This window comes from Diplocloster hominis, from assembly GCF_032380655.1.
Lineage (GTDB): Bacteria > Bacillota > Clostridia > Lachnospirales > Lachnospiraceae > Diplocloster > Diplocloster hominis.
This window is the reverse complement of record NZ_JAWDIY010000008.1, coordinates 1-57,671: the sequence shown is the minus strand read 5'-3', so window position 1 is coordinate 57,671 and position 57,671 is coordinate 1. Positions and strand designations below refer to the sequence as shown.

Below are 57,671 nucleotides of genomic sequence, written 5' to 3'. Positions count from 1 at the left end.
CCAGTCGATCCACAACGCCAGCGACCGAAACCACGGTCCCTTTGTCTCCATCAACTGTGCGGCGCTTCCAAAAGAGCTGATCAGCAGTGAGCTGTTCGGTTATGAAGAGGGGGCGTTTACCGGAGCGCGCAAAGGCGGCTCCATGGGTAAATTCGAGCAGGCAAACCAGGGCACGCTGTTTCTGGATGAAATCGCCGAGATGCCTCTGGATATGCAGTCGGTGCTGCTCCGCGTGATCGAGGAACGAACGGTAAGCCGTCTGGGCGGTTCCCAGCCCAGAAGCGTGGATGTGCGCATTATCGCTGCCACCAACCGGGATCTGATGAAATATATTGAAGAAAATAAATTCCGCCTGGATTTGTACTACCGTCTCAACGTGATGCGTCTGGATCTGATCCCGCTTCGGAATCATCTGGACGATATCCCGCTGCTGGTGGATCATTTCATCCGGCATTTTAATGAAAGCGCCCAAAAATCCGTGCGGGAACTGGACCCCAAAGCCATGGAATGTTTAATGAAGTACACATGGCCCGGAAACATCCGGGAACTGCGCAATGTCATGGAGCGCTGTGTGAATCTGTCGGTTCAGGATATTATCACCCTGGAATGCCTGCCTGCGGAACTGCAAAACGAACAGGATTTTTCACAAACACAGCAGCAGTTCCCTTCCTCCAAGCAGCCGGACACTTTGGAGCCGGAATTCTTAAGCCAGCACTACAGCAGTTATGAAGAATACGAATGCCAGCGTATCGTCGAACTGATGAAACAATACAAAGGAAACCGAACCCAGGTCGCTCAGGAGTTAGGAATATCCAGAGCCACACTCTACCGCAAGATGAAGAAGATATCTAACTGGAATTAAAGGAGGCGGGCACCATATGAACCTGCAATATGAAATAAAATTAGACCAAAGGCAGACCCTGTCCCAGACCCAGATCCAGTCTCTGGAGATTCTGGCCATGGATAACATATCCCTGAACGACTATATGCAGAACGAGTATATGGAGAATGCCATCCTGGAATATACCCCCAGTGATACCGACGTCCCCCTGCGTATGGAGGACTACAAAAGCTGGTATGATAAAAACGTCTACACCGCTTATGGCGAAACTGCCGCGGCCGCCGAGGACCAGCAGAAAGAATTCGTCTCCGGCAATCAATACGAACTCCGTCATTACCTGAAGAGCCAGTTAAGCCCGAAAAAATATACCACCCGCCAGCTCTATGTAATCGATTATCTAATCGACTGTCTGGACAGCCAGGGTTATTATCAGGTCCCCATCCGGGAAGCTGCCCAGAAAACCGGAGCCAGCGAGACGGATGTCAGCATCTGCCTTACAGACCTAAGGCAGCTGGAGCCTTATGGAATCTTTTCCGAAAATCTTTCCCAGTGCCTGCTCCGTCAGCTGGAAGCCCAGGGAATCCGGGATGAAAAACTCTGCGCTATCATAACCAGCCACCTGGAAGACGTCGCTTCCGGCAGAATCAGTTACATATCCAGGTCCTTAGGTCTGTCCACCGTGCAGGTAAGAAAATATATCTATCTCATCCAAAAATTAAATCCCAGGCCGCTGCAGGGCTTCAATACATCCGGCACCACCTACATCGTTCCGGACATCATTCTGACCTTCAGCGAGGGGCAGTGGGAGATTCAGATGAACGACAGCTGGATGGGCGCCTACCACATCAATGATTACTATTACAAAATGATGCGCACCGCCGAGGACGATGACATCTACGCCTATTTCCGCAACTGTCTGCACCGGGCCAGATTTCTGCTGAACAGTCTGGAACAGCGGCGCAAAACCATGCTGCGGATCACAGAAGCCATCGCCCATTACCAGCAGGATTTCTTTCTGGGAAAAGGTCTGCTGCGTCCCATGATGATGGAGGACATATCCAGTGCCCTCAACATCCACGTCTCCACCGTCAGCCGCGGGATCAGCGGGAAATACCTGCAATATCCCGGCGGAACCATTCTGATGCGTGATCTGTTCACCACCGCGGTATCAGGCAGCAGCTTAACGGAAGGCCTGACCGCCGACCAAATCAAGCAGCATATAAGCAGGCTGATCGCAGCCGAAGACAAGGAACAGCCCCTCAGCGACCAGATGCTGGCCGCCCGGCTGGCCGAACGTGATATCCATATCTCCCGCCGGACGGTTGCCAAATACCGGGAGGAGCTGGGGATACCGAAAAGTTTTGACCGGAGGCTGGTTGAGGTTTCTCGGTAGATGGATTTTTGTTGGGGGACGGGAGGAGAGGGATGCGGCGGGCCCTTGGGGGGCTGGGCGGCAAATCTCGCGGGGCCAGATCGCTTCGGCCGGACCTAAGAACATGTAACTGCGAAGAGGGTGAAACCTCTTATTAGCAGGACCCGGGGCAAACTCGCCAAAGAACGGCTCAAACAGTGCCCCGGGTCCTGCGAGGTTTCGCCCTCTTCTCCGTAACATGTTCTAAGGTCCGGCCTCAAGCGATCTGGCCCCGCGAGATTTGCCGCCCAGCCCCCCAAGGGCCCGCCGCATCCCTCTCCTCCCTGCACTATAACAAGCTGAGTTCCATGGTCTATAAGCAGGGTTAGTATCGTTAAGTGTTTAATTAAGCAACTATCACAGAAACTAATACATATCACTCACTGGTATCCACGGGATAAGTATCCGGCCTCTTAGGGTGTACCAGGGTAGGAGCGGGCTGCTGCAAGGGCTGCCTGTGGATGAAGGGAGATCGGGGACGGGAACCAAACGGCTTCCCCCCGGGCCTTAGAACGGCTGCCTTTGATGAGGGCGGTACCTCTGAGGTGCGGGGCCCAGGCGGTTCTCCTTAGGTTTCGGTAAGCCGGCCGTTTAAGGATGGGGCAGACGGCGGATTCCGGGAATGCTCCCGGCTCCGGGGCTCTTTTGTGTCTCCCCGGGAGAGCATAGGGCGGCTGTGTATCAGCTTAGTGAAATCGGAAAGCCGGGTTCAGGATGCACGGCGGACTTCACGTCCGACGTGCAAGGGTCTCTGAGCCGGGAACGCATCCAGCGTTCCTGGCGAATAGACCCGGTTCCTGAACCCGGCTTTTCGATTTCACTTAGCTGATACCAGCGCAAGCCCTCTGCTCTCCCGGGGAGACACAAAAGAGCCCCGGAGCCGGGAGCATTCCCGGAATCCGCCGTCTGCCCCATCCTTAAGCGGCCGGCTTACCGGGACCTAAGGAGGACCGCCGCCCGGCCCCGCACCTCAGAGGTACCGCCCTCATCAAAGGCAGCCGTTCTAAGGCCCGGGGGGAAGCCGTTTGGTTCCCGTCCCCGATCTCCCTTCATCCACAGGCAGCCCTTGCAGCAGCCCGCTCCGGCCCCAATTACCCCCAGCTCCTAAGCCTGTTTCGCAAGCTGTTCTTCGAAATAACATTTCTTAGCTACGATCAGATGATATTCTCCGCTCTGGAGGACCTCTCCTTTTTGGTTCAGGATCGACATCTGGGTGACGATGACGCCACGGGTCGGCTTGTTATCGATTTTGTCCACGATCTCTGATTTTGTGTAGATCGTGTCGCCTACATGGGCTTTTCCGTAGATTTTCCAGTTCTTGGTCCCTTTGGAAACCAGAATTGCTCTGTTCATCTTTGCTGTTAACTCATTGTTGGTGTCGATGGATGTGGTAAAGGTAAACAGCAGCATATCCTGGGCGATCACACCGCCGTATTTTGTCTTTTTCGCATACTCGTCATCGATGTAGATGGGAGCGTACTCTCCGGAGATTCCGGCGTAGTTGATGATATCTGCCTCGCGGATGGTTCTGCCGTAGGGGGAAGCAGTCGTGTAGCCTAGCGGTACATCCTCAAAAAACCAGGTATCCTTAAACATTTCTTCAAATTCGTTCATAACAGCTCCTCCTATTCCCCTGCCTTATAATTTCGCTTCGCAAATTTGTACTCGCGGACATTGTCAAGGGCAATCTCTCCGCGCTGGTTAACCCCGTTGAAACCTAAGACTATGGTTCCCGTGTCCTCTGCGTCATCGATCTTTTCTAAGACTTCCACTTCCAGATGGATCGTATCGTTGAATTTGACGGGGTTCATGTATTTGACATGCTTCATTCCTGTCATTTCCAGCATGGTGGTATCTGTGTCGGCACAGAACTGGGTCCGGCGGAACATACCACCCACTACGGCCAGCACACAGGCGCCGTGCACCAGATTTTCTTTATACAGAGAGGTCTTCGCGAATTCATGATCCAGATGAACCAGGTTGTAATCTCCCGTGAACTGCGCAAAGTTTACCACTTCCGCGTTGGTAAAGGTACGTCCGCCGGGTGATTCGAACTTATAACCTACTTCTATATCTTCAAAATATAACACCTTATTTGCCATAGCTATATCGCCTTTCTTTCCTATAATTTAATCAGATCGCCAAAAAGTTTTATATTTTCTGCACAGGGTTTGTATTTCCCTTCTTCACAGCCGGTAACGATCTCCACGACTTTGTCGTTGAACGGTGTCTCTACGTTGTTCTGACGGCCATATTTGCAAACCACGCCGTTGATCGCATTGATTTCCGTCTTTTTGCCGTTTCTTAAATCGGTCAGCATACTTGCGACAATGGGTACCGGTTTCATCGCCTCATACATAGGCCGCACCCGTTCCCGGTCCGCTTCATCTTTGAAGCCGTACATGTCCTCCATGGAACTTCCCTGGATCTTGCCGATCTTATAGCCGCTGGCATGGCACACCTTAATGCACTCGTTTGCCACATGCTGTGTTACATACAGATTTTCCTCTGTGGACACCGTCTCCCCAAAGGTTGCCCCCAGGGCAGCCGACATTCCGCTGAATGTGGCATTGGTCAACAGCTTCGCCCAGCGCACTTCCATGAGATCCGTAATGATATTCGTCGGGCACAGGCACTCTAAGATCTCCTTGATTTCTTCCAGTTTTTTATCCACATGACCGTCCGGCCAGCCGATATCAAAGGACATCTGATCCAGTTTCGATGTGAGGGTCGATACACCGGGTTCCGTCATCACAGCGGCCCAGCCCACAGGGCAGCCCACCACGCGTCCTTTTCCGATGTATTCCTCTACCTCCAGTTCAGGCAGTCCGTTCTGCATGGTAACGACGATACCGTCGTCGGCCAGATGCGGAAGCAGTTGTTTTAGCGCCACCTCATTAGCCGTCTGTTTTGCCATATAGAATACCAGATCGTATTTGCCCTCCATCTCGGGAGTTAACACGGTGCTGACCGGAACTACCAGGTCGACCGTCCCCTTGATTACAGCGCCTCTTTCCTTCATGGCATTTAAGTGGGCGGCATTTCTGCTGACAAGATCGACCTGCTTTCCTGCCTTCGCGATAAACGCTCCCAATACGGTTCCAAGAGAACCGGCCCCTAATATTGCTGTACGCATATGAATGTTATCTTCCTTTCAGTTTTTTTTACTTACAGAGTAAGAGAATGGTTTTATTCTGTCTCCCCTTTTCGTTCTTCCGCCAGCTTCCAACGCTTTATCTTACCCATCTCATCCCTCGGAATCTTTGGTACGATTTCATAGGATTTTGGTATCTTGTGGCTGCTGAACCTGGCATGGCAATACTCGGACAGTTCCTCAAATGGAAACTCCTCCGGATTACCCTCCACCTCCATCAGCGCATGTACTTTCCGGCCCCATTTTTCATCCGGGAGTCCGATCACTACTATATCCCGGATCTTGGGGAATCCCCGCATCACGCTCTCTACCTCTTCACAGTACACGTTCTTCCCGCCGGTTACGATCATATCACTGCGCCGGTCCACGATATAGAGATATCCATCCCCATCCAGATATCCCAGATCACCCACGCTGTAGTAGCCGTCAAGGCCGGACCGGATCGCCGCCCTGCCTATGTAGTATGTGACCAGTCCCATGTCCGGTTTACTGAAAATCTCTCCCACTTCACCTGCGGGCATCTCTTCTCCGCTATCGGAACAGATACGTATGGAGCAGCCAACCGGCTTTCCAACACTCCCCTCGTGCAGCAGCCATTCGTCTCCTCTTATAGTTGTGCTCCCGATCATTTCCGTCATCGCGTAGAATTCATAGATTTTTTCTGCCCCAATCCGTTCGATCCAGGTCCTTTTGATAATAGGGGCACATGCTCCGCCGGCATGGAAAATAGCGCACAGGCTGCTAAGGTCCACGGTCTTAAAATTCGCAGCCTTCATCATTCGATCCAGCATCGTCGGTACAAACCCGCCGCATTGGATCTGATATTTACCGATCAGTTCCAGAGCGAGATCCGGGTTAAACTTGGTCATTAGGTAAATGGTATGACCCATAAATAAGCCAATATATAAAGATGAGTTATACAACGTATGATAAATAGAACCCGGTACCAGCTGCCGCAGATTCGCTCCCTGCCCCGACATGGCGGTCCATCCTTTCAGGCCCGACTCATTGTACGCCATCGTAATATTCTGTACCACCAGCTTTGGTTTTCCGGTAGTACCGCCGGTCGCCATAGCCCGGCCGGGCGACGCGGTTACAAATGGAACACTGTCATCCTCTACCGGAACGTCACTCTCACACAATCTTTGGATATCATCGTTGGTGAGCTGCCATGGATGTCCCTCAGGCAAAGTCCAGTCCGCCACTATAAGCCCTGGTGTTACCAGCCCCAATACTCTGTCCCGCTCGAATTCCTTCAGGCTCCTGGACACGGGAATACAGCAGGCTCCCAGATGCCAGGCCGCCAGACTGGAAACGATATGTTCGAACGTATTGGGCAGGCCAATCATAACCTGCGATCCCTTCTTTATACCGCCTTTATCCATTTCAGCCGCGACTTTCTCCATGGCTTCATACATCTGACGCCAGGAGAATACACGCTCGCTCCCGTCTGCTGAAATTTCTACTACAGCGGTCTGATCTTCCCGTTTCCGCGCCAGGTTTCTGATCTGTATTGGTAAAAGTACAGGAGGATTTAATTTGTTATTTGTCACCATAGTTCCCGCCCCTCATAAGGATGTATCCTCTACCTGATGCCTTTAACCCGGATTTGGTTAATGCTGATTAAATCTGGGCGGCCTTTTCTCGTTAAACGCAGCTTTGCCTTCCTCATGATCCGGCATAAACGATAATACCGGCTGCGCCAGGTTCTCGACTTCCAGTACTTTAAATAAATCATAATCAATACTGGCATTTACCAGCCTTTTTGTCAATCCGATCGCGTACCGCGGGCCCTGGGCCAGCTGTTTCGCATAAGCGACAGCGGCATCCAGATACTCCTCCGGCGGCAGTGCCTTGAAGATCAATCCCATCTGCTGCGCTTCCGCGGCTCTTACTTTCCGTCCGGTGAACATCATGTCCTTCGCCTTCTGCGCGCCGATGATATGCGGCAGGAAATAAAGGCCGGCAAAATCAGGAATCAACCCCACGTTCACAAAGGATTGGATGAAACTGGCTTTCTCAGAAGCAAAAATAATATCACAGGCCAGCGCCAGATTGCAGCCGCCTCCGGCAGCCGCGCCATTGATCGCCCCGATAATCGGTTTTTCCAGCTGATACATCGGTAAAATGATATCACGGGCATAACCGACGATTCCATCCCGCACCAGGGCCGGCGTGATCTCTATCTCCACAGGTTTCATATAACCGCCTGCGCAAAAGCCCCTGCCCTCAGCCGTCAGTACCACCGCTCCGATCTCAGGATCATCGCCCGCCCTTTTCAGGGCGGCGATGAATCCTTCTACCAGATCACTGTCTAACGCATTCATGATTTCGGGACGGTTCAGGGAAATGATCAGCACATTATCTTCCACTCTGGTCAATACTGCATTGTTCTCGCTCATAATTCAATCCCTTTCTTATCCTCAAATAATCCGGTATCAATCCGGTATGCAGGACATTTTGAATTGCATTGGAAATGATTATCTGTAACGCTTCAGAATCTGCGGCGCGGTGTTAAAGATCATAACTTCATCGGTTCCTCCGGCGATACGGCAGGCACGGGTATCGATATAGTAACGGGCCACACGGTGTTCTCCCACGATTCCGATGCCGGCCAATACCTGGATCGCGTCATCCAGCACTTCACATACGGATCTGGAGCAATACAGTTTGGCAAGTCCGGTATCGATACGGATGTTCTGATTCGTGTCTATCTTCCAGGCCAGCTTGTAGAGCATATTCATCATATTATCGATCTTGATCGCCATGTTTACGATCTTCTCCTGGATCAGCTGGAACCGGCCGATCTGCTGTCCGAACTGAACACGCTGGTTGGCGTAAGCCGTCGCGTCCTCGAACGCATTGATGGCTGTAGCGATGACGCCGGATACGTTGGCGATACGCTCTCTCGCGAAATTCGCCATGGTCTGCATAAATCCATTGTGTTCCACGCCCAGGATCGTACTTCTGGGTACCCGGACATCACTTAAGAACACTTCACAGATGCTGGTGGGCTGATCCGTGTGCCCCATCTTCGGCAGCTTGTTGATACGGACTCCGGGAGTGTCCACGTCCACGATGAACATGGTGCCGGCCTGATGCAGATTCTCCACCTGGGGATCTCTCGCCATTACGATAATCGCTTTCGCCTCGGCACCGCAGGTGGTGTAGTGCTTTCCGCCGTTGATCACAGCGGTATCGCCGTCCCATACATAGCTGGTCTGCATCCCCGCCACATCCGAACCGGTTCCCGGCTCGGAGATTCCTAATGCCAGCGGAGGCCCGCCCTGCACATAATCTTTTACATATTTATCGATCTGTTCCGGAGTTCCGAATTCGCAGAGGTCATACATCGTCGGAATACCCATGGAATAGAAGCTGGCCACAGGGCCGCCGTAACGGGAAATGGTCAGGTTCGCCATCGCAAGCGTCAGCATGTCACAGGGCGTTCCGCCTACTTCTTCCGGAAGTCCAAGCCCTACAAAGCCGTTATCCGCCAGAGCCTGCCATGCTTTCCAGGGGAATTCTCCTGTCTTGTAGCAGCTCTCACCGCCGTCGGGAAGTTCTCTTTCCAGACATTCCTTAATGCCTTCCATTAAGAGCTCCTGCTCATCTGTCAATGTAAAATCTACCATGATATCATTTCCCCCTTATTATTTTTTCATTTTCATATATCTTTCCATGTTATAGATCTGAGGATCCCACTGGTCGCCTTCGAGAATCAATTTTTCTTCACGCATCCGGTCAACATCGGCGTCACTGTATCCCAGTCCCTTTAAGACATCACGGGTACTCTCTCCTACCGGCCCCGCGGACTCGAATTCTGCCGTGCCCGCTTCCTTGAAGATCGCCGGAGCTTTTACGATACCAACGTGCATGCCGCTGGGATAATCGATCCCCTGGAAGAAGCCTGCATCCCATGCCTGCTGGTCTCCCTGCAGATCTTTGAAATCCTGGCAGATATCGAAAGGCATCGGAGTATCGATTAATTTGTCAACCCAATACTGGCGGTCCTCCTTCAGGAACATCTCCTTCAGGATCGGAGTAATCTCCTGCGCATGCGCCAGAGCGTCCTCATAAGCTACCCATGTGGTTATGTATTCCTCAGGAAGTCCCACGGCTTTTACAAATATCGGCCATGTCTTCTGCCAGTCCAGACCCATCAGGCCGATCCATTTCCCGTCTTTACACAGATACGGTTTCGCCAGAGGATGAACGGTGTTCGGGTCGGTCGGATACTGATCCCCGTATATGGAAGAAACTACCGGTACGTTGGCGCTCCACATTCCCGCATGCATCAGGGCTACATTGATCTTCTCCCCCTGTCCCGTACGCTGCTGACGGATGTAGGCCGCCAGAATCGCCATCGCAAGGTAGGTACCGGTCGGAATATCGCCAAAGCCAAAATACGGAACCATCGGAGTATCACCCTCAACCGGGCAGTCTTTTACATATCCGCAGCGGGCCGCATAGGAAACCCCATCGAAACCGCCTCTTGTGGACCATGCGCCGCCCAGTCCGTATCCGCTGGTAGATGCGCAGATCAGCTTCGGATGGTCTTCTTTTAATGTCTCATAATCCAGTCCCAGCTTGATGGCATCCTTTATTTTCAGATGAGAGATAAAAACATCCGCGTCTTTCAGCATCTTCTTGAGAATTTCCATTCCCTCCGGTTTACGGGTATCCAGAGCAACATATGTCTTGCAGGCATTGAAGCAGTCAAATCCGGCCTGATCTCCGTTCAGGATATGGCGGGAGATCCCTACACCACGGGTGGAGTCACCCTGAGGCGGTTCTACTTTGATTACGTCTGCTCCCCATTCACCTAAGATACGTCCGGCCGTAGGTGCAGCCATAAACCCGGCAATTTCGATAACCTTCATTCCTTTTAGCAGATCCAACATCTTTTTTACCTCCTTAGAATTTGTTATTTATCAAAGGGGCTATGCCCTTAATGATTGGTTTCTAAAACTCTGATTTCAGTTTTTCGCCATTCTTAAATGCGATCAGCAGACACAGTACGCAGGCAACCAGGAATCCCAGGATCAGGTACAGAACATACTGATAGGTCTTAGTCGCGTCATACACGAAGCCGTAAACCGGCACCAGTACCATGCTGGCCACATTAATAGCGGTAACCATAAAGCCAAAGATCGTGCCGAAGTCTTTATACCCGAAGATCGAGGAGACAATCAACGGCCCTAATGTTCCCATGGTGGAAGCCAGGAATCCGTAGAATACCAGCGCTCCGTAGTATCCGGCCATATGCTGCCGGAAGAAGATCAGGATCAGGACAGCGACAAATCCGAAGCACATCGCAAGCAGCGCGGACTTTCTTGCACCCAGTTTATCAGCCAGCATACCAAACAGCAGAGATCCCACGAAAGTACCGATCATCCAGAAGCTCATGCCGTTACCGCCTACCTGAGTGGTAAATCCAGCATCCACAGCCAGCGTGGGCACATGGGAAGCAAAGGAGGCGATGCCGCAGATAAAGAACATAAACAGGAAAACGCAATAAAATGCAGGAGTCTTTAACGCTCTCGCGGACGTGATACCCGGAATCATACTGGGATCTACTGCCTGGGCGCGCTGGGCAGCCTGATTCGATTCCGCTTCTTCTGCGCCGTAAGCTTTTAATCCTTTGTCTTCCGGATTATCCCTGATCAGCAGGAGAACCACAGGGAGTACGATTACAAACGACACGAGTCCCAGTCCTAAATAACCTGCAGACCAACCGAACTTGGTGATAACCGCTGCGGTAGTCGGCTGCAGAATCGCGCCGAAGAGGCCGACTGCTGCCATCATAATACCCATTGCGGTACCATTTTTCTCTTTGAACCATTTGTTAATCAATACAGGCCCTACCAACTGTGTGGTAAATGCGGCACCCAGAGCCATCAGCCCAACGAAGCTGTACCAGCCCCACAGCTGATGCACCAGTCCCATGGCTGCGAAGCACAGTGCGTGTACGCATACGGAAATGCCCGTAATCCTGCGGATGCTGTACTTCTGAAGCAGCTTTCCTGCGATTGGATTCCAGATCGCCCCCACCAGCGCGGATACGCTGTACATAATGGACAAAGAGCCGATTCCAAATCCAAGGTCCTGGCTGATCGGTGATAAGAACAGGCCCATACCGCTGTTAACCCCACCGCGTAAAAACCCCATCATGACAATAATTGCAATTAACACAAACCATGCATAGTGAATCCGTTTCTTTTGCTGCGCCATACCAATACCTCCTCATAAATTTTTTTAGATCCTATTTTTAATGATCCTGCTTCACCGACCCTGTCTTAACTGCTTACTGGCTTAACTTCTTTGCCAGTGCAGGAACTATCTCATACAGATCTCCCACGATGCCATAATCACACTGACGCATAATGGGCGCGTTGGCATCTTTGTTGATTGCTGCCAGAATTTTGGCGTCTTTCAGGCCTACCATATGCTGTACCTGGCCTGAGATGCCAACCGCCAGATACAGATCCGATTTGACAAACACACCGGAAATACCTATGTAACATTCCTTTGGCAGCCATTCCAGTCCCTCTGCAATCGGACGGCTGCAACCGAGCTCCGCATCCAGAGCATCCGCCAGTTCCTTCACCATGGGAATATCTTCCTTGTTGGCGATTCCCAGGCCGATACTGACGATCTTCTTAGCCGCCGCCAGATTCACGCTCGCGGACTCCCGCTTCTGCTCGTCACTGAGCGTAATACGCCAGGCCGGCTCTACATAGGGAACTTCCACAACCTTACCGGCACCGGCCTTCATTTCTTCCGGCTTCTCCAGTACGCCAAAGCCCAGGATAACCAGGGTGAGATCCCCTTTCGCGCTCTGTTTTAAGTTCGCCCCGCCGCCATATACCATGTTCACGGCGCTCGTAACTTCACTGGTAAGATCCAGTTCTTTCGCATCCGCCAGTACACTGGTTCCCAGGCGGGCAGCCAGCCGTCCCGCGATCGCCCGTCCGGTAAGCGTAGCTCCGAACAACAATACCTCCGGTTTTTCGTCCTCCACCAATTTCGCGATGGTGTCCGTATAGCTCTCCGCCATTCTTTCGGATGTATCTCCCAGATAATAGACGGTGTCTGCACCAGCACCGGCAGCGGCAGTTATAAGTTCCCGGCTCCCCACTGCGATGACACTGACTTCCCCGCATTCCTTCGCGCCTGCGGTAATATCCTGCATTAAAGCCGGCTTATCTGAAAACACCCAAACTTTCTTTGCCATACCTGCTCCCTCCTATACTAAGCCTTCTTTAGCCAGATGTTCTACGAATAGGTCAACTGCTTCATCCACAGCCGCGTCGATGATGATACCCTTGCGGTCCCGTGATTTGGGTGCCAGGATACTGTCGATCTGAATCTTCGACTCAAAGCTTCCCAGATCCTCAAGCGTAAATTCTTCCACTGGTTTCTTACCTGCGGAGAGGATATCTTTCATGGTCGGTATCCGGGACGGTGCATAATCTGCGGTGACGCTTAATACAGCGGGAAGCGGGATTTCGATTTTCTGGATACTGTCCTCCGTAGTACGCAGCGCGGTAATAGAAGAATCCCGGATCTCCAATACCTTGCTGATTCCGTTAATGGTCGGCCATCCCAGGATCTCTCCCAACTGCATACCTGTCTGCCGGTAATAAAAATCTGCGGAACCTTCCCCGCATATAACGATCCTGCACTCCTCGTCCTTTCGCACGGCGGCGGCCAGTATGGAGGCCGTCAGGTTCGTATCGGCATTCCACAGGGAATCGTCCATCACCACGGTCAGACTGTCCAGGCCCCTGGACAACGCGTTCTTTCTGGCCTTCTTATTCGAAAGGGCTGTGGGCCCGACACAAAGCCCCTTGTGGGAAGCTTCCGCCATTGCGGCAATCTGTGCGCCTGCCTCGATGGCCACCAGATCAAAGTCGCCGATAATCCATTCTGCCCTGTCAAAGGATACCGAATAATCGGGATTAATCTGCATGTCCTGATTGTCAGGGGATAATTTGTAGCAAGTGATTACGTCCATAAATCCATAAATCTCCTTTCTGCTTTTGGCCTTTCTACCATTTCTGAAGATATTAAATACGCAAATATGATGCCAAGTAAAGAGTCGCCATTCTAAGCGGCTTTGTGAAAAATTTAATTAGCAGGCAATTTGTACATAAAATAACAATTTGATACGCTATGATACATCATGATACATTTTAATACATTCAGAAACCATTTTAGGTTCATTTTTACCTCCATGAGTGTGTTTTCCCGCACATATGAGGATGGGGGAACATCTTTTTGCTCTAACCTTTGCTTCCGGTGTACCGGTTTCACCCCAGATCGTCTTAAAGGAACTTCTGTATATGGTTCAACCTTAACTTTAAAAACTACAGAACTTAAATGTAAGAATTGAATTATAATAAAGAAATTTCTCCGCAAAAAAGAGAGGTATCAGACAGTTGGCATTGTATTTGCTCTTTAAAATAACAAAATCTTGAAGAAAGAGGTGCACACATGGGCGAAGATAAGTTTGATGTGATTATCGTAGGAGGCGGTCTGGCAGGTTCGACAGCAGCTTATATCCTTGCGCAGGAAGGCATGGAGGTTCTGGTGATTGAACGCGGCAATTACAGCGGCTCAAAAAATATGACAGGCGGCCGTTTATATGGCCACAGCCTGGAAAAAATTATTCCTCAGTTTGCCAAGGAAGCTCCGGTGGAACGAAGGATCAGCAAGGAACGGTTTTCCCTGCTCACAGAAGACAGTGCTGTCACCCTGGAATATGGCAGCGCAAAATTAGGAACACCCGGCTGTGAATCTTATTCCGTACTAAGAGCGGGCTTTGACCGCTGGCTGGCTGAGAAGGCGGAAGAAGAAGGAGCCATGTACATATATGGAATCCGTGTTGACGACCTGATCGTCCGCGACGGAAGAATCTGCGGCGTGATCGCCGGTGACGAAGAGATGGAAGCCGATCTGGTCATCCTGGCTGACGGTGTAAATTCCCTGCTGGCACAAAAAATCGGCATGAAAGAAGAACTTCTTCCATCCCAGTCAGCGGTAGGAGCCAAAGAAATTATCCAGCTGGATGCCGCTACCATCGAACAGCGCTTCCAGTTGAATCCGGGAGAGGGACTGGCCTGGATCTTCCAGGGAGACTGTACGGATGGACGGATCGGGGACGGTTTCCTGTATACCAATAAGGACACGGTATCTCTGGGTGTGCTGACAACCATACAGGACATCGACGACAAGGAAACCACCATCCCCCAGCTGGTGGACCGCCTGAAGAATCATCCGGCGGTGAAACCCCTGATCGAAGGCGGAAAACTGCTGGAATATTCGGCCCATCTGGTTCCTGAGGGCGGTTACTCCATGGTTCCCACACTGTATAAGGATGGGGTATTGTTAGCCGGTGACGCCGCTTCTCTGGTCATCAATCTGGGCTTCATGATCCGGGGAATGGATCTGGCCATCGAATCCGGAAGGCTGGCCGCGCAGACAGCTGTGGCCGCCAAGGAAAAGGGTGATTTCTCAGCTGAGACGTTAGCATCCTATCAGCAGGCCCTAGAGGACAGTTTCGTAATGAAAGACCTGAAATTCTATGACGGATACGACAAGGTTATGGAGGACCGGCGCCTATATCAGGATTGCCCGGCAAAAGCAGACCGGTTATTTGCGGATTTGTTTGTCGTTAATGGAACCGGCGCAAAAGATATTTCCAAAAAAATCGTGCCCGGTCTGATCGAGGGGCTTAAGAAATACAACGGGTAATCTCAATTGAGCCCGATTAATTAAAGAAGGAGAGGATCGAAAATGACCATAGAAGATAAGTTGGGTGTGGATAAATTTCATACGGACGAGATTAACAGTCATATTGAGGTAGATAAAGAGTCCACGGACATGGAGGAGATCAAAAAAGTCATCAAGGCATGTCCCGCCGGGCTGTATAAGCTGGATGATGAAAATCATCTGCTGTTTGACCATCTGGGCTGCCTGGAATGCGGCACCTGCCGGGTGTTAAGCAAGGGGAAGATTGTCAAGGATTGGGAATATCCGATCGGAACCAAAGGGATCGAGTATCGTATGGGCTGATGTCCTGCAGAGACAGACGGCTAATAAGAAAGGAGATTTACCAGAATATGAATATCATCGTATGTATGAAACAAATCCCGGACACTTCTGAGATTAAAATTGATCCGGAGACAAATACACTAATCCGCGCCGGCGTACCCAGTATCGTTAATCCATATGACAAAAACGCGCTGGAAGCGGCCGTACAGTTAAAAGAGCAGCACGGGGGAACCGTGACCGTAATCAGCATGGGACCGCCCGCTGCAAAAGAAGCGTTAAAAGAGTGCCTCTCCCTGGGCGCAGACCGGGCATTTCTCGTCACGGACCGGGCGTTCGGCGGATCAGACACCTATGCCACCAGCTATATCCTGGCGTCATCCATCCAGCATATCGGAGATTATGATCTGATCATCTGCGGAATGCAGGCCATGGACGGGGATACCGGGCAGACCGGCGCCAGTATGAGTGAACATCTGGGAATTCCGCAGCTTACCTATGCCGTTAAAATCGAGGTTGCGGATGACACCGTAACCGTACACCGGGAAACAGATGACGGCGTAATGGTGATTTCCACCAAGCTTCCCGCTCTGTGCACCGTTGGAAAAGACATCAACGAACCCCGTACCGCTACCATGAAGAGTAAGATGCGGGCCAACAAAATAGACATCGCGGAAATCCATGTAGATGACATGCCCGATATTGACCGGGAAAAGATCGGTCTGAAAGGTTCTCCTACCCGGGTTAAGAAAACTTATACGCCAACCATTAAAAAATCAGGTAAAAAATTAGAAGGATTGACCTGCGATGAAGCCGTGGAAGCCCTTGCCGGTTTCCTGACGGAAAAGAAAATCCTGAAAGGAGAATTGGTATGAGCTTTCCGGAATATAAAAATGTATGGGTATTTATGGAAACCTTTGAAGATGAACCAAAGAATGTAGGCATGGAGCTGCTGGGACAGGCAAAACAGCTGGCGGATAAGCTTCAGGAAAAAGTAGGCGCCGTGGTAATCTGTGAGAACCCGGACAAAGCGATCCAGGCCGCCGGAGAGTACGGCGCAGATGAGATCTACGTGGTATCCGGGGAGCAGTACCGGCATTTCAATACAGAGACTTATTCTTATGCTTTAACCGAACTGATTCAAAAGCATAAACCTTCCGCTATTTTAATCGGAGCCACCCACAATGGCCGTGATTTAGGTTCCAGAACCGCCGTCCGCGTACATACCGGATTAACTGCCGACTGTACCGGGCTGGACATCGATCAGGAATCGGGAAATGTAGCTTACACCCGTCCGGCCTTCGGCGGAAACCTGATGGCAACGATCCTGTGTGCCAGCACCAGACCTCAGATGGGAACCATCCGTCCCGGCGCTTTTAAGAAAGGAATCCCTGAGATCGGACGCAAAGGCCATGTGAATACGGAAACTATTCATGTACCCGAGGAAACCATTGTCACCAAACTGCTGGACTTCATTAAAGTGGAGCAGGTCGGCGGCCTTCAGCTGGAAGACGCTGAGATCGTGGTGTCCGGCGGCAGAGGTTTGGGCAAACCGGAGAACTTTAAGGTAATCGAAGAACTGGCCAATGCCCTGGGCGGAGCTGTAGGCGCTTCCCGTGCCGCCGTGGACGCAGGCTGGATTCCCCACGTGCAGCAGGTGGGCCAGACAGGCAAGACCATTTCTCCTAAGTTGTATATCGCCTGCGGTATCTCCGGAGCCATTCAGCATCTGGCCGGCATGAATTCTTCAGAATTCATCATTGCCATCAACAAGGACCCGGAAGCACCGATTTTCAACGCTGCGGACATCGGCATTGTCGGAGATCTCTTTGAGGTCGTACCGGCGCTGACCAAAAAAGTCCTGGAGCTGAAAAAATAATAAGTTGACTTCACCCTCCTATAGTTAGATCCTATATAGAGAGTGCTGCCCGCACTCCCAAAGCCCTCCGCCCTTTCCGTTGGATTAGGCGGGGGGTTTTCCTTTGCTGGTACAGGGCGGCTTAATATGTACAATTCATAAAAAACAACTGAAAAAATAAGACTTCCGGAATCAAATGTGTTAAAATAGATTTAAATTTACATAAAAATATCCGGGGGGATATCCTATGAAGCCGTCAATACCCAAAGTACGTAAGAAAGCCATTATTATTGCCGTAATCGTTATAATCATCAATCTCATCACCATTCTATTTATCAGAACAAAAGAGACTATATTTATCCGGAATAGTTTATCCGAACATTCTCTGGATACCAAAGAACAATTTGAAGAGGTGATGGCCGGTTATAAGCGTTCTTTTCAATTGTTCGTTCAGATGATGTCGCGGGAAATAGAGAACAACCCGGACCCTGACCATATATTGGATTATCTGAAGGGCTTGGATTCCACTCTGCTGGAAATCGTGGGGGAAACCTACGATGGCCTGTACATGTACTATCAGGACCGTTATCTGTACAGCTGGGATACTCCGTATTCGGTGTATGAGGAATCCGGTTACAAGGCAACCGAGCGTCCCTGGTACAAAGATGCGGCAGCAGGTAACGGAGATATCGTTTTTACCCCGCCCTATATGAGTTATGCGAATCACTATATCCTGACTACGATCTCCCAGCTTCAGCCGGACGGGAAAACTGTGTTTGCCTATGACATCAAGATGGGGGATATACAGACACTTGTCTCCTCTATGAATTATTTTGCAGACGAACAGATCATCATATTTGACCGTAATGGCACTGTCATCGGCAGTACGGAATCAGATTATCTGGGCGGCAATTTTTTTGCTGGGTTAGAGGACACAGCCCGTGCGGTTTCGGACGCGAAAGCGGAACTGGACAAGGCTGACCCGGGGCAGCCGGAGAATGTGGCGAAACTTAAGGATAAATTTACGTCCACCTCAGCCTTTTATGAATTCCGGCAAGGTTTTGATTCTGCTTTTGAGCTTCTGAAAAATTCCGAAGGCCAGTCGGTTTCCTATTATATTGACAATACCAAATACTACGGATATCTGCTTTCCCAGGAGGATTTCAGTTTTCTGGTATTTGTACCGGTTGTGCCGGTGCTCAAGGGTTCCCTGAATATTTGGCTGGTTCCTCTGCTCCTGATAGAATTATTATTAATCTATGTTCTGGGCCGTATCGTCAAAGGACAAAAAAACCGGGAATTAAAGGCCGCTTATGTACAGCTGGGCCAGACACAGCGACGGTTGGAAATCGCGTTATCCGCCGCGCAGAAGGCTGCCGCCGTGGATGAGCTCACCGGCATGATGAACTACCGTTCCTTCAAAAAAGAACTGACCGATACGCTGGATTCCATGGGGCCGGATGATCACGGTATTCTGATTATGATAGACGGCGATCATTTTAAGAACATCAATGATACCTATGGGCATAATACCGGCGACGATGTCATCAAATTGACAGCCCAGATGATCGTCGGACGAATCCGGACGATTGATATCGCGTCCCGCCTGCACGGCGATGAATTTGCCATATTTGTATCAGCTACCGAAGATTATTCGGTGGCCAAACGAATCATGGAGGATATTAACAGCACCTTGGAAAAGGAAGCCCTGAAACGGAACATGCCCACCATCACCCTGTCTGCCGGCGCCGTAGCCGCGCGGCACGGTGATACTTATACCGCGCTTTCCAAAGCAGCAGATATGGTTTTATATAAAGCGAAAGAGACACATAACGGAGGATTCGCTTATCCTGAGTCTTAGCTGTGTCTTACTGGGAGAATTATTTTACCCGTTTCCCACCTGCGGTAAAATGATAGATAAAATTTTTATAGTAGAAATAATAGAAACCGGAAAGGAGAAACAGTATGAGAAATGTAGTAGTAACCGGCGGAAGCCAGGGGATCGGAAAAGCAACGGTAAAAGCGTTTCTGGCTGAAGGCGACCGCGTGCTCTTTACCTCACGTCACGCGGAACCCGCGGAAAAATTTATGGAGGAAATGAATTCAGACCGCCTCTTCTACCTGAACGGCGACAGTGCGTCAGAGACCGGTTCCAAAGCTCTGGCGGAGTATGCCAAAAAGACGTTGGGCGGCTGTGATGTTCTGGTGAACAACGCAGCGATCTTCATCGGCGGAGCCGTACATAATACAAGCATTGAGGATTTTGATAAGGTTTTTAATGTGGATGTGCGAGGGGTATTTCTGCTGTGTAAGGCGTTCCTGCCCGAGATGATGGAGCAGGGATCCGGGAATATCGTTAATATCGCTTCCCTGGCGGGACTGGGCGGCGCCTACAATATGACCGCTTATTCCATGGCAAAGGCCGCTATAGTCAGCCTGACCAAGAATATGGCGATGGATTACGGCCGCCTGGGTATCCGGGTGAATGGCATCTGTCCCAGCGCTACTCTCACTGAGATGTTCTTCACCGGCAATCCTCCGGAAGTAGTGGAGACTTTTAAAGCAAATAACCCCATGGGACGTCTGGGCAAACCGGAAGAGATCGCCGACGCGGTGGTCTATCTGGCTTCTGATAAGGCATCCTATGTCAATGGACAGCTTCTGAGCGTAGACGGAGGCCTGGCCTCCTGGAACCGGGAGGCTAAGCAGGACCGCTGACCGGCGGGCAGCCGTATCGATGAGAAGCTTTCCCAGGATCCTCCTTATCCTTTTCTCCTGCCCCTGCCCAGCAGCGAATGTCCCGCGTCATACTGTCTGCGCACATTCCTGCTGAAATATCCGGATCTCATAAACGCCCAGGCCAGAATCCCGCCCATTACGATATACTGAATAAACTGATTCCACCCCATCAATTTCATCCCTGTCTCGATGGTTTCCAGAATCAGTACTCCCATCACCAGACGCCAGGCATGGTAACCGCTGCCGGTTTTCGACGCCTGCGATTTCACAGCGCCGCTTAAATACACCGCAGTAATGCCGAAGATCTCCATACCGGAACCATTGTAGGACGTAGCTCTCCCATATTGGGAAATCATGATCAGTGCGGCCAGCGCACAGAAAAAGCTGCTGATGAGAAAACAAATCATTTTCACCAGAGCCACATTGACATTCGACTGCCACACCGCCTCCTCATTTTCCCCGATCGCCTTGATATAGCGGCCCAGATACGTGAATGCAAAGACAAATGCGGCAACCAGCAGACACAAGCCTGCGATCCAGATATCGGTATGGATCCCCAGTATCTTCGTCTGTGTCAGCACACGGAAGGAGGCGGGCAGATTCGAAAACACACTGCCGGATGATATGGTATAAGAGATCCCTTTGAAAATCACCTGCGTGGCAAAGGTCGCAGCGAACGGGGCCAGCCCCAGCACCGCCGTCAGGAAACCATTCAGCAGCCCGCAGAAAAGTCCCGCCAGCAGACTCAGCAGAACCACGATGGCCGGATGTACCCCTGCGCTAAGCAGCCGCCCCGCCAGCACCGACACCAGCGAGATCTGATATCCCGCAGAAAAATCGATCCAGCCGCCGGCCATCACAAAGGAAAGCCCGATGGTCATAATCACTACATAGGTATTGCGCCAGATGATTTTCCCGAGGCTGTAACCCTCCAGGAAATCCGGGGACAGCATGGTAAACATCAGCATGATTAGCCCATATAAGCCGAATATATAGAGATTATGCAATCGCTTTCCCGGAAAAACCTTTAAATTTCCTTCTCTGCGGACCATGACACCCCTCCATCCATATCTGCCGTTCTCTCATAGGGAACGTTATAATGAATTCCATTTTCCGTAATCATGATATAGCGGTCTGCGAAATCCTCCAGTAACTCCGTCCCGGACAGCAGCAGGCATACCGCTGCCCCGCCAGCCGACAGATCCAATAACCCTTTCCGGACGATCTGGTATGTATAGACATCCCTGTTCGTGCTGACGATCCGTCCGATCAGCACGTCAGGACGCCGCAGCATCATTCTGTATACAACAATCGCAGCCTTGGCACGTCTGGACAACTCCCTGCTGTCCGGCTGCTCCATAACCCGTTCATTTTCATACCACTCGGAAAATTCCTGTTTTACGCTGCGGATCCGGCGCGGCTTGATCACTCCCAGAGTGGAGAAACGCCGGTATACACCCATGCACAGATTGTCCGCCGGCGCAAGGCCTGCCGCCAGCTGGTCATGACCGCCAAAGCTCATGGCCAGAACATGCGGGCGCACATGGCCGTTCCTGTTATCACCGGCCGTTCTGTTGAAATTCACGGAAACGGAACCGTTGGCTACGTCCCCGTCCCCGCTCAGGGCTTTTAAGGATGTTCTGGTAAGGTCGATCACTATCGTTATCTCTCCCCGATACAGTTCGACCTCCAGAGGCTGTCCCGTATAGGTGTCGAAGCTCACCTGACAGACCCTCTCTTTTTTCACCGCCTCTACAGGGTTCTTTTCCACCGGTGTAGACGGCAGCAGCACGCTGACCATACGGTTGATCCGGTCCAGCTGCTCCGGGATATTACAAAATATGCGGAGCACTTTCCCCCGGGACAGGAAGGCGATCCTGTCCGTGGTAGCCTTGATGGCCTCCATGTGGCTGCTGATGACGAGAAATGAGATTCCGTTGTCCTGGATTAGTTTCATCAGCTGGCGGATCTTACGATACTCATCCGCGGTAAAGTTAAACGGGAACTCATCGATCAGTATGATCTGAGCTCCCATCACATAGGCCTTCAGGATCTCCACCATATAGTGTTGGGCCGGTGTAAGCCCGCCCGCCAGACATCCCGCATCGATCTGCAGCCCATATTCATCCAGCAGGCTCTGTGCCTGCTTTCTCATGACTGCCGGGTTCATCAGGAAAGAAAAATGGCGCCGCCTGCGGATAACCAGAATATTTTCCCATACCGTGCGTGCCGACACCAGGGAACTTCTAGGCAGTATCCGGATCACGGACAGGGATTCTGTCTCTCTCGTAATGCGCGTATGCGGAACACCATTCAGGAAAAGGATACCGGAAGCCGGAGCAATCCGATTCACCAATACCTGTACCAACGCGTTCCGTATGGATTTTGAGACACTGAAAATGCCCAGGCTCTCGCCTTGAAACACATTCAGGTTCAAACCGTCCAGTACCGGTCTGTCATCCTGCATATATACAATTTCTCTGGCGCGGAACAATTCTCTTCTCATAGATTCTGTACCGACAGGCAAAAGGGAAAGAACAGCTCCACATCAGTCCCCATGCCCGGGCAGCTGTTGATTCCCAGTCCGTATTCCTCTCCGAAATATAGCTTGATTCTTCGGTCCACGTTCTGCATTCCGATACCTGTCCGCCGCTCCTTCTCCCCCGCCGGAAGAACATCGGCACGAATACGGTCCGTAAACCTTTCCAGTGTTTCCGCATCCATTCCCCGTCCATTATCCGAAACCACTACGCTGACATGCCGGTCGATCTTCTGAATCCTGATTTTCAATTCCCCCCCAGCGGTAACCTGTGAAAATCCATGTATAATCGCGTTCTCCACCACCGGCTGTAACGTGAGCTTCGGCAGCACCGCGTCCAGCAGGAGCTCATCTTCTTCCTCCATCACCATCCGGTAACGGAAACGGTCCCGGAACCGGAACTTCTGGATGGAAATATAGCTGTTTACATTTTCCAGTTCATCCTTTAATGTAACCAGATCGCTCTTCCCGCTGATACTGTAGCGGAAAAAATGCGACAGCGCCTGAGTGATCGCCGCTATGTCTTCCGACCCGTCGATCAGTGCCTGTCCCCGGATGCACTCCAGGGCATTGTAAAGAAAATGCGGATTGATCTGATTCTGAAGGGTCTGAATGCTGGCCTGCTTCATCAGAATATCCCTCTCATAATTTCTGGTGGCCTCTCTGGAAGCCTGCGCTAACCGTTCCTGGATGATCTGCTCCAGACGTTCTTCGGTAAGAATCCTCCATTTTTTCACATGCAACACCTCAACCGTAGATTTTCCGGTACTCCGCCGGCGTGATTCCGGCGGCTTTTTTAAAAATCTTGCTGAAATATTTCGGATCCTTGAAACCCACTGCGTCTGAGATCTCCAGGATGCTCAGATTACTTCGCTTTAACAGGTCTTTTGCTTTCCTGATCCGATAATCCGTGACATATTCTGAGAAATTCTGTCCCACTTCCCGTTTGAACATGCCTGAGAAATAGACCGGGCTTAACGTCACTTCGTTTGCCACGATCTCCAGACTGATGTGCTCCTTATAATGTTCTTCAATATATGTGACGGCCTGCCGGATAGGCCGGGCATTCTGGGTATGGGTATGCTCCATAATATCCTCCATAATGCTCGAAAACTTCTCCTGAAACGCCGCCGCGTATTTTTCCATCGTGTAAGCCATCATCAGCTCATAGGCCGTCTCCTTAGCCAGGATATTCACATCCGCGAACCCATCGATCAATTTTTCATTGATATCGAAAAATGCATTTTTCAGATCTTTTAACGACTCATAGGCGGTAGCTCCCCCCAGAATATGCTTTGGCAATGCGAAGAGTTCCCCGGTGAAGCGGCGAAATTCCGTGACATTCAGCGTCTCGAAAGAATGCCGGATCTCTGCGGCCAGCTTTTTCATCTTATCCTGATACAGTGACTGGGAAGAGTCCTTCGTCTCACCGAAAAAGATCACCTTCTGAAACCCCAGCACCATGCGGGCCCAGATCGCTTTCTGCGCTTCATCCCGGGAACATATGGCCCCGGCCAGCTCCGGATATTCATCCCCGATTCCCACGGTTACGTACAGCCCTGAGAAGAGGTCGGTCACATTTTTCACCTGGAGCAGCAGCGCCGGCATATTCTGCCTGATTTCCCTGTCTTTTTCCCTCTCATAATTCAGCAGGATTTCCACCCGGTCCGTTTTCCGGTCGTACAGAATGTCGTAGCACAGAGGGCCGAAGATTCTGTCCATGGTCTCTTCTACCTTCTTTTGCAGAGAGGACAGATTATCATAGATCACCTTGATATCATCCGTATAGTCGATTTTAACCAGTAAGAACCGGAACAGTCCCGTACGGAAGTTCAGGCTGTAAGTGCCGTTCAGACTTTCCATGGATAAATCCGAAGTCTCCGCATCATAGAACGCCTTTTTCATAAAAAAACTGCGGAGCATCCCGGTATTGTCCTGGGAAGACGCGCCGTTCGCCCGAAGATCCTCAGAAATTTTCTCCAGCGCGCTGTTTAATTCCTTAGCATCGATGGGCTTCAAGAGATAGTCGGCTACATCGTATTTTAACGCGTTATAGGCATAATCAAACTGACGGTATCCGCTGATCACCACAAACCGGCAGGGGTAGCCCCGCTGCTTCGCTAACCGGATCACGTCCAGGCCGTCCATCAGAGGCATGCAGATATCCGTGATAACGATATCCGGCTGTTCCGACTCGATCAGGGACAGTAGCTCCCCGCCGTCGTAGGCATGTCCGGTCAGCATGAGGCCCAGCTCATCCCAGTTGATCAGTTTGGCCAGCATACTGCAGATGAGCTGCTCATCGTCTGCGATTACCACCTTAAGCTTCGCTGCTATTGCCCCGCACATAGTTCATCCCCCTTATATTTGCTTCTTCGATCATATCACGACTGGGTGCAAACTTCAAATGCTACTGTTTATACTATGCCGCTATACTATGCTGCTCCAAAAACACTGCTGTATTTTTATCTTTGCTTCCGGATCGCTGTCATTTCTATTCTGCAGTCAGCCAGCGGGAGCTTTCTTCATAGAGACGGTTCAGGGTCTCCGGACGGTCCGCTCCGGCCCACTGGTCCGCGTTTTTGAGGCCGCCCATAAAGGCGTCGCGTCTGATTGCCATGTTCCAGTTGATGGGACGGTATTTGGTGAGTTCGGTCCTGGGGATCTGGAATGTGCTGTCGGTGAATACCGGGTCCATACGGTCTTTTTCGTAGATTCCTTCGAAGTAGAGAATGCCCCATCTCCCGGCGCGTTTTTCTACACGGTAGTGCATACGGCACCAGCACTGGGAGTCCATCCACTCGACACCCAGTTTGGAGCGGAAATTAAGGAAGCAGAGGACTTCGGCGATGGCGCGGCTGCCCTTTAGCCAGACTACGGTGTTATTGATCCGGTGGCCGTGCATTTCATGGGGTTCCCCCTGGGGCCAGGGCTTGGGCATGATGGTAGGATTCCCCAGGTATTCGCTTACCGGGCCTTTGAACCAGGTGGTGAACAGCCGGCCGTCTTCGTGCCAGAGCTGTCTTTCTTCCTGTTTGTGGCCATAATCGCAGCAGTAACGGTCGTATTCTACCAGCTCCCGGATTCTCATTTTTTCAAACATTTCTTCATCGCTTAGGTTTGCCATTGGCAATTCATAAAACATTTTCATTTTGCTACTCTCCTGTCCGGTATTATTTTATTTTCAGGATATTGGCATCGTATACGACGCTCACCTGGCCACATCTGTGTTCTTTTACGTCATAGGATAACTCTTCCGGATCTATGCAGGGAAAAGGCATTCCCGAAGGAGTGTCTTTGGCAGTCAGCCCTGTCAGGATTTCCCGCATTCCGGTTTGGATGTCACGGGCAGCCGCGAGGGTAAGGGGATACCTCTCATGGCCGGTGTAGATGGTTACCTCTTCCGGCATACGCTCGATGAACCTTTCGTAGTAAAAGACGCTTTCCTTCAGATCCCGGCAGCGCTGGCAAGTGTTGTGCAGTTGGATCGCGTCACCGCCCAATACATAATCTTCAGCTCTGTTATAGTAGACCAGAGAGCCCGGGGTATGCCCAGGGAGTTTAATAACTTCGAGTTTTACTCCGCCAAGATCGATTATTTCCCCGTCATCGATATTTTGGAAGGTTATGTCTTCGTTGTGCAGATAGTGTTCTTCACAGTATTTTAAGACATCCGGGTTGTTTTTGCAGAACACGCTCAGGTCGCTTAGACGCCTTTTTACATTCAGGTTCCAGGCCAGTTTGGGCAGTTCGCGTTCGTTCATGTAGGCTTCGTCGAAGAGCATGGCTCCTCCGGAGTGATCCAGGTCCACATGCGTCATGTATGCACACATCGGGTTATGACTGGCGGTAATGTTCTGTTCTATGTAGCTGCGCAGACCGGATGTTACTCCCAGGCCGGTATCAAATATGCCGGTCTTATGGTCTCCCAGGACAATATAGATGTTAAAGATGTTTTCCGGATTTAAGTAGCATTCCCGGATCAGGTACAGACGGTCTCTCAGTTTTTCATGGGACAGGAAAGTAAAATCATTTATCATAGTATAATGTGTCATCCTTTCTGGATTCTTTCTCAAAATGAGGGTACGGCTTTTATAGTCGGATGGTAAGGTCTTGGCCGCGGTTTCAGGCATTTCGGGGAAGAACTTTGGCATCGTATGGCACTTGATAGGAACCACACTTGTGTTGGCGAACATCATATTCCAATTCTTCCGGATCTACATATTCGAAGATCAGTTGAAACGGCTCATCCTCCTGCGTGTCTCCGGCCAGGATTTCCTCAAATGCCTGCTTTAATTCAAGGCATTCCCGGATCGACTGGGTCTCGTAACCATGATTGCTGTATAACGTGATATCTTCCGGCACCATTTCGATGAATCTGGTGTAGCAGTCCAGACATTCCTGTAAGTCCCTGCATCTCTGCCAGCTGCTGGTCCGCAGTACGGCATCTCCCATGATTGCATAGTTTTCGGCTCTGTTGTAATAGGCCAGTGATCCCGGGGTATGTCCGGGAAGTTTTATTGCCTCCAGCTTTTCATTTCCCAGATCGATCTCGTCACCGTCCTCTATATTTTTGGTCTTCAGCTGTTCATTGTGAACATAATGTTTCCGGCAATAGTCCATCAGTTCCTGGTTATTATGGCTGAACATTTTCAGGTCGCTGAATCTTCGGTCTACATTCAGATTCCATTCCAATTTCGGAAGTTCCCGCTCGTTCATGTACACTTCATCAAATAAGGCTGCCCCTCCGATGTGGTCCAGGTCTCCATGGGTGGTATAGCAGACCATCGGGGTTTTATCGGTGATATATGTCTCAATGTAACGGCGCAGCCCGCACGTTACTCCGAAACCAGCGTCAAACACTGCTGTCTTGTCATCCCCTGTTACAACAAATATATTAAAACAGCTTCCCTTTTCAAAACTTTCATGTACAACGTACAGATGTTTACGAAGCTGCTCATGGGACAGGAAATCAAACTCGTTCATAAATTTATCCTTCTTTCACAATTTAACGTTTTGGGACATGTCCAAATCGATTTGGGACATGTCCATTTCAGTTTGGACATGTCCCAGATCGAATTGGACATGTCCCCAATCACTTGTTTAGTTCCCGGGCTCTGCAGCAGCTGACGAAATGGCCTGGCCTTAATTCTTCCAGCTGCTGAGGTTTACTACAGGCTTCGCTCACGTATTTGCAACGGGCCGCGAACCGGCAGCCGGGTTTGGGATCTACCGGTGAAGTCAGTTCGCCTTCCAAAGGTATGTTTTCCATCGGAGTGTGAATATCCGTCGTGGGGATCGCGGAAAGCAGCGCTCTCGTATACGGGTGCAGCGGCATGGTGAACAGCTCATCTGAAGGGCTGGTCTCTACCAGCTGACCCAGATACATGACGCAGATGTCGTCGGAAATATGCTTCACCACCGACAGATCGTGAGTGATGAACAGATAAGTAAGTCCCATGCTCTCCTGCAGGTCCTGCAGCAGGTTCAGCACCTGGGCCTGTATGGACACATCCAGAGCGCTCACCGGCTCATCACATACGATGAATTTGGGATTCGGCGCCAACGCCCGGGCGATTACGACCCGCTGTCTGCGTCCCCCGTCCAGCTCATGGGGATAGGATGTTCTCAGGCGTTGGTCGATACCCACTAACTCCATCAACCGGTCGGTCTCCTTTGGAATCTGGGTCTGGCTGTAATGGCCGGTCAGTCTGAGCGTCTCCTGTATCGTTTTCTCCACCGTATAGCGGGGATTCAGGGAGGAAAACGGATCCTGGAAAATGATCTGCATCTCTTCCCGGAGCTTTTTTAATTCTCTGCGGCTGACCGATGTGATATCCTTTCCCTCGAATCGGATGCTTCCCCCGGTGCTCTCCAGCAGATGAATCAGCGTCCGGCCAAGTGTAGATTTTCCACAGCCGGATTCCCCTACAATTCCCATGGTCTTTCCCTTTTGGATGGTAAAGGTGACATCATCCACCGCATGCAACAGTCCGCGGGAAGTTTTAAAGTATTTTTTTAAATTCTGTGTTTCCAGCAATGCTGACATTTGACTCCCCCCCTATCTCTTTCTCTCATTGCAGCGGCAGAAATGCCCTGGTGTGAGTTCACTCATCTGAACTTTTTCCTGCCGGCAGGCTTCTGTGGCCAGAGGGCACCTGGGATGGAACCGGCAGCCCGCCGGCAGATCCGTAGGATCCGGAGGCAGTCCGACTATTGGTTTTAAACGGCTGGCAGAGCTGTCCAACTTCGGGAGAGCATCGAACAGGCCGATCGTATACGGATGGGAGGGATGATCGAAGATATCCTCCTTCGTGCCGCTTTCTACGATCTCACCTGCGTAGATCACCGATACGTCGTCACAGTTCTGCGCCACCACTCCCAGGTCATGGGTAATCAGAATCATTGAGGTGTTCAGCTTCTGCTTTAAGTCATTTATCATGCGCAGAACCTGAGCCTGGATAGTCACATCCAGGGCAGTAGTAGGTTCATCGGCCAGCAATAACTCAGGCCGGCAGGCCAGCGCGATCGCGATCACAACGCGCTGTTTCATGCCGCCCGAGAACTGGTGCGGATACTCACCCGCACGGGCGGCAGGTATCCCGACTAGTTCCAACATCTCTTCCGCACGGGCAGCCGCTTCTCTTTTACCGACATCATTGTGCAGCCGCACCACTTCGGCGATCTGCTGTCCCATCGTTTTCACCGGGTCCAATGCAGTCATAGGGTCCTGGAAAATCATGGATACCTGCTCTCCCCGTATTTCCTGCATCTGCTTTTCATTCAGGGATAATATCTCTCTTCCATCCAGCTGAATCTCTCCGCCCGGCACCCTGGATGAGCGCTCCGGCAGAATCCGCATGACGGCCTTGGCGATGGTGGTCTTCCCTGCTCCGGTCTCACCCACCAGCCCAAGCGTCTTTCCCCGCCGAAGGGACAGGGATACGTCATTTACCGCATGTATCACTTCCCCTTCGGACGTGTATTCCACAACAAGATTATTTATTTTTAAAAATGCATCCTGATCCGTTAATTCATCTTTTGTTTCAATAGTTTCTTTCACATGAAGCTGCTCGGATCGCTTTAATTTTTCCATCTCCGGCCTCCTGTTAATTTTTCAGCTTTGGATCCATCGCATCCCGGATACCGTCACCAATGATATTAAAGCAGAGCACACAGACAACGATCAGTATCCCCGGCCCCACCAGCATGTAAGGAAATTGGCGGATATAAGTCTTGGCATCAGCCAGCATGGCTCCCCACTCGGGGCTTGGCGGCTGTACGCCGAGACCGATATAAGCCAGCGTCGCCGCGTTCAGAATCTGAGAAGCGATTCCCATGGTCGCCGCCACGATCACCGGTGTCATAGCGTTCGGCACGATATGGCAGAACATAATCCGGAATACGCTGCAGTTCGTAGCTTTTGCCGCCTCCACATACTCCATCTCCCGTATAGACAACATCTTCGCGCGGATCTCCCGGGCATATATCACAATGGAGCTTACAGCCAGTGCGATCAGCAGATTGGTAAATCCTGCGCCCAGGACCGCTGAGATCGTCAATGACAGAAGGATGCTGGGCAGTGAGGAAAACAGGTCCAGAATCCGAGTGATCACCATATCCACTACTCCGCCGAAATAAGCGGCGATAGCGCCAATTATTACGCCAACCACCAGCGCGATAGCGGTGGAGAACAGGCCAATGGCGATCGAGTATCGGCCGCCGTACAGACAGCGGGAAAATATATCCCGGCCCATGGCATCCGTCCCGAACAAGTGCTTCAGGGAGGGTCCCTGTTTAATCGCTGTGGTATCCATCACCTCATATCCGTACGGAGCAATCAGCGGTGCCATAATACAGGCAATCAGGATGACTAGCAGAATGACCAGGCAGACCATAGCCATCTTTTGTCTGCGGAATCTTCGCCAGAAGACGGCCAAGCTTCCCTCATGTTTCTTACGCTTTTCATTCGGCAAAGACAGGGCAGCTGCTCCTGCACTCATACGGCCACCTCCTTTTTGTTCCTGTTCCGTTTCTTAGAGCTTCCCGCGAAACTGGCCTTGATACGCGGATCCACAAGAGCATATCCAAGATCCGTAATCAGATTCAGCAGGCACACCCAGATCGCGATAAAAATAACCGTTCCCTGCACCACCGGATAATCGCGGCTGTTCAGGGCATTGACCAGATACACGCCGATCCCCGGTATACTGAATACATTTTCGATAATCAGCGATCCCGCGATCCCACCGCTCAGGGTAAAAAACATCTCCGTTATAATTGGTATACTGGCATTGGGCAATGCGTGACGGAAAATAATCCCTTTTCTGGAGAGCCCTTTCGCCCGGCAGGTCACGATATAGTCAGAATTCAAAGATTCCAGCATAGAAGACCTGGTCTGCCTCGCCTGCATGGCGATCCCGATCACCGAATTCGCAATGGTCGGCAAAATGTAGTATTTGAAGCTCCCGATCCCCATCATAGGCAGCCACCCCAGATTCAGCGCAAACACAATTACCAGCATCAGCGCCAGCCAGAACGGCGGAATCGATACAGCTACCAGTGAGAAGAACATCGCGATCCGGTCTTTCCACGTATTCGGGCTCACCGCCGCGATAATCCCTAACGGAATCCCGATCAGTATCGTCAGTACCAGGCTGTTCACCGTCAGCAGCAGAGTCCTGGGAAATCTCTCCAACAGGGCACTCTGAATCGAAGAACCATTTGTAATAGACGTTCCAAAATCAAAATGGAAAAATACATCCTCCACATAATCCTTCAGACGGACAATATATGGCTGATCCAGTCCCAGCTTCTCCCTGATCAGTTCCACATCTTCCTCATCCGCATCCGTACCTGCCACGATCCTGGCCGGATCACCCGGTACGAAATACATCAGCGTAAATATGACTACCGTTACGCTTAAGATAAGCGGTATCATCCACAGAAGCCTTTTTAACACATATTTTATCATGGCATCCTACCTCGTTTACAGCAAACGGCCGTACAACCACCGGCTCCGGCTGCTTCTGCCTTCTGTCGTGATCGTACGGCCGCTGCCCTATTCTTTCTAACCCAGCTGTTTTTTATTGATTGAATTCCGATGAATAAGAGCACGCGCCAGGTATGATACCGTACTGACCGGAAGTGACGAAATTGGTGACACCCGCTTTACCCACGATATATTCCTGATTGTTGAACAAGCCGTAGAAATATCCCATTTCTGTAAAATAGTTGTGGCAGGCCAGAATATCTTCATCCGTCGCATCCTGGCTCAAGCTGTTTGCATAGAGGGATGCCAGCTTCTCATCATTGATCATGTTGGCCTGGCCGTAACTGTTGGTGGCCAGGAAATGCGCCCAGTAGTCGGTCAGCAGCCCGGAGCTCTTCCCTTTAAAGGCTAGAACCATATCCCACTGGTCGTCCTGCGTGCAATAGGTCTCATACAGTGCAGGTTCATAGGCTTTGATTTCCGCGTTGATTCCAGCTGCCAGAAGCTGGCTCTGTAGAATCACCGCCACATTCTGGGTGAAATTAGCACACATCAGGGATATTTTCAGCTCACCGGATTCATAACCGGCTGCTTTCAGATATTCTGCGGATTTGGACAGATCACAGCTGTAGCAGTTTTCTGCGGCCGCATCCGCCATCGCCTGCTGGAACCCGGAATACTGCTGTCCGCCGTCCGTATATTCCACTTTCCCTTCTCCATTGACTGCCGTAGCCAAAAGTGCTTCGTTATCAATGGCATACAGGATCGCCAGCCGCAGATTCTGATCTTTTAATACGCTCTTATCACTGCAATTGAGTACCAGAGAGTAGCAGGGAACACTCAGTTCAGACTGTACGAACCACCCATCCAGTGCCGCCTGGCTGCTGGTATCGTAGAAATATCCGATATTATCCGAATCAATACCGGCAACCATGTCCACTTCGCCGGTCTCCAGAGCGATTGCCAACTGTGCAGTCTCATTGATCACCTTATAAGTAATGGAATTGCAATTCTGCTGTTGAATCACGCTTCTCTTATCCTCTGTCTGCCAGTAATTCTCATTTTTAGTCAGGTTGTAGAAGGAACCCGTCGTATAATCATCCACCAGATAAGGTCCTGTAGCGACCGGATGCAGCGCGTACTTCTCTTCGCCGATACTCTCAAACGTCTCTTTATCCACGATATAGATCATCATAGATTCACAGAAGGATGCATAATCCAGAACCTGCGCGTAGGTAAAATCAAGCGTGTAGTCATCCACCGCTTCCACGTCTAAGATATCTTTGACACGGTTATTATAACCGCCTCCCGCGATACACTGTTCGTAGCTCCACACCACATCTGCGGAGGTGATGGCGCTGCCGTCGGAATCCTTCACGTAATCATAGAGGTAAACCCGGTATGTAAAATCATCCAGCTGTTCATAGCTCTTTCCGATGATACCCACGAAATCCCCGCCGAATGAGGTATAGTTAAACAGGGTCTCATAGATCTCCGCATACATTTTTCTTCCATCTGAGGAGGGTTCCCAGGGAGCCAGGCTGCCCGGATCTGAGGACAGAGCCAAATTGACGTGTTCCGCTACTGCCGCTTTCGCTGTATCCGCCTCCGCCCCCGTGGGCGTCGAAGCCGCTGTGTCTTTGTCCCCCTCTGCAGCAGCGGTATCCACAGGCTGTGCCGTATCACCTGCCGCCGGTTCCTCCTGCCTGCCGCATGCAACCAGGGTAAATGTCATAATTGCTATAAGAATGAATGATACTATCCGTTTCATATGTTTCCTTCTCCTTCTGAATATAGTTTTCTGGTATCTCTTGCAGATGATGGCCATCACTTGTTTTGGGGATTTTATGAAATATGACGAACTCTTTCTACAAAAATGCTATCAGAAAAACAACAAATGCTGCCGACCGGAATACACTTATTATTCTGTTTGACATTTTGAATACTTCTCTTCTATTTATTCGTCTTTTTCTGTTTAAAATGATAACATTTCTTTTTTCCCTTCAAAAGGCATTAAATTTAAGAATAAGTGTCTTTTTTTACTTTTTTAAGTGACAAGCAGAAAATGTATCCGGGAATTCTTTGGGAAAGGTTACACGCTCTCGAATAGAATCTGATATGGAACAAGTTTCAAATAAATTTTAATTAGAAAACAGATGAACAGGCTGCAAAGCCTGTCCAGAGAATATAAATTTAATTATTTCCCGCGCCGTCTCTGCCAAAGATACACTCCGCCATACAGCATCCCCCAGACCAGCAGCACCGTGAAAGCCGCTGCCGGCAGATACCAGGGGCCGAATATCCCCTGAATCACATCCAGAATCGATCCATCAGCGGCCTCGCTGATAAACAGATAGTTACTCTTTAGCTGATGATTAACCGCCGCGTCCACAAAAGCCAGCACAGCCAGAAAGACAAAACAGCCCGGAAGCCTTCTGATCCGCGGTACAAATCCGTCGGCCAGCATCAGTACCGGAATCAAAAACAGCAGTACATGCAGCATAATAAACAGAAGATAATAAATATTAAAAAACGGATAATAGATCTCCCCCGGAGTGATCAGCGCAGCCAAAGCCCCCGGCATCCCAAGGGCAAACACCAGCTCCCGGGGAAATTCTTTTTTGCTGTATACGGCATAGAACTCCACAAACATCATGACATCACAAAGATGCAGCGGCAGATCAAAACGCACAGAAAAGGCTCCGCAAGCGATCCGGAGTATGATCCGGAAGATACAGCCCAGCACCAGAATCCAGGCCAGCAGCCGCAGTATCTTTCTCCGGCGGCCACTGTTCTGTCTTTTGAAAAAACATAAGGCGATAAAGCATCCAAGCAGGACTATAATAAGCCAGGTCAGATGCGCCGCGCTGAAAATCGGAACACCTTTTACATCACCCGGCATCTTTGACAATGGTGTCCAAAAATACACAGCAATCGCCTCCTCAACGAATTTTCGTATCATTAACTCATATGTTCATAAATACTTTATAACATCATATGAAACGCAGACTGATTCCATAATCTTTATTTTACCACGTCGGACATGTCAAATACATGAATTTTCCGGTAGTTTCTGTCTCAATTAGTAATTTTTTCGTGGAAATTTATACTGTTCTGAATTATAATTTATATAAAACAGTATAGATAAACAGCGGGAACGCATGATCCGTCCTGCTGGCGTCTGGGGATCGGAATCCTTAAATGTAAATAAAAAGATGAGGGAATACATGATCGTGAAAAGAAAAAATGACGGCTTCACACTAACCGAAATGATAGTCGTGCTGGTGATTATCGTAATACTTATCGCATTACTGGTACCAACACTGACCGGATATATTGACAAGGCGGCCAAACGCGCCTGCGAGGCCAACAAGGCCAGTCTTCGCCGTGATCTGAATCTGGTGGAGATCGACGAAAAGCTGGGCGGGAAACTGGACGTGGCCGGCCTGCAGGATCTTGCCAAAAAGTCCGATTACAAATGTGCCCAGGGCGGGGTCTATGATGTGACCCGGGCTTCCGACGGCGATATCATGGTCACATGTAAAAAGCATGACGTTAACTATAACTTTAACATGTCCGGAGCCCTGGCTTATGCCATGGCCAACAATCCTGAGCTGGACGCATTGATCCAGTCCTACATAAAAGGCAACAAAAATATCGACTCCTCCTCACAGACAGGAAAAGCCTATGAAAGTGTACTGGCCGCCCTGAAGAACCTGGGTTTTGACCCCGGGCTTCAAAATGTGGGCACCTGGTCCCTGCAGGCGTACAGCACCGGATACCTGTTCTACTGGACAACAGAAGATATTTCCGCCAAATCACCGGGGGATAAAGTAAAAGTCCTGCGTTATAATTCTCTGCGCCAGACCTATACGGCGGGCTATGTAACCGTCGGAACGACTTCGATATCAGCCAGCGATTCTTCCACCGGAACCGCCGTCACATATAATATTCTCGGGCGCGGTGATGCGAACTGGTCTGAATACACGGATATCAAGCAGACAGATAAGGATAAGAAAGATTATGATACTATATATGACGTCTTTCAGCAGATGAATTAAGGTGTTCTTTGCGGAACTGCCATAACACAAACGCCATAGTATACACTGCCATAAATCCCGATACCGCAGGCGCGATCGCACCGATCACCGCCAGATTCTCCGGGCAGTAAGTATACGCCAGCCGGATCAATGGCATCCTGAGCGCCAGCGCCCCAAAGCAGCAGCTCACCATCGTGAACACCGTCTTTGATCTGCCGTTCATATACCCATTCAGGCAGAACACAAAGGAAACCGCCAGATAGTCATAACTGCATGACCGGAAGAACGGGACACCCGCCTCAATAATAGCCGGATCTGAATGAAACACCCCGATCATCGTCTGCGGTGATATCTGTGCCCACAGGAAAAAAAGCGCCGAGGAAAGGAATGCGAAACCGACCGCCGCCATCAGGGACTGCCTGGCCCGCTTCCATTTGCCAGCCCCATAATTCTGGGCGGTAATCGCCGCCAGCGCGCTGGCCAGTGACGTAGCGGGAAGCATGGCAAACACATCATACTTACTGGCGATCCCCACAGCAGCAGCAGCGCTGACCCCCAGCCTGTTGGTTACAGATGTCAGATACAAAAATGACAGTCTCACCATGCATTCCTGAAAAGAGATGGGAATCCCCACAACAGCCAGTTCCCTCACCAGATCCGGATCAATCCGGAAATTCTTCAGCCTGAAGGTAAAGATAAACTTCCTGCGGTTCAGATATAGAATCGAGCAGATCATGCTGATCGCCTGTGAACCTACCGTGGAAAGGGCTGTACCCGCCACTCCCATTCCCATGTATTTTACAAACACTACATCCCCGATGATATTCAGCACACAGGACAGCGCCGCGAAATACATCGGCCGTTTTGAATCCCCATATCCCCGCAGAATCGCGCTGATGGCATGATACCCGCAGATAAAGAAAATACCGAAAAAGCAGATGGTCACATACCGCTTTGCCAGCTCAAAAGACGCTGCCGGTGTCTTCAAAGCCCTCAGGACCGGTTCCCGAAGAAGCAGCATCACCACAGTCAGAACCAGCGCCACCACCGCGAATACCGACAGCGTGGTCCCGATGGTGCGCTCCGCCCTTTTTTCATCTCTCATCCCTATATATTTTCCCACCAGAATGGTCCCGCCCAATGTCAGGCCCGACACCATACTGGTAATAATCTGCGTTACCTGCGTGCCTGTCGACACCGCGGCCACACTCTCCGGCGGGCAGTACCAGCCGATCACCATCAGATCCACAGCCCCATACAGCGCCTGGATAACATTTGCGATCAGAAACGGTACCGAAAATGACAGCAGCACCCGGAATACGTTGCCCTCTGTCAGCAGATTCTCATTTCTGCGGCCAGCAGGACTTTTTTTGTGTCTTATATGCGGATTATGCGCATTTTGGTGCGCGTGTTGTTCTACTTTCATTCTACTTTGTCCCCTCTTTGCTGATATTCTTACGATGTGCAGTCCACCGGAGGCTTATTAATTAAGTACCTTTCTATTGATAAAATAAACCCTCTAGTTAGTAGAGGGTCAATCATTTATTTAACGTTTAACCTATTTAACGATTTATTTCCCAATATAATTCACTTGGGCTCCCAGTTGGCGCATCACTGCGGGAATATCAATTTTCTGGGGACACCGTTTTGAACAGATACCGCATTGGATGCAGTCGTCTGCATTTCTCGTATTGGAAAACATACCTACACGCCATATTTCCCCGCTTGTGCTCATTTCATTATATCTTCGTATTAACAGCGGTATATCAAGCCCCGCAGGGCAGGTATCGCAGCAATAACGGCAGGAGGAACACGGAACTCCCAGATGGGACATAAACACTAATTTTGCTTTATCCAAAATTGCTGCTTCTTCTTGGTTGAGAGGATTGCAGGATTCAAACGTTTTCAGATTATCCCTCACCTGTTCCAGGGTGGACATTCCGCTTAAAATCGTGTACACATTGGGCAGGCCCTGCAAAAAGCGGAAGCCCCATGAAGAAACCGACTGTCCTGGCGCGGCTTCTCTCAGAATCGAGGCGGAATCCTGGTCCAATACGGACAAACGCCCTCCCTTCATCGGTTCCATTACCCAGACAGGAATACCGCGGGCCGTCAGCAGCTCGTATTGTTTTTTTGCCTCCAGCATGGTCCAGTCCACATAATTCAGCTGAATAAGGGCCATGTCGAATTCATCATACCAGTCTAAAAATTGCTCCAAAGCCTCCGGCCCCATGTGGGAAGAAAATCCGATATGGCGGATACGGCCGGCCTTCTGTTGTTTCTTCAAATATCCGAGATAATCCTTTTCCGGACTCATATAGTCACTCAGATATTGTTCCTGTACGCCGTGCAGGAGATAAAAATCAAAATATTCCGTTTTGCAGCGTCGAAGCTGTTCTTCAAACACTTCGTCGATCGGCATTCCCGCGGCCACATAGAACTTACTGGCAAGGTTATAACTTTCCCGGGGATAAGCGGACAGGATTTCACCAACCGCACGCTCAGAATTTCCGTTCAGATAGGTATAGGCAGTGTCAAAATAGTTTACCCCGTTGCTGATAGCAAGATCCATGAGCATACGGGACCGCTCCATGTCAACGCAATCAGGGGCCGCCTCCAGCACGGGAAGCCGAAGGAGCCCAAACCCCAGTGCAGAGATCTGTCTGCCGTTCAAATTTTTATAATACATAAAAACACCTCATCACCCGACTGCATAATAGGGCTCCAGAATCTGTTTCAAAACAGTCTTACAATAGCGCTCATTCCATGCAATCAGATCAAATTCCCCGTCAGTCAAAATAGTATAAAATTGTGCGCCCCAGGTGGACAAGACGATATCTTCCGCCAGAATGTCAAGCGGTGCATCATTACGTAATTCCCCGTTTCTCCGGCTGCTTTCCAGGCATTCTTTCACTTCTTGAATCGTGATATTGATTTTGTTTGCAGGATCATGCAGTGTCGTGGGATTGCTTAAGTGGTAAATGAACCACTGGCGGGTAAAATTAACCCCATACACGTTGACCGCATAATCCATGCTGTTCGTAAAATAGAAAGTGAGCAGATCGATAATGCTCTTCCCCTGTAACTTGCGTACATTTTCCAGATTACGGTCATAGAGGTCCCGCTCCACCGCTATAATCAATTCCTCCTTGGATTTGAAATAGTGATAGAAATTTCCAACCGACATACCACATGCATCGGTGATATCTGAGATGGATATCTTGTCATATCCCTTCTCAGATATTAATTTCTGCGCGGTAGTGAGTAACTTTTCTTTCGCGATGGCAGCCTGTTCTTTACGTTTCATAATTTATCCTCCTTAATTTCAGTGAATTCAATTTACTATATTTTTCATTATCCACTGTTTTTTTCAATAAATCAACCGTTGGTTATTGAAATATTTGCAAAAGTAGTGCATCATAATTATTAAATTCAATTCATTAAACTTAATTTATTAAATTGAGGGGGAAGGATAATCTCATGAAACAAAACAGTTTGTACAAGGCAGTATTTTTTCCATCCATTATCGTATTAATCGCAGCAATACTCTGCATGATCGTCATCCCGGAAGCAACCGCATCCGCCGTCAATTGGATTTTTACTTTTCTTACCTATGATTTTGGCTGGTTATACCTTTTGATTTTCGTTGTCTGCTGTGTGGCCGCTGTATGGATTGGCACATCAAGATTCGGCCGGATCCGGCTGGGTGAGGAAAAAAAGCAGTACTCTGAAGCCAGTTGGGCAGCCATGATGTTTACAGCCGGTCTGGGCGTCGGTCTGATTGTACAGTCTTTTGTGGAACCCTTATATTTTCTTTCGGCCCCTCCCTTTCACGTGGAAGCCATGAGTGACAAAGCTTATGAGTTCGCACATATGTACAGTCAATTCTTATGGGGACCTATGGGATGGGCGTGTTATGTTCCCGCTACGATTGCGGTGGCCTGGACCCTGTATATCAAAAAACAGCCTTCTCTGCGGCTCAGTGCGTCCTGTGAGCCCGTATTGGGCAAGCATACAAACGGAATACTCGGTAAGTTGGTTGATATCATTGTAGTCGTCGGTATGGTGGGAGGCAATGCCACTTCCTTAGGGTTAGGAGTCCCTATTGTGGCGACACTCATATGCCGGCTGACCGGGATCAAAATCAGCATCTGGCTCACGGTCGGTATCTTATTAACATGGTTTGTCGTATTTGGTTCAGCTACATTCTTCGGCATGGATAAAGGGATTAAAAGGTTAAGCACGTTTAACATGTATACACTGTTTGCATTCATTGTGGTCATCGTGCTGGTTAGCCCTGTGCTGGACATTTTGAATCTTGAGATGAATTCCATCGGTTTGATGATCGACAACCTGGGGATGTTACTTCTAGGTACAGATCCCATAACGCAAAGTGGTTTCCCCCAGAACTGGACGGTGTTTTACTGGGCCTGGATGCTCACTTTTATTCCGGTAATGGCTTTATTTACCGCACGAATATCCCGGGGCCGTACGATCCGTCAGGTAGTTTTTGGTGAGGCGATATGGGGCGGTGTGGGTTGTATGTCCGCTTTTGCGCTTTTTGGAGGATACTCCTTGTTTTTACAGCGCAGCAAAAAAGTCGATCTTGTCGGTATTTTAGCTGAGGGGGGACGGGAAAAGGCGATTGTTGCCATTTTAGAAACATTGCCGATGGCTGAGGTTATGATGGTTGTATATGTTGTGCTTTTATTCCTTTTTCTTGCTACCACCATCGATTCCACCAGTATGATGTTGGCATCCGTCTGCACCAAAAACCTGCGCAGCACAGAGGAGCCGGCCCGCTGGCACCGGGTACTCTGGTCCCTGATCCTGATGTTAATGGCCCTTGGACTTTCTGTCGTAGGCGGGCTTCAGGTTATCCAAACGGCTTCCCTTATAGTGGGGGCGCCCCTGATCGCAGTTGCCGTTATCGCTATTATAGCTGTCAAAAAACAGTTTAAAACCTATGAAAGAGACAGTCTCCCGCAGGACTTCCCGGTTCATACTCCCACCACTCGCCGCAATTTACCGTGATGGCCAATCTTATTTTACTTGAATGCTTTAAAGTAGTTGACAAATTCCAAAAAAACTAGTATTTTTTAATTATTAAATCCAATTCAATGAATTGTATTTTATATTTTGCAAATGCAATTTTTACGCAGCGCACTGTGCAGGAGGAACAGTAGTGATCTGCAGTCAAAGACAAACTATTTTATGAGCTAAGAGGGGTGATTCAAATGGGAAACAAATCTGCTTTAAAAGGTAAAGTTTTGCCGTTAAGTTTAATGGCGGCAAGTTGCGGCATGTACAATATTTTATATCTGTGTGTCATCTTTTATGTGCCTTTCCAATCCGCCTTTGGTTATACCAATGAACAAATGGGCGGGTTATTGGCAGCATATGCTCTGGTTGGCACTCCCCTGCTTTTCTTCGGAGGTCTGCTCAGCGATTTGGTCAATCCGAAAATATTGTTGTCCGTCTCCTGTATTGTAACGGGTTTATGTGGTTTTTCGCTATTGACGTTTCCGAGTTATCGTGTTGCCACAGTTATCTTCGCTATTTTGGCACTGCCCATCAGTATGCATTGGAGTTCTTATACAAAGTGCATCGCTATGATGGGGACCAATGAGGAACAGGGACGATTGTTTGGTACATCTAATACGATCGACGGAATTTTAACCACAGTCCTCACCCTTGGTTTGACGGCGGTCCTGGGCAACAGTATCGGAACAAAAGGCGGTTTCAGTATTGTCATTATTGTTCTGTCCACTGTCTATTTTCTCACGGGAATTGGACTGATCTTCTTTTATGATTATAAAAAATACGCAGCACTGAATCCACAGGCCGTTAACTCAAAGAGTGAAAAGTTCACGCTGAAGTCCATCGTCGACTGTTTCAAAGAACCCATTACATGGCTTGCCGCCTGTATGGTGATGGGTTCCTATATGGCTTCCAGCTGTCTTACTTATTTAAGTCCTTATTTGAGCAGTGTTTATGTACTGCCGGTCGCGTTGGCCTCCGCTTTCGGAGTTATTACCCGTTATGGTGTCAAGGTCGTTGCCGCTCCGGTTGGCGGTACACTGCGTGATAAAGTCCTGGGCGGCTCCACCCCAAAGCTGGTCTGGGTGGCAACAGCCGGTATGGCCGTTTTCACAGCAGTTCTCGTTTTTGCTTTGCCCAAGAGTAATGCGTGGGTTCTGCCCGCTGTTATCACGGGCCTGCTGGTCATTTTCTCATTCCGCTTGAACAATAGCTCCGAATCTACCGTATATTATGGACTTAAACGTACCCCGATGCATTTAATCGGGACGATCATCGGACTGGCCTCCGTTATCGGATACAGCTCAGATTTGTGGCTTCCCAAGGTTATAGGCGGATTACTTGACAGAAAAGGCAACGATGGTTACATATACGTTTTCGCGATCATGATCGGCGCTATGCTTCTTAATTCTGCGGCTGGTTTTATTATGTACCGCATGGCAAAAAAGGAGAAGGCCGCTGCGTCTTAAATGGTGTCATCTTTAAACAAATCTAATTTAAGGAGGATTAAAAATATGAGCGTTGTAGCTATCCGTAATTGTAACTTTATCAGAGAACTGACGGAAGGAACTGATTTGTTAACAGGTGACCTCCTGTTTCGGGATGGTGTCATCGCAAAGATTGCTCCCTGCGGCACTGCTTTTGAAGATGTTGAGGAAGAGATAGACGCGAATGGTATGACGGCCATGCCTGGTCTGATCGATGCGCATATCCATTTGACATCGATCCGGGATATCATTGCGGAGGGTTGCTTTATCAGTGATTGTACCCGTGCATTTGAGTCCTTAAACTATGCGCAGACGTTGCTTGGCCTCGGTTATACGACTGTGCGTGACTGCGGTGAGGATAAGGCTTTTTCAGTTGTGGCGACCCGTGATGCGATCAATGCCGGAATGTTTGCCGGCCCGAGAATTCTGTGCAGCGGTATCACGATGTGCCCGACAGAGGCAGGCAGTCTGCCCGAGCAGGATTTTGGTTATATGATGCCTTATAATGTGGACGGTCCCATGGAAATGCGCAAGTACTGCCGTTTGAATTTTGCGCATGGCGTGGATTTTATTAAATTATACGGAAGCGGTTCTATGATGGGTGCGGGCAGTAATCCGGGGCTGCCCTTATTCGAAGATGATGAAATTATAGCGGCAACCAATGTTGCCAGACAGAAAGAATCCTATTGTGCGATCCACTGCCATGGATCAGATGCAATCTACCAGGCAGCCAAACTAGGGGTTGAAACAATTGAGCACGCCAGCTTTATCGATGACCGCGCGCTGGATATCCTGGCGGCGAAACCAAACTGTGGTATTGTCCCGACACTATCCATTACCATTGATTTGATCGAACATACCGATCCCAATTCTGATTACGGCAAACGTGTAATCCCGAAGGTCTCTGCTTTAATCGAAAAAATCAAGGAACATCTCGGCCATGCCTACAAGCGTGGGGATGTTCTGATCGGATGGGGCACCGATATAGGGATTCACTCTTATCTGCGCGAGCCTGGCGCAGAATTCCGTATCCGCAAGGAAATATACGGCTGGGATAATGTTGAAATCCTCAAACAGGCAACCATCAACAGCGCTAAGCTTTGCCGTATTGATGATGTTACCGGCAGCATCAAGGTCGGCAAGTGCGCCGATGTAATTCTGGTTGATGGCAATCCGGCTAAGGATTTGAGTATCATGTATGGCGGCGGTGCGAAGCACGTTTTCCGTGCAGGCGTACAGTACAAATAGATGCCTTGGCAGCTTTCTTTGATGAAAATAAAGCATTCGGTAAAAGCTTAAAGCCTTTTCCGAATGCTTTTTCATTGTATTCCACCGGTCCGGGAGTCTCTGTTCCGGATGCCGATTCTAACATCCGCCGGCTCCTCCCTATGTATCGGTCACGATATCCCTCATGGATGCAGCCTCTCAACCGCGTCCGCCGGGCACATCTCCACACAAAGCCCGCACTGCAGGCAGTGCTCCTCTGCGATGGCATAGATCTTTCCCTCCAGGATCGCTTTCTGCGGACATACCTGAGTGCAGATTCCGCATCCGATACATCTGCCGCTGATCCGGAACCCATTGTGCTCGATCTGTTCCCCCCCGTAAGCGAAGCTTTCCCTGGAAATGGGATAATTCAGCAGATCGAACCACTCTCCATGTCCTTCATAGATATGGAATGCATCCAGAATATACCTGCTCTCTCCCGGATATACCTCGTTCATACCCGGGTTTTCCTCAAATACCCGGTCGATCCATTCTTTTCCCACGATCCTGCATTTACCCAGGAACTTAAGGGACTGACAGTCCGGACACATGGCGGACAGCGCTACCTCCCCCCGGTCCGTCAGCTGCTTATAAAAGGGTTTTCCCTTGGAAGTAACGATGTACATTCCGTCATCTGTGGCAATCATGACGTTGATGATCCGTGTCTGGGGATGTCCCTCCCCATCAACCGTCGCCGCAGAGGCGATCTTCACTTTTCGGAACATATCCACATATTTTTTTGCTTTTTCGTTCATTATCCACATATCCTCCCGTTTCGTTGTTATTTGTTTATTCTATAGTACACCGGGCAGACGGAGGATACCAGTATGCACTTTTTTGTAACTTAGGGGGCCTTCGGGATACTATTGGGATATTTGAATGTTATTTGTTGTAGTAGGATTTAATTTTATGTTATCTAATATCTGATTAAAATAGTTTAAAATAGCTCTGGTTAAAATACACTATATAACAAATATACTATGTGATCATTGAATTAGATTTTTCATCATGTTAGAATATTAATGTATAATTGAACAGAAGTCAGAGGATAGTCTGGTGGTTTCCTTCGGAAATAAACGGAGGAGGAATTGGAGCATGAACACGCTTGAAGTGTTGACATTGGTGCTGGTGATTTTCACCGCACTTGCTTACATAGACAACCATCGGAATAAAAAATAGCTATCCTCTACGGCCAATAGAGGATAGCGTGTAACTAAAAATCACATTGTAATCCGAAGTGCAATCATCAGACCGCCAATGTCTTTTGATTACTTCTAAGTAAATTATACACAGGGTACTTGATTTTTTCAAGTACCCTTTTTAATTGATAGTAATTGCATTTTTAATTGATAGTAATTACATTGATATTAATTGATTAGAATACTAAGCTCCTCCTGTCCCAGGTCCCAGCCTCTCGACGCGCATCCCATAACCGGGAATCACGATATTCCTCTGCGTCTCCAGCTCAGCTGCGTAAGCCTCATTCAGTTCAACATCAACATCAGCGCCGCTATGGTTTAGAAATATTCCATAACGTCCCTGTTCTCCCCGCTTCGGAACATATTCCACATCTGCCGGCAGCCTCCGCGGGGTAATACCGGCGATCTGAAGAATCATTTTGACTACTTCCGAGTAATCTTCCAGATCGCAGCCAGCATAGATCACATTTCCCTGGCCATAACGGTTCCAGGACACCGCGGTACTGCCCTCAAAATATCCGCCCCCATACAAACACAGGCTCTTTGCACAAACAGGCTCCAACACCTCGCACCGCATCCTGGCTCTGCCAACTACACCACCTGTACTCTGCTTTGACTGTGTTTTCCCGTCGTTTTCCTGGGTCCTTTTCCCGTCTACTCTCAAAATCGGAATACTTTCATCATAAATCGTGTCAAATTCCTGCACCTTTACAGAGGCCATCTCCCGGAACACTCCCGGCAGGGTCTGATCCGTCATACGGTTCTCCCCGGTCCGTTCCCCGCACAGCATGGTCAGTACCAGCGTACCGCCTTTTTCCGCGTACGTTTCACATTTCCTGCTGAATTCCTCCGAGGCCAGGCTCAGATACGGCACCGCGACCACCGGATACTCATGAAATGGTGCCGATCCGTCCGAAACCGCGGCGGCGATTCCATTTCGTCCGAATCCTTCATACCAGGCTGTCACCTGTTCCCGGTAATCGAACTTGTCATGATGCCTTTGGAACTCATGGACAAATTTATTATCATAATCGCAGACTACCAACGCTTCATAATCCGTCTCCATCCCCAGGAATCTCTCCTGTTCCCGGAGTTCCCGGATCGTCTCCTGAATCTCCCGATATCTCCGCCTGGGAATCCCGTCATGATCCAGTATCCCATACCAATACTGTTCCGCCCCGAACAGGCAGCTTCTCCAGCGGAAATAGAACAGACTCTGTGCGCCATGGGCCGCTCCGCACAGACTCCACAGCCGCAGCTGTCCGGGAGCAGGCGTATTCCCCAGTATATTCCATCCGCAAGGGCCGCTCTGCTGTTCCAGTATCCAGAACGGTCTGCGCTTATAGCCTCTGGTCAATTCATAGCAGAAGCCGATCTTCGCCATGGAATTGCAGTCCCATTCCGAACGGGGATAGGCGTCATATCCGGCGTAATCCAGCATTTTTGCCAGCTTATAATTGTCGCAGTATTCCGATACGATATTATGGACCACAGGCAGATCCGTGACAGCCCGAAGCGTATCGCACTCCATCCGGGCATAACTGATCAGTGAATCGGATGAAAATCTTGCGTAATCCAGCAGTAATCCCGGATTATGAGTATGGCGGCTGTAGGAGTCCGTCACCGTCCTGGCAGGCAGAACGATCTGGTCCCAGTCCGTATAAGTCTGGCTCCAGAATACCGTTCCCCAGCTTTGGTTCAGATTCTCAAGCTTACTGTACTTCCGCTTAAGCCACCGTACAAAAGCAGCCCGGCAATTTTCACAGTAACAGCGCACCTCATCCTCACAGCCCAGTTCATTATCGATCTGCCAGCCGATAACCAGAGGATTTCCCCGGAAGTGTTCCGCCATCTTCTGTATGATCTCACGGGAATACTCCTGGTACTTCGGATGGTTATAGCAATAATGCCTGCGGCTTCCGAATCCCAGCACATGTCCGTCCCGGTCCACCCGGTACAGATCCGGCAGTCTTACACAGACCCAGCGGGGAGGGGTGGCAGTGGGCGTGCACAGGACCGTTCTGATCCCGTGCTTTCCCAATACCTCCATCGCTTCCTCATACAGGCTGAAATCATAGTTTCCGGGCTCTGGTTCCATCACCGACCAGCCGAATTCCCCCATCCGCACAGCCTGAATCCCCAGCTCTTCCATCAGCCTGGCGTCGGTCTCCCAGCGTTCTCTGGGCCAGTGCTCCGGATAATATGCAGTTCCGACTATCATCATACGGCCTCTTTCCTCTTCCGAAAGGTCAGTTTGTCTTTATTGATACTGATTGCCATAAACAGGATCATAAACAATCCGGTTACCACCTGCTGCAGTGTTCCCGGCAGTCCCATGGCGATCAGTCCGGAATTGATCATGGTCATGCTGAACACGCCCAAAAACACGCCCAGCATAATGTCACAATAGCGCTCCAGATATTGCCCGATAAACACGCCCATAAACGGAGGGAACACCATGGACATCGTATTCATCCCGCCCTTGGGGGCGATGGCGCCGCCATAGCTGACCTGCAGAATACTGGCGATGCCCACGAAAATCCCGCAGATCACAAAGCACAGAAACCTGACGTTCATCGTTTTAATCCCAATACTTTTCGCAATCATTTCACCATTTCCAACCGCCCGCACATTATATCCGAACTTCGTGTGATGATACAATACATAGGCCAGTAGATATGCCAGAATCCCCACACCAAAGATATACGGCGACTTGCCCAGGAATCCGATCGAAGCCGGAATCGTTATACTGGCTCCCCCGTTAAACAGGGTCCCGGCGGACTCATACACCAGCATCAGTCCGATCGTCACGATTATGGAGGGAATCTTAAATACGGAATAGATCGTTCCTGTCAATGTTCCCAGCAGCACCGAGGCCAGAACCGTAACCACGATCAGCCCCGCGATTCCAAAATACTGTGCGGCAAACGCCCCCAGAAGTCCGGCCAGGACCAGCTGCGCCCCCGAGCTGAAATCCCATGTATCGATGACCAGATTATAACAAAGCCCAAACCCGATCACAGAGTTAATAATCGACTGCTGCAGCATAATCATAATTCCGGTTGGTGTTCCAAAGCGGTCAGGCTGGCACACAAAGAAAATCAGAAATACGATCAATGGCATGGCAATCGGAACGATCAGATTTTGCAGTTTCAATTTCTTCTTCATATGCTCACTTCCTCATCCGCGGATCTATTCCGCATTGTTCTCAGATCCGTCGTCTGCCTGACTGTCAGAATCAGTACCCGCCTGGCCGCCTGCGCTGTGTCTGGCCACCACGTCATCCACACTATAACTGCCGGCGGTCTCCTTCAGCTTATCGATCGTCATATCCGGGTTAAAATACTTCACCATGTCCCGGATTTCCTCTTCATTATAGGGAAAACTCTCACCCTCAACATATTGATAATAATTCACCGCATCTTCCGGAGAAGTCAAATTGACAAAATTCAGGTTCAACGTCTCGCACTGATCCGACAACGGCGTTCCCGCCAGCTTATTCACCATCAGCATATAGGAGAACAGAGGGTCCACAAAATGTCCGCCCGATATCGCATCGATAGCTCCCTCCTCCAGATACTTATCCAGGTCAGAGATAAAGTCCACGCAGGCAACCTTTACCTCACCCGTCTTATTATGCAGAGCCAGTGCCTGTATCACGCCTTCCAGAATCGTATTACTTCCTCCGGTAATAAAGATGCCGTCCAGTTCCGGGAAAGATGCCAGGAAATTCTCCACCGCCTTCGTGGTCTCCGCCGCCGTCAGTGTATTATTCCGCACCTCACTGATCCGGTTCATACCCAGCTCCTGGCACGCCTTATCAAATCCTCTATCTCTGGCGTCCGCTGTGGTATCCCCTTTTTCCATCGTAATTACGCCGATATTGCGGCTGCCCTTATCATACAGGGTCTTTCCCATCCGGTAACCGATCTCTTCCTCATCCTCACAGGTATTCCCCAGATAATATTCACTGCTCTCCACGATCTCCTTCACTTCCGGGTCCGCGATGCTCCTCCAGATCAGTGTAAAATACACCTCGTTCTCCTCGCAGATCCTGGCGATCTTAGGCAGAATATCATCACTATAATTACAGATCGCCACCGCGTCACATCCCGCCGCGATCAGATTCTCCGTAGCCGTAATCTGGGTCTCCGGGGACGAAATATCCGTATTATAGACCATCTCACACCCCAGTACTTCCGAGGCAAAATTCAGCATATCCGCACTGGCCTTTCCCAGATCATCCACCGTAGACCAGATCACCACGCCGATCTTAAACTTCTCGGGAAGCTTCCCAGCCTCCGAAGCCGCCTGAACACTCTGTCCATCCGGATTCGCTTCCTTCTCCGCGCTCTTCCCTGAACACCCAGTCAACGCCATAGCAAACGAAAGAATCAAAACCATAAACACCGCTGTTAACTTTCTCATACCGCAACCTTCCCTTTCTAAGAAGATAATTTTCCCTAAAGTATCAAATCCTGAACAAAAATCCTATTTAATCACCTGCGCGTTCCGCTTATCAAACGTCAGCCAGACCGCCACCAGAAATACCACGCCCTTAATCCCCTGCTGAAGCTTCTCGTTAATATTCCAGAATACCAGCCCGTTAGCCAGCACCGCCAGAATTAAGCTGCCGATCACGGCGCACCGGATCTTAGAAGAAGCGCCCCCTGACAAAGGCATCCCCCCCAGCACCAGCGCGATCAGCACATCGGTCTCAAACAGGTTCCCCGTATTCGTAGCAGCTGACCCGGCTCTCACCATGTTAAAGAAACCGCACAGCCCGCACATGGTAGCCGACAAAGCGTAACCGAATATCCGCATCTTGCTGACCGGGACCCCGGACTGGAAAGCCGCTTCCGCGCCGGACCCAACTGCCTTACAGAACTTACCCACCTTCGTGTAATTAAACGCAAAGCAGGCGATTGCGATTACCACCAGCACTACGATCAATTTTAACCCGGAATTATCATAAATGTACATGGAAAATGGTACGCTGACCGACCCGCCTCCCGAGATAAAGATCGTAAGCCCCCTTAGGACCAACAGAGTACTTAACGTAACTACAAACGACGGAATATGGAATTTTACATACAGCAGACCGTTGGCCATTCCAAATATGAGTCCCACCGCCATTGCGACCGGCAGCGCAAGGACCGGCATCACCTGGGCCGTCCAGGCAGCGCAGACCGCCGTAATCCCCACCATGGAACCCATGGAGAAGTCCACGTCACCCTGCGCCACAATGAAGGAGCAGGATACGGTTCCGATCACCAGTGCGAAAGACTGGTTCAATATCAATTTCATATTCTTAATAGATAATAAGGTTCCCTCGCTGATGACCTGAAAAAACAGAACAATCAGGATCAGCCCGATAAACGGTATAAAGTCCCTTATATTGATCCGGTCCGTAAGCTTTTTCTTTGGCTTCACCAGAACCGGTGCTTTTACCTGAGCCACTTGCCATCCCTCCTGTTAAATCATATATTGTATCAGATCATTTTCCGTAAGATCCGGGCTTCTGTCAAAGGTGCCTGAAAGCGCTCCGTCCTTCAGGATCAGTATCCGGTCACTCATGCCGATTAATTCCTGCAGCTCCTCGGATATCATCAGGATCGATTTTCCCGACTGCTTATACTGGTTCATCAGCTGATAGATCGCCGCTTTGACTCCCACATCGATTCCCCGGGTCGGGCAGTCCAGGATCAGCAGATCCGAATCATTACCCAGCCATTTGGCCAGCGCCACTTTCTGTTTGTTGCCGCCGCTTAACTGGATGCACAGCTGGTCCAGGGAACTCATCTTAATGCTCAGCTTATTGCTCTCCCTGCCGGCCAGTTCTTCTTCGGCCTTAGGCGACACATAGCATCCTTTTTTAATCTTGTCATAGGACGGCAGACAGATATTGTCCCGTATGTTGGACAGCTTCATAACCGACTCCTGATCCCGGTTCTTGGACACATAACCGATCTTTTGGCGGATCGCCGTTCTGGGATTGCGGATTCGGGTCCGTTTCTCCCCTGCGTATACATTTCCCTTCTTCGGCTGCTGGATGCCGAAGATGACTTTCCCCAATTCATGCATACCACAGTCCGTCAGGCCGCCGATCCCCAGGATTTCCCCCTTCTTTAAGTTCAGGCTGATATCCTTGAGCAGGCTGCTGCTGACATGTTCCACCTCCAGCACCACCTGATCCGTCAGGGCCTTCTGCTGGTCTGTCCGGTAGTAATCGTCCTGCACGTCCCGGCCGACCATCAGCTTTCTCATGATATCCGGCGTAATCTCCTCTTTTCTCAGATCCCGGACAAAATTCCCGTCCCGCAGTATGGTCACGGAATCACAGAGCTGTGTCAGTTCATCCAGATCATGCGATATGAAAATGATGGTTTTCCCCTCCTCCCTTAACCGGTTCATCAGCCGGTACAGGATCCTGCGTCCCTTCTGGGACAGCGCAGTCGTGGTTTCGTCCACGATCATCACCTTCACCTCTTCGTACATGGCCCTGGCGATCTCCACAATCTTTCGGTTTTCGAAGGACTCCCCGTCGATCGGATTCTCTGCCCGGATATCGCAGGCTCCGATCTCGTCCAGGATAATCTGCGCTGCCCGGATCATTTCCTTCTTCCGGACGATCCCCATATGGGCGAACAGATTTTCCTTCCCGGCGAACACATTGGCCGCCACACTGATTCCATCGATGGTGCCCATCTCCTGGACGATCATACAGATCCCCTGTCCCGCAGCATCCAGTACCGATTCCGGCTGGTACGGCTGCCCATCCAGGGTCATGGTTCCATCCTCCGCCCTGTAGACACCGGTGATGACAGATGCCATCGTAGATTTCCCGGAGCCGTTTTCCCCGATCAGCCCGTGTATCTCACCTGACCGGAAATCGATGCTCACCTGATTGAGGGCTTTGACGATTCCGAAGGTTTTCGTTATATTCGAAACCGACAAGATCACCTTATCCTCCATTGTTTTCCCTCCCTTTCGAAGCTTCAACGCCTTTGTAAATCAAGTATAGCAACCAGTCCCATGTAAAATAATAAAATATCCGACCTTTTTGTTTACTATCCCATCATGTTCGGGTTCGGATATTTACCATAAATTCCGGCTGTGCTACTATAATATAAAGTTGCTATATGACATATTTCGACACCAGAAAGAGGGAAACGCTTATGGACAGCCTGCAGGTTTTATTAGTGGACGATGAATATCTGGCAATCGAGGATCTGAAACTCATGGTGGACTGGGAAGCCCTGGGATATCACATCGCAGGCACCGCCCATAATGGAAAGCAGGCGCTTGGTATCGCCGGCCGGGAAAAGCTGGATATCATTATCACAGACATCAGTATGCCCGGCATGAATGGTATCGAACTGATCCGGCAGATCCGCAGCAGCCAGCCTCACATGCGGTTCCTGCTGCTGACCGCCTACGCGGAAATCGATTATATGAAACAGGCCTTCCGGCTGGGTGTGGAAGATTACCTGATGAAGGATGAGATCACATCGGACAGTCTGACCGCGAAGCTGATCGAAATAAGGGATAACTATCTGTCGGACCTCCGGCTCAATTACACCTATATCCAGAAAAACCTGCACCACGCTTTTCTGGACAGTAAAGCTGCCATTCCCGAAGGCGTCCTGTCCGTCTTACCGGACAGATACTCCTATCTGGTCATCGCCCCGGATATTCTGTTTCCCTGGGTGGAGGACCACGGGCTGCAGGAACGGTATCCCATAACGAAACGCCTGGCGGATGCCCAGGTTCTGTGTGAAAATTTCAATGATACACATGCAGAAAATCTGTATGTATTTCAGGCTTACAATAATAAACTGGTTATGCTGCTTCAGGTACCGCCCTCTAATTCCGGGGCGTATCTTCATCAGTCTGTCTACTGTTTCACTCAGGCTTTGCACCGTTATTTTACCGATCATATAGCGGAGAGTTTCTCGTTCTTCTATCAGCCCCGGGTACAGCCGCTTGAAAAGCTGCACCAGGATTATTTCTGCCGTCAGAAAACCTTGCGGGCCCGGTATTTTCTGGAAAACAGGCAGATCCGTTCCCTGGATGATCCGGATCTGTTCATCACAAATACCAGGACCGGGCTGTCGGAGTCAAGAATCCACTCGCTTCTGGAAGAAAACCCGGATCAGCTGCTGTCCTTTACGGAAGATTTTTTTGAGAATCTCCTTTCCCAGCATAACTATCTGGGTTTGTCTGAATATACACAGGTCTATTTTTCCTGTATTTTCCACAGTCTGTCCGTGGAGCCGGATGATTTAAAGGACTCCGACCTGGTAAATGCCCGTTCCGTTCACGACTGGACCCTGTCTCAGCTTGAAAAGATCTGCCGCTTGAAAAAGCATAAGCGGACGAGAGAAACTCAGAAGGCGATTCAGTTTATTTCCGATTATTATGCCGACGAGCATCTGTCGGTACAGCAGATCGCCGATGAAGCGGGCTTAAGCACCACCCATCTGGGACGGGTATTCAAACAGGATACCGGCTTCACTGTATGGGATTACCTTACCAGATACCGCATCGAACAGTCCTGTAAAATACTGGAAAAGGAGGATCTGAAGATCTACCGCGTGGCTGAGATGGTGGGTTATTCCTCTTCCCAGTACTTCAGCCAGGTCTTTTATAAGCTGAAGAGGATCAAGCCTATTGATTATAAGAACAGATCCGCTTATGAAAGGAAGGGAGAACCGGTATGAATACAAGATCCAAAATTGGACAGAAGCTGAAACGCCGAACCAACATCCTGGTCATTTTAGCCATACTCACCATCAGCATTCCGTTAATTTTCCTCTTCTCCTGGAATTATGTTAAAAATTCCGTCTATAACATGAACGTCATCTCGGACCAGATCGTCGACCAGATGAATGACAGCTGCAAAAGTGTAATCCAATACGCCGGCTGGATCACTACGGACAAACGTCTGCTCTCGCTGATTAAAGAGTATGATCTTGCTCGGGAAGCGGAACCTTCGCTGTATGCAGAACCCGTTCAGAATACAGATTTTACGCAGATACCAAAAGATTCATCCTACTATGAAAACCTGATTTCAAACCAGCTCACGGAACTGGCCGGAATGAGCGCCTCCATACAGGATATCGTCCTGCTTCTGGACGACGGAAGGGTGTTCCGCTCGGTTTTTATCAACGATTCCGACATCGACAGCATCCTGTGCTCCGACTGGTATCAAAAACAGGAGAAAAAGAATTATCTGAAGTTCTTCTCCCCTGACGGCCAGGACAATTTCACGTTCTGCGCCCCTCTGGAATCCATGTCTGGATTGTATGGAAAAATCATTCTGACTTTCCGGGCGGACAGTCTGATCCAGCTGATTCAGACCGCAGACAAGACCTTCCGCCACTATGTCTGGCTGGATACCTGGAACCAGCCCTTTTATTCCAGCAGCGGGGAAGCCGCTTTTGACTACGCTCCGGTACTGGATCACAGCGCCAGATACCGGTTACAGGAGGATTTTATCCTGAACCGCGGAAGCGGAATCTATATCACACATATCAGTGAAGTGACCCGTTGGAAATTCATTGCGTATGTGCCTTATCATGAACTGCTGGGGAACTTTTTCCCGATCTTTATCATTCTGATCCTATCCGTCCTGTTCGTTGTCCTGCTGGCCAGCTTTATTCTGAATCCACTGATCCGGAATATCATCGAACCGCTGGAAGTCCTCTCCCTGCACATGAAGAAAGTGCCGGACGGCGAAGAGGCGCTGGTGGATATCCGGACCGGCGATGAGATCGAGGATCTGAGCCATGCATTTAACCAGATGGCCCTGGAGCTGCAAAAGCATATCCGAAGGCTGCTGGAAAATGAAAAAACAAAACAGCAGATGAAGTATGGTCTGCTGATCTCTCAGATAAACCCTCACTTTATCTATAACACCATGAATACGATCAATTATCTGGCCAGAAAGGGCAGAAACGAAGATATCGTCGTGTTGAATAACGCTCTGATCCGGATTCTCAAGGACAGCCTGCGGATCAATGACATCTCTGTCTTTGACACGGTAGAGCAGGAAATCGATGTGGTCAAGCAATACATGACGATTCAATCCTGCCGGTATGCGGATCAGATCCGGGTGTTCTGGGAAGTGGCCGAAGACGTGCTGAAATGGAAGATTCCCAAACATATCATCCAGCCCATCGTTGAAAACGCACTGCTGCATGGATTTTTGTCCGAGGATCTCTCTGACTGGGATGAGGAACCCTTTATCAGGATCCAGGTTTATAAAAAAACAGATGCGGATCAACTTGTAATCCGCATCGAAGATAATGGGGTAGGTATCGATATGGAGAATTACCGGAAATTATGTCTGGAAGCGGACCGGCAGGAAGAGGATGAGGCCTCGCGGGGAAACCACATCGGGCTGGCTAACATCAGGTGGCGGTTAAATTATCTGCTGAAGGAGGATCAGGCACTGACCGTGGAACGGGCAGAGCCGCATGGGACGGTGGTTACGATCTTGATTGGGATACAGAATTGAGTGCGCCTTTTTTCATTCTCAGCAGTCTGGCACTGTAAGGCCGCTCCAGTGTTATCTTCAATTCTTTCGTATCAGGGTTCCACTCCGTTGTATCCTCAGCAAAGGAGGGATACCACATTTCAGGCAGTTCCACTTGATCCTGTACAAAAGCCAGCGAAACGGCAGTCTCCTTCTGCGAACCATGTAAACGCCATACCGCTATATAATATGCCTCCCCGCTCTCCAGACAGCAGCACAGCCAGGGGGCGTCCCACTTATGCAAGCCCAGCGGCCAGTGGGGAACCGCCTTCGTTATCTCTTTCCGGTAGCCTTTATAACAAGTGACAGCCTCCGCCACCAGCTGCCTGCACACCGGGGCCAGCTCATCCAGGCGGCCTCCCATGTGGATTCGGAAGAGCATACTATTTACCATATTAAATACCGTATCTTCCGCATCTGAAGCTTTCCCGGGATAAGACCAGATTCCGCACTGCTCCGGGGCCACTGCCGACGCGCTGTTGGCTGCGATGACGGCCATCTTATGAAAATCCTCCTGGTCGCTTAAGGATTGGATACTCATACGTGACAGCATAGCATAATCCATCCGCAGGCCCCCGCTGCCGCAATTTTCCAGGATCAGATCCGGATACTCCGCCTGAATGGAATCCAGCCATTCCAGATAAGCCCGGTTGTGCCCCAGAAGCCCGTCTCCAAGGCTGAACGACTGATAATCGGTGCCAGGCCCGCTGCACATATTATAATCCAGTTTAATATAGCCGAACCCGTAGTTCCCTACCATGTCCCGGATAATCTGTGTGGCCCTGGCCGCAACCTGCTCATTCCGAAAATCCAGCTGATACCTGCCGGAATCAATGACAGGATGGCCATCCCGTTGAAAAAGCCAATCCTTTGGCATCTGGCCTGCAAGACTGCAGTCCACACCGAAAGCTTCCAGTTCCAGCCAGATTCCCGGTATCATATTGCACCGGCGGATTTTATGTACCACCTCCTGCAGCCCGTTGGGATACCGTTCTTTCGATGGTCTGAAATCACCAAAGGTATACTGCCAGTCACCTGCATCATACCAGCCGCAGTCTATTACGAAAACTTCACATCCCACATTTGCCGCCTGACTGATCAGGGGCAGCAGCCTCCCGGTCGTGGAGTCGCCCATGAAACAGTTCATATAATCATTGAAAATAACCGGCAGCCGCTCATAATCTATATGCGGCCGGCGGATTCTGCGACGGTATTTTGTCAGGTGCGCCAGCGCTTCCTCTACGTTTTGTTTTCCAAAAGCCATGGCTGCGGATACGCTTTGGAAGGTCTCGCCAGGATTCAGCCTGATTCTCCAATGATTCTCTTCCAGTCTCGGTCCGCTTAACTGCAGGTAAAAGGAATTCATACACGGATTCTCCAGAAGCGGCCCCCGGTAATCCTTCGCCGCGATTCCAGCCTCCCACGCCCAGGCCCCGTTGGATTCAATCTGCCATACGGCCGATTCGCCATTGGTATGCGTCAGTCCCCCCATGGGCAGATGTTCCCCGCAGGATAAGCCGCTGCTGTTGGAAATATGCACCCGGTCGTAACTTAAATTTCCATAGGCTTCCAGCCCTGCCGACCGCAGGCTCTGTGTCACCCACCTGCATTCCTCCGACCAGGTATTATGAGGCTCATAGAGGATCAGCTGATCCACAGCATTTTCATTATTTTCCTCTATTGGAAATCCATACTGCAGGGAACTGATCCCCTCCAGCGTCAGGGGAGCCGATCCGTGATTCACAATCTCACTGCTGCACCGGAATACGGGTATGCCTTCATATAGTGTGAAGGTGGTCACTACGGTTAAGTCCCCGCATTTCTGAAAAAACCGCAGTTCTTTCCCTGTGGTCCTGTCCAGAATTTCATGGGACTGATAACAGAAATGCAGCTGAGGTGTATCATAATAGTTCTTCGCCCCCCGGAAAGAATAGTTCGGGAGTCCCGGTGTCATGACATCCACGATGCGGCAGCCTTTATATGCCCGATCCGGCTCCCGGTTATTGATCCCTGCATACAGCAAGGTTACCTCTTTGTCTTTTTCATAGGCAAAGATCAGATTCAGATAAGGTTCGGTCAATTTCAGATAGTTCATCTTCTCCTCCATGCGAGTTTCTCCCATTGGTCCGGGTTATTTTCCAGGTGGTTCCATGCCTTGAATACTACTGCTGTAGATGCTGATTATGAAAGATAACACTATTTTAACGGAATGGGCATGAGAAAAAAGTGAAAATATATTCATTTTGTTAAATTTACATGCAGGAATCTTTAGATTTTAGATTAAAAATGAAACTTCGATTAAGAATTTGGTTACGATTCACGGCCATCTTTGGTAAATGGGGATTTTGAGAGGGGACTGGCACCTTTCGGTAGGAAAGCTAAATCTTCAAGTAACTGCGTGGAGAAAGGGGCCTGTCCCCGGATGTTGGCTTATCCGGGGAAATAAAGCGAGTGCTTCCCGAGAAGGATGGACCATTACAGTCAACATCCGGGGACAGGCCCTTTTCTC

At 49.9% G+C, this 57,671-nt stretch carries 47 protein-coding genes (1 of these 47 running past the window's edge); 14 read left to right on the top strand and 33 right to left on the bottom strand.

Annotated elements, in window-relative coordinates; all coding sequences use genetic code 11:
* Both ABC831_RS09395 and rpoN read left to right on the top strand, forming a co-directional pair.
* Nucleotides 1-862: the end of a sigma-54 interaction domain-containing protein gene (locus ABC831_RS09395; RefSeq protein ID WP_343247887.1), read on the top strand. 1,157 nt of this gene lie to the left of the window's left edge; the window shows 862 of its 2,019 coding nt (coding positions 1,158-2,019); its start codon lies off the left edge, out of view; the stop codon is at nt 860-862.
* A 16-nt stretch (nt 863-878) separates the two neighbouring features.
* The gene (gene rpoN, locus ABC831_RS09390) at nt 879-2,234 is read left to right on the top strand and encodes an RNA polymerase factor sigma-54 (RefSeq protein ID WP_343247886.1); all 1,356 of its coding nucleotides are present in this window, start codon (nt 879-881) and stop codon (nt 2,232-2,234) included.
* A gap of 1,122 nt (nt 2,235-3,356) precedes the next feature.
* On the opposite strand, the gene ABC831_RS09385 is transcribed toward rpoN, so the two are convergent.
* The 10 genes from ABC831_RS09385 to fixA form a co-directional block, all read right to left on the bottom strand.
* The gene (locus tag ABC831_RS09385) at nt 3,357-3,866 is read right to left on the bottom strand and encodes a MaoC family dehydratase (protein WP_343247885.1); all 510 of its coding nucleotides are present in this window, start codon (nt 3,864-3,866) and stop codon (nt 3,357-3,359) included.
* An 11-nt stretch (nt 3,867-3,877) separates the two neighbouring features.
* A complete protein-coding gene (locus ABC831_RS09380) occupies nt 3,878-4,354 on the bottom strand; it encodes a MaoC/PaaZ C-terminal domain-containing protein (RefSeq protein ID WP_158342420.1) in 477 nt (158 codons plus the stop codon).
* A 20-nt stretch (nt 4,355-4,374) separates the two neighbouring features.
* Nucleotides 4,375-5,388, bottom strand: a complete 1,014-nt coding sequence (locus tag ABC831_RS09375; protein ID WP_343247884.1) for a ketopantoate reductase family protein — start codon at nt 5,386-5,388, stop codon at nt 4,375-4,377.
* A 53-nt stretch (nt 5,389-5,441) separates the two neighbouring features.
* Nucleotides 5,442-6,962: an AMP-binding protein gene (locus tag ABC831_RS09370; RefSeq protein WP_343247883.1), complete on the bottom strand. Its 1,521-nt coding sequence runs from the start codon at nt 6,960-6,962 to the stop codon at nt 5,442-5,444.
* Between the two features lie 57 nt (nt 6,963-7,019).
* On the bottom strand, nt 7,020-7,808 hold the full coding sequence (locus tag ABC831_RS09365; RefSeq protein ID WP_343247882.1) for an enoyl-CoA hydratase/isomerase family protein: 789 nt from the start codon (nt 7,806-7,808) through the stop codon (nt 7,020-7,022).
* Nucleotides 7,809-7,886: 78 nt separating this feature from the next.
* The gene (locus tag ABC831_RS09360) at nt 7,887-9,041 is read right to left on the bottom strand and encodes an acyl-CoA dehydrogenase family protein (protein ID WP_343247881.1); all 1,155 of its coding nucleotides are present in this window, start codon (nt 9,039-9,041) and stop codon (nt 7,887-7,889) included.
* A gap of 18 nt (nt 9,042-9,059) precedes the next feature.
* Nucleotides 9,060-10,310, bottom strand: coding sequence for a CaiB/BaiF CoA transferase family protein (locus ABC831_RS09355; RefSeq protein ID WP_343247880.1), 1,251 nt, complete (start codon nt 10,308-10,310; stop codon nt 9,060-9,062).
* Between the two features lie 61 nt (nt 10,311-10,371).
* Entirely contained in the window at nt 10,372-11,640 is a 1,269-nt protein-coding gene (locus ABC831_RS09350) for an MFS transporter (RefSeq protein WP_343247879.1), read from the bottom strand.
* Between the two features lie 73 nt (nt 11,641-11,713).
* A complete protein-coding gene (locus tag ABC831_RS09345; protein WP_343247878.1) occupies nt 11,714-12,643 on the bottom strand; it encodes an electron transfer flavoprotein subunit alpha/FixB family protein in 930 nt (309 codons plus the stop codon).
* A gap of 12 nt (nt 12,644-12,655) precedes the next feature.
* Nucleotides 12,656-13,426 carry a putative electron transfer flavoprotein FixA gene (gene fixA, locus ABC831_RS09340; RefSeq protein ID WP_343247877.1) on the bottom strand — a complete coding sequence of 257 codons (771 nt, stop codon included), beginning with the start codon at nt 13,424-13,426 and terminating at the stop codon, nt 12,656-12,658.
* 479 nt (nt 13,427-13,905) lie between these two features.
* On the opposite strand from fixA, the gene ABC831_RS09335 reads away from it, so the two are divergent.
* The 6 genes from ABC831_RS09335 (at nt 13,906) to ABC831_RS09310 (ending at nt 20,038) form a co-directional block, all read left to right on the top strand.
* Complete coding sequence (locus ABC831_RS09335; protein ID WP_343247876.1) at nt 13,906-15,165, top strand: FAD-dependent oxidoreductase; 1,260 nt, start codon at nt 13,906-13,908, stop codon at nt 15,163-15,165.
* A gap of 42 nt (nt 15,166-15,207) precedes the next feature.
* Nucleotides 15,208-15,486 (top strand): ferredoxin family protein, encoded by a 279-nt coding sequence (locus tag ABC831_RS09330; protein ID WP_343247875.1) that lies wholly within the window; start codon nt 15,208-15,210, stop codon nt 15,484-15,486.
* Nucleotides 15,487-15,533: 47 nt separating this feature from the next.
* A complete protein-coding gene (locus ABC831_RS09325) occupies nt 15,534-16,337 on the top strand; it encodes an electron transfer flavoprotein subunit beta/FixA family protein (RefSeq protein WP_343247874.1) in 804 nt (267 codons plus the stop codon).
* Entirely contained in the window at nt 16,334-17,341 is a 1,008-nt protein-coding gene (locus ABC831_RS09320) for an electron transfer flavoprotein subunit alpha/FixB family protein (RefSeq protein WP_343247873.1), read from the top strand. The genes ABC831_RS09325 and ABC831_RS09320 overlap by 4 nt, the downstream gene beginning before the upstream one ends.
* A gap of 226 nt (nt 17,342-17,567) precedes the next feature.
* On the top strand, nt 17,568-19,181 hold the full coding sequence (locus ABC831_RS09315) for a sensor domain-containing diguanylate cyclase (protein WP_343247872.1): 1,614 nt from the start codon (nt 17,568-17,570) through the stop codon (nt 19,179-19,181).
* Between the two features lie 104 nt (nt 19,182-19,285).
* The gene (locus tag ABC831_RS09310) at nt 19,286-20,038 is read left to right on the top strand and encodes an SDR family NAD(P)-dependent oxidoreductase (RefSeq protein WP_343247871.1); all 753 of its coding nucleotides are present in this window, start codon (nt 19,286-19,288) and stop codon (nt 20,036-20,038) included.
* A 44-nt stretch (nt 20,039-20,082) separates the two neighbouring features.
* Here ABC831_RS09310 and ABC831_RS09305 read toward each other — a convergent pair whose 3' ends face one another.
* The 13 genes from ABC831_RS09305 to ABC831_RS09245 all read right to left on the bottom strand — a co-directional run bounded on the left by ABC831_RS09305 (nt 20,083) and on the right by ABC831_RS09245 (nt 34,519).
* On the bottom strand, nt 20,083-21,066 hold the full coding sequence (locus tag ABC831_RS09305; RefSeq protein ID WP_343247870.1) for an ABC transporter permease: 984 nt from the start codon (nt 21,064-21,066) through the stop codon (nt 20,083-20,085).
* 20 nt (nt 21,067-21,086) lie between these two features.
* Nucleotides 21,087-22,565 (bottom strand): ATP-binding cassette domain-containing protein, encoded by a 1,479-nt coding sequence (locus tag ABC831_RS09300; protein ID WP_343247869.1) that lies wholly within the window; start codon nt 22,563-22,565, stop codon nt 21,087-21,089.
* Entirely contained in the window at nt 22,562-23,335 is a 774-nt protein-coding gene (locus ABC831_RS09295) for a sensor histidine kinase (protein ID WP_343247868.1), read from the bottom strand. The genes ABC831_RS09300 and ABC831_RS09295 overlap by 4 nt, the downstream gene beginning before the upstream one ends.
* A gap of 10 nt (nt 23,336-23,345) precedes the next feature.
* The gene (locus ABC831_RS09290; protein ID WP_343247867.1) at nt 23,346-24,947 is read right to left on the bottom strand and encodes a response regulator; all 1,602 of its coding nucleotides are present in this window, start codon (nt 24,945-24,947) and stop codon (nt 23,346-23,348) included.
* Nucleotides 24,948-25,092: 145 nt separating this feature from the next.
* Nucleotides 25,093-25,749 (bottom strand): nuclear transport factor 2 family protein, encoded by a 657-nt coding sequence (locus ABC831_RS09285; protein WP_343247866.1) that lies wholly within the window; start codon nt 25,747-25,749, stop codon nt 25,093-25,095.
* A gap of 22 nt (nt 25,750-25,771) precedes the next feature.
* Entirely contained in the window at nt 25,772-26,638 is an 867-nt protein-coding gene (locus tag ABC831_RS09280; RefSeq protein WP_343247865.1) for an MBL fold metallo-hydrolase, read from the bottom strand.
* Between the two features lie 85 nt (nt 26,639-26,723).
* Nucleotides 26,724-27,584, bottom strand: coding sequence for an MBL fold metallo-hydrolase (locus ABC831_RS09275; protein ID WP_343247864.1), 861 nt, complete (start codon nt 27,582-27,584; stop codon nt 26,724-26,726).
* 109 nt (nt 27,585-27,693) lie between these two features.
* Nucleotides 27,694-28,647: an ABC transporter ATP-binding protein gene (locus tag ABC831_RS09270; protein WP_343247863.1), complete on the bottom strand. Its 954-nt coding sequence runs from the start codon at nt 28,645-28,647 to the stop codon at nt 27,694-27,696.
* A gap of 12 nt (nt 28,648-28,659) precedes the next feature.
* Nucleotides 28,660-29,694: an ABC transporter ATP-binding protein gene (locus ABC831_RS09265; RefSeq protein ID WP_343247862.1), complete on the bottom strand. Its 1,035-nt coding sequence runs from the start codon at nt 29,692-29,694 to the stop codon at nt 28,660-28,662.
* Nucleotides 29,695-29,707: 13 nt separating this feature from the next.
* Nucleotides 29,708-30,601, bottom strand: a complete 894-nt coding sequence (locus ABC831_RS09260; protein WP_343247861.1) for an ABC transporter permease — start codon at nt 30,599-30,601, stop codon at nt 29,708-29,710.
* A complete protein-coding gene (locus ABC831_RS09255; protein WP_343247860.1) occupies nt 30,598-31,572 on the bottom strand; it encodes an ABC transporter permease in 975 nt (324 codons plus the stop codon). The genes ABC831_RS09260 and ABC831_RS09255 overlap by 4 nt, the downstream gene beginning before the upstream one ends.
* Nucleotides 31,573-31,684: 112 nt before the next feature.
* Entirely contained in the window at nt 31,685-33,361 is a 1,677-nt protein-coding gene (locus ABC831_RS09250) for an ABC transporter substrate-binding protein (protein WP_343247859.1), read from the bottom strand.
* 426 nt (nt 33,362-33,787) lie between these two features.
* Entirely contained in the window at nt 33,788-34,519 is a 732-nt protein-coding gene (locus ABC831_RS09245) for a TMEM164-related integral membrane acyltransferase (RefSeq protein ID WP_343247858.1), read from the bottom strand.
* A 298-nt stretch (nt 34,520-34,817) separates the two neighbouring features.
* Between ABC831_RS09245 and ABC831_RS09240 the strand changes: the two genes are divergently transcribed.
* The gene (locus ABC831_RS09240; protein ID WP_343247857.1) at nt 34,818-35,651 is read left to right on the top strand and encodes a prepilin-type N-terminal cleavage/methylation domain-containing protein; all 834 of its coding nucleotides are present in this window, start codon (nt 34,818-34,820) and stop codon (nt 35,649-35,651) included.
* Here ABC831_RS09240 and ABC831_RS09235 read toward each other — a convergent pair.
* From ABC831_RS09235 to ABC831_RS09225, 3 genes are all read right to left on the bottom strand, one after another.
* Nucleotides 35,620-37,056: an MATE family efflux transporter gene (locus tag ABC831_RS09235; RefSeq protein WP_343247856.1), complete on the bottom strand. Its 1,437-nt coding sequence runs from the start codon at nt 37,054-37,056 to the stop codon at nt 35,620-35,622. The two genes, ABC831_RS09240 and ABC831_RS09235, sit on opposite strands and share 32 nt — an antisense overlap.
* Nucleotides 37,057-37,200: 144 nt before the next feature.
* Nucleotides 37,201-38,319, bottom strand: coding sequence for an aldo/keto reductase (locus ABC831_RS09230; RefSeq protein ID WP_343247855.1), 1,119 nt, complete (start codon nt 38,317-38,319; stop codon nt 37,201-37,203).
* Nucleotides 38,320-38,331: 12 nt separating this feature from the next.
* Nucleotides 38,332-38,937 (bottom strand): TetR/AcrR family transcriptional regulator, encoded by a 606-nt coding sequence (locus ABC831_RS09225; protein WP_343247854.1) that lies wholly within the window; start codon nt 38,935-38,937, stop codon nt 38,332-38,334.
* Nucleotides 38,938-39,110: 173 nt separating this feature from the next.
* On the opposite strand from ABC831_RS09225, the gene ABC831_RS09220 reads away from it, so the two are divergent.
* From ABC831_RS09220 to ABC831_RS09210, 3 genes are all read left to right on the top strand, one after another.
* Nucleotides 39,111-40,664 (top strand): BCCT family transporter, encoded by a 1,554-nt coding sequence (locus tag ABC831_RS09220; RefSeq protein WP_343247853.1) that lies wholly within the window; start codon nt 39,111-39,113, stop codon nt 40,662-40,664.
* A 203-nt stretch (nt 40,665-40,867) separates the two neighbouring features.
* Nucleotides 40,868-42,139, top strand: a complete 1,272-nt coding sequence (locus ABC831_RS09215; RefSeq protein WP_343247982.1) for an MFS transporter — start codon at nt 40,868-40,870, stop codon at nt 42,137-42,139.
* Nucleotides 42,140-42,184: 45 nt separating this feature from the next.
* Nucleotides 42,185-43,405, top strand: coding sequence for an amidohydrolase family protein (locus ABC831_RS09210; RefSeq protein ID WP_343247852.1), 1,221 nt, complete (start codon nt 42,185-42,187; stop codon nt 43,403-43,405).
* A 161-nt stretch (nt 43,406-43,566) separates the two neighbouring features.
* Here ABC831_RS09210 and ABC831_RS09205 read toward each other — a convergent pair whose 3' ends face one another.
* The 6 genes from ABC831_RS09205 to ABC831_RS09180 all read right to left on the bottom strand — a co-directional run bounded on the left by ABC831_RS09205 (nt 43,567) and on the right by ABC831_RS09180 (nt 51,597).
* A complete protein-coding gene (locus ABC831_RS09205) occupies nt 43,567-44,178 on the bottom strand; it encodes a 4Fe-4S binding protein (protein ID WP_343247851.1) in 612 nt (203 codons plus the stop codon).
* A 628-nt stretch (nt 44,179-44,806) separates the two neighbouring features.
* Nucleotides 44,807-46,846 carry a beta-galactosidase gene (locus ABC831_RS09200; protein ID WP_343247850.1) on the bottom strand — a complete coding sequence of 680 codons (2,040 nt, stop codon included), beginning with the start codon at nt 46,844-46,846 and terminating at the stop codon, nt 44,807-44,809.
* Nucleotides 46,843-47,790 carry an ABC transporter permease gene (locus ABC831_RS09195; protein WP_343247849.1) on the bottom strand — a complete coding sequence of 316 codons (948 nt, stop codon included), beginning with the start codon at nt 47,788-47,790 and terminating at the stop codon, nt 46,843-46,845. The genes ABC831_RS09200 and ABC831_RS09195 overlap by 4 nt, the downstream gene beginning before the upstream one ends.
* A 24-nt stretch (nt 47,791-47,814) precedes the next feature.
* Complete coding sequence (locus ABC831_RS09190; RefSeq protein WP_343247848.1) at nt 47,815-49,050, bottom strand: sugar ABC transporter substrate-binding protein; 1,236 nt, start codon at nt 49,048-49,050, stop codon at nt 47,815-47,817.
* Nucleotides 49,051-49,113: 63 nt separating this feature from the next.
* Complete coding sequence (locus ABC831_RS09185; RefSeq protein WP_343247847.1) at nt 49,114-50,082, bottom strand: ABC transporter permease; 969 nt, start codon at nt 50,080-50,082, stop codon at nt 49,114-49,116.
* Between the two features lie 15 nt (nt 50,083-50,097).
* Nucleotides 50,098-51,597 carry a sugar ABC transporter ATP-binding protein gene (locus ABC831_RS09180; RefSeq protein WP_343247846.1) on the bottom strand — a complete coding sequence of 500 codons (1,500 nt, stop codon included), beginning with the start codon at nt 51,595-51,597 and terminating at the stop codon, nt 50,098-50,100.
* Between the two features lie 167 nt (nt 51,598-51,764).
* Here ABC831_RS09180 and ABC831_RS09175 point away from each other — a divergent pair, with 167 nt between their 5' ends.
* Together ABC831_RS09175 and ABC831_RS09170 are read left to right on the top strand one after the other, a co-directional pair.
* Nucleotides 51,765-53,345, top strand: a complete 1,581-nt coding sequence (locus ABC831_RS09175) for a response regulator transcription factor (RefSeq protein WP_343247845.1) — start codon at nt 51,765-51,767, stop codon at nt 53,343-53,345.
* On the top strand, nt 53,342-55,144 hold the full coding sequence (locus ABC831_RS09170; protein ID WP_343247844.1) for a sensor histidine kinase: 1,803 nt from the start codon (nt 53,342-53,344) through the stop codon (nt 55,142-55,144). The genes ABC831_RS09175 and ABC831_RS09170 overlap by 4 nt, the downstream gene beginning before the upstream one ends.
* On the opposite strand, the gene ABC831_RS09165 is transcribed toward ABC831_RS09170, so the two are convergent.
* Nucleotides 55,116-57,269 carry an alpha-galactosidase gene (locus tag ABC831_RS09165; RefSeq protein ID WP_343247843.1) on the bottom strand — a complete coding sequence of 718 codons (2,154 nt, stop codon included), beginning with the start codon at nt 57,267-57,269 and terminating at the stop codon, nt 55,116-55,118. The two genes, ABC831_RS09170 and ABC831_RS09165, sit on opposite strands and share 29 nt — an antisense overlap.
* Nucleotides 57,270-57,671: the final 402 nt, after the last annotated feature.

What these genes read in the sequence shown, in the direction of transcription:
- ABC831_RS09285 (WP_343247866.1), bottom strand. Translation starts at nt 25,749, where the DNA reads ATGAAAATGTTTTATGAATTGCCAATGGCAAACCTAAGCGATGAAGAA.
- ABC831_RS09275 (WP_343247864.1), bottom strand. Translation starts at nt 27,584, where the DNA reads ATGAACGAGTTTGATTTCCTGTCCCATGAGCAGCTTCGTAAACATCTG.
- ABC831_RS09170 (WP_343247844.1), top strand. Translation starts at nt 53,342, where the DNA reads ATGAATACAAGATCCAAAATTGGACAGAAGCTGAAACGCCGAACCAAC.
- ABC831_RS09385 (WP_343247885.1), bottom strand. Translation starts at nt 3,866, where the DNA reads ATGAACGAATTTGAAGAAATGTTTAAGGATACCTGGTTTTTTGAGGAT.
- ABC831_RS09300 (WP_343247869.1), bottom strand. Translation starts at nt 22,565, where the DNA reads ATGAGAAGAGAATTGTTCCGCGCCAGAGAAATTGTATATATGCAGGAT.
- ABC831_RS09240 (WP_343247857.1), top strand. Translation starts at nt 34,818, where the DNA reads ATGATCGTGAAAAGAAAAAATGACGGCTTCACACTAACCGAAATGATA.
- ABC831_RS09210 (WP_343247852.1), top strand. Translation starts at nt 42,185, where the DNA reads ATGAGCGTTGTAGCTATCCGTAATTGTAACTTTATCAGAGAACTGACG.
- ABC831_RS09280 (WP_343247865.1), bottom strand. Translation starts at nt 26,638, where the DNA reads ATGATAAATGATTTTACTTTCCTGTCCCATGAAAAACTGAGAGACCGT.
- ABC831_RS09325 (WP_343247874.1), top strand. Translation starts at nt 15,534, where the DNA reads ATGAATATCATCGTATGTATGAAACAAATCCCGGACACTTCTGAGATT.
- ABC831_RS09290 (WP_343247867.1), bottom strand. Translation starts at nt 24,947, where the DNA reads ATGTGCGGGGCAATAGCAGCGAAGCTTAAGGTGGTAATCGCAGACGAT.
- ABC831_RS09315 (WP_343247872.1), top strand. Translation starts at nt 17,568, where the DNA reads ATGAAGCCGTCAATACCCAAAGTACGTAAGAAAGCCATTATTATTGCC.
- ABC831_RS09370 (WP_343247883.1), bottom strand. Translation starts at nt 6,962, where the DNA reads ATGGTGACAAATAACAAATTAAATCCTCCTGTACTTTTACCAATACAG.
- ABC831_RS09225 (WP_343247854.1), bottom strand. Translation starts at nt 38,937, where the DNA reads ATGAAACGTAAAGAACAGGCTGCCATCGCGAAAGAAAAGTTACTCACT.
- ABC831_RS09255 (WP_343247860.1), bottom strand. Translation starts at nt 31,572, where the DNA reads ATGATAAAATATGTGTTAAAAAGGCTTCTGTGGATGATACCGCTTATC.
- ABC831_RS09335 (WP_343247876.1), top strand. Translation starts at nt 13,906, where the DNA reads ATGGGCGAAGATAAGTTTGATGTGATTATCGTAGGAGGCGGTCTGGCA.
- fixA (WP_343247877.1), bottom strand. Translation starts at nt 13,426, where the DNA reads ATGGACGTAATCACTTGCTACAAATTATCCCCTGACAATCAGGACATG.
- ABC831_RS09375 (WP_343247884.1), bottom strand. Translation starts at nt 5,388, where the DNA reads ATGCGTACAGCAATATTAGGGGCCGGTTCTCTTGGAACCGTATTGGGA.
- ABC831_RS09205 (WP_343247851.1), bottom strand. Translation starts at nt 44,178, where the DNA reads ATGAACGAAAAAGCAAAAAAATATGTGGATATGTTCCGAAAAGTGAAG.
- ABC831_RS09320 (WP_343247873.1), top strand. Translation starts at nt 16,334, where the DNA reads ATGAGCTTTCCGGAATATAAAAATGTATGGGTATTTATGGAAACCTTT.
- ABC831_RS09175 (WP_343247845.1), top strand. Translation starts at nt 51,765, where the DNA reads ATGACATATTTCGACACCAGAAAGAGGGAAACGCTTATGGACAGCCTG.
- ABC831_RS09365 (WP_343247882.1), bottom strand. Translation starts at nt 7,808, where the DNA reads ATGAGCGAGAACAATGCAGTATTGACCAGAGTGGAAGATAATGTGCTG.
- ABC831_RS09265 (WP_343247862.1), bottom strand. Translation starts at nt 29,694, where the DNA reads ATGGAAAAATTAAAGCGATCCGAGCAGCTTCATGTGAAAGAAACTATT.
- ABC831_RS09200 (WP_343247850.1), bottom strand. Translation starts at nt 46,846, where the DNA reads ATGATGATAGTCGGAACTGCATATTATCCGGAGCACTGGCCCAGAGAA.
- ABC831_RS09195 (WP_343247849.1), bottom strand. Translation starts at nt 47,790, where the DNA reads ATGAAGAAGAAATTGAAACTGCAAAATCTGATCGTTCCGATTGCCATG.
- ABC831_RS09190 (WP_343247848.1), bottom strand. Translation starts at nt 49,050, where the DNA reads ATGAGAAAGTTAACAGCGGTGTTTATGGTTTTGATTCTTTCGTTTGCT.
- ABC831_RS09355 (WP_343247880.1), bottom strand. Translation starts at nt 10,310, where the DNA reads ATGTTGGATCTGCTAAAAGGAATGAAGGTTATCGAAATTGCCGGGTTT.
- ABC831_RS09215 (WP_343247982.1), top strand. Translation starts at nt 40,868, where the DNA reads ATGGGAAACAAATCTGCTTTAAAAGGTAAAGTTTTGCCGTTAAGTTTA.
- ABC831_RS09310 (WP_343247871.1), top strand. Translation starts at nt 19,286, where the DNA reads ATGAGAAATGTAGTAGTAACCGGCGGAAGCCAGGGGATCGGAAAAGCA.
- ABC831_RS09230 (WP_343247855.1), bottom strand. Translation starts at nt 38,319, where the DNA reads ATGTATTATAAAAATTTGAACGGCAGACAGATCTCTGCACTGGGGTTT.
- ABC831_RS09360 (WP_343247881.1), bottom strand. Translation starts at nt 9,041, where the DNA reads ATGGTAGATTTTACATTGACAGATGAGCAGGAGCTCTTAATGGAAGGC.
- ABC831_RS09180 (WP_343247846.1), bottom strand. Translation starts at nt 51,597, where the DNA reads ATGGAGGATAAGGTGATCTTGTCGGTTTCGAATATAACGAAAACCTTC.
- ABC831_RS09330 (WP_343247875.1), top strand. Translation starts at nt 15,208, where the DNA reads ATGACCATAGAAGATAAGTTGGGTGTGGATAAATTTCATACGGACGAG.
- ABC831_RS09165 (WP_343247843.1), bottom strand. Translation starts at nt 57,269, where the DNA reads ATGGAGGAGAAGATGAACTATCTGAAATTGACCGAACCTTATCTGAAT.
- ABC831_RS09380 (WP_158342420.1), bottom strand. Translation starts at nt 4,354, where the DNA reads ATGGCAAATAAGGTGTTATATTTTGAAGATATAGAAGTAGGTTATAAG.
- ABC831_RS09345 (WP_343247878.1), bottom strand. Translation starts at nt 12,643, where the DNA reads ATGGCAAAGAAAGTTTGGGTGTTTTCAGATAAGCCGGCTTTAATGCAG.
- rpoN (WP_343247886.1), top strand. Translation starts at nt 879, where the DNA reads ATGAACCTGCAATATGAAATAAAATTAGACCAAAGGCAGACCCTGTCC.
- ABC831_RS09250 (WP_343247859.1), bottom strand. Translation starts at nt 33,361, where the DNA reads ATGAAACGGATAGTATCATTCATTCTTATAGCAATTATGACATTTACC.
- ABC831_RS09350 (WP_343247879.1), bottom strand. Translation starts at nt 11,640, where the DNA reads ATGGCGCAGCAAAAGAAACGGATTCACTATGCATGGTTTGTGTTAATT.
- ABC831_RS09235 (WP_343247856.1), bottom strand. Translation starts at nt 37,056, where the DNA reads ATGAAAGTAGAACAACACGCGCACCAAAATGCGCATAATCCGCATATA.
- ABC831_RS09270 (WP_343247863.1), bottom strand. Translation starts at nt 28,647, where the DNA reads ATGTCAGCATTGCTGGAAACACAGAATTTAAAAAAATACTTTAAAACT.
- ABC831_RS09220 (WP_343247853.1), top strand. Translation starts at nt 39,111, where the DNA reads ATGAAACAAAACAGTTTGTACAAGGCAGTATTTTTTCCATCCATTATC.
- ABC831_RS09260 (WP_343247861.1), bottom strand. Translation starts at nt 30,601, where the DNA reads ATGAGTGCAGGAGCAGCTGCCCTGTCTTTGCCGAATGAAAAGCGTAAG.